The sequence below is a fragment of the Shinella kummerowiae genome, assembly GCF_009827055.1.
Taxonomy (GTDB): domain Bacteria; phylum Pseudomonadota; class Alphaproteobacteria; order Rhizobiales; family Rhizobiaceae; genus Shinella; species Shinella kummerowiae.
Genome location: NZ_WUMK01000008.1, coordinates 281,111 through 338,781 on the forward strand (window position 1 = coordinate 281,111; position 57,671 = coordinate 338,781).

At 62.9% G+C, this 57,671-nt stretch carries 49 protein-coding genes (2 of these 49 running past the window's edge); 26 read left to right on the forward strand and 23 right to left on the reverse strand.

Annotation, left to right across the window (positions count from 1 at the left end):
* A protein-coding gene (locus GR138_RS21645; RefSeq protein ID WP_160861341.1) for an MFS transporter crosses the window boundary here: on the reverse strand, positions 1-599 show its 5' portion. The gene continues 1,291 nt to the left of window position 1, outside the view; only the first 599 of its 1,890 coding nucleotides appear in the window; its start codon is at positions 597-599; its stop codon lies beyond the left edge, outside the window.
* Positions 600-1,081: 482 nt separating this feature from the next.
* On the opposite strand from GR138_RS21645, the gene GR138_RS21650 reads away from it, so the two are divergent.
* Positions 1,082-2,116, forward strand: a complete 1,035-nt coding sequence (locus GR138_RS21650) for an aspartate-semialdehyde dehydrogenase (protein ID WP_160861342.1) — start codon at positions 1,082-1,084, stop codon at positions 2,114-2,116.
* A 231-nt stretch (positions 2,117-2,347) separates the two neighbouring features.
* A complete protein-coding gene (locus GR138_RS21655) occupies positions 2,348-3,169 on the forward strand; it encodes a lytic murein transglycosylase (protein WP_160861436.1) in 822 nt (273 codons plus the stop codon).
* 57 nt (positions 3,170-3,226) lie between these two features.
* Here the strand turns inward: GR138_RS21655 and GR138_RS21660 are convergent, their stop codons facing one another.
* Both GR138_RS21660 and pdxY read right to left on the reverse strand, forming a co-directional pair.
* A complete protein-coding gene (locus GR138_RS21660; RefSeq protein ID WP_160861343.1) occupies positions 3,227-3,868 on the reverse strand; it encodes a carbonic anhydrase in 642 nt (213 codons plus the stop codon).
* A gap of 89 nt (positions 3,869-3,957) precedes the next feature.
* The gene (gene pdxY / locus GR138_RS21665; protein WP_160861344.1) at positions 3,958-4,833 is read right to left on the reverse strand and encodes a pyridoxal kinase PdxY; all 876 of its coding nucleotides are present in this window, start codon (positions 4,831-4,833) and stop codon (positions 3,958-3,960) included.
* Between the two features lie 275 nt (positions 4,834-5,108).
* On the opposite strand from pdxY, the gene GR138_RS21670 reads away from it, so the two are divergent.
* Both GR138_RS21670 and GR138_RS21675 read left to right on the forward strand, forming a co-directional pair.
* On the forward strand, positions 5,109-9,890 hold the full coding sequence (locus GR138_RS21670; RefSeq protein WP_160861345.1) for an NAD-glutamate dehydrogenase: 4,782 nt from the start codon (positions 5,109-5,111) through the stop codon (positions 9,888-9,890).
* An 89-nt stretch (positions 9,891-9,979) separates the two neighbouring features.
* A complete protein-coding gene (locus tag GR138_RS21675; RefSeq protein WP_160861346.1) occupies positions 9,980-11,359 on the forward strand; it encodes an MFS transporter in 1,380 nt (459 codons plus the stop codon).
* A 55-nt stretch (positions 11,360-11,414) separates the two neighbouring features.
* Here GR138_RS21675 and purH read toward each other — a convergent pair whose 3' ends face one another.
* From purH to htpX, 4 genes are all read right to left on the reverse strand, one after another.
* A complete protein-coding gene (gene purH, locus GR138_RS21680; RefSeq protein WP_160861347.1) occupies positions 11,415-13,025 on the reverse strand; it encodes a bifunctional phosphoribosylaminoimidazolecarboxamide formyltransferase/IMP cyclohydrolase in 1,611 nt (536 codons plus the stop codon).
* Between the two features lie 98 nt (positions 13,026-13,123).
* Positions 13,124-14,806, reverse strand: coding sequence for a heparinase II/III family protein (locus GR138_RS21685; protein WP_160861348.1), 1,683 nt, complete (start codon positions 14,804-14,806; stop codon positions 13,124-13,126).
* Positions 14,807-14,918: 112 nt separating this feature from the next.
* Positions 14,919-16,331 (reverse strand): RsmB/NOP family class I SAM-dependent RNA methyltransferase, encoded by a 1,413-nt coding sequence (locus GR138_RS21690; protein ID WP_160861437.1) that lies wholly within the window; start codon positions 16,329-16,331, stop codon positions 14,919-14,921.
* A complete protein-coding gene (gene htpX / locus GR138_RS21695; protein WP_160861349.1) occupies positions 16,322-17,287 on the reverse strand; it encodes a zinc metalloprotease HtpX in 966 nt (321 codons plus the stop codon). The genes GR138_RS21690 and htpX overlap by 10 nt, the downstream gene beginning before the upstream one ends.
* 157 nt (positions 17,288-17,444) lie before the next feature.
* Between htpX and GR138_RS21700 the strand changes: the two genes are divergently transcribed.
* On the forward strand, positions 17,445-17,642 hold the full coding sequence (locus tag GR138_RS21700) for a DUF1674 domain-containing protein (protein WP_160861350.1): 198 nt from the start codon (positions 17,445-17,447) through the stop codon (positions 17,640-17,642).
* Between the two features lie 226 nt (positions 17,643-17,868).
* On the opposite strand, the gene acs is transcribed toward GR138_RS21700, so the two are convergent.
* The gene (gene acs, locus GR138_RS21705) at positions 17,869-19,824 is read right to left on the reverse strand and encodes an acetate--CoA ligase (RefSeq protein ID WP_160861351.1); all 1,956 of its coding nucleotides are present in this window, start codon (positions 19,822-19,824) and stop codon (positions 17,869-17,871) included.
* Positions 19,825-20,054: 230 nt separating this feature from the next.
* On the opposite strand from acs, the gene GR138_RS21710 reads away from it, so the two are divergent.
* Positions 20,055-20,756: a DUF1013 domain-containing protein gene (locus GR138_RS21710; protein ID WP_160861352.1), complete on the forward strand. Its 702-nt coding sequence runs from the start codon at positions 20,055-20,057 to the stop codon at positions 20,754-20,756.
* 73 nt (positions 20,757-20,829) lie between these two features.
* Here the strand turns inward: GR138_RS21710 and GR138_RS21715 are convergent, their stop codons facing one another.
* Positions 20,830-22,734, reverse strand: a complete 1,905-nt coding sequence (locus tag GR138_RS21715; RefSeq protein WP_160861353.1) for a propionyl-CoA synthetase — start codon at positions 22,732-22,734, stop codon at positions 20,830-20,832.
* A gap of 127 nt (positions 22,735-22,861) precedes the next feature.
* Positions 22,862-23,521, reverse strand: a complete 660-nt coding sequence (locus tag GR138_RS21720; protein ID WP_160861354.1) for a YggS family pyridoxal phosphate-dependent enzyme — start codon at positions 23,519-23,521, stop codon at positions 22,862-22,864.
* A gap of 197 nt (positions 23,522-23,718) precedes the next feature.
* Between GR138_RS21720 and leuS the strand changes: the two genes are divergently transcribed.
* Genes leuS through holA form a run of 3 tightly spaced genes read left to right on the forward strand, consistent with a single transcriptional unit; the run spans position 23,719 to position 27,902 of the window.
* Positions 23,719-26,349, forward strand: a complete 2,631-nt coding sequence (gene leuS, locus GR138_RS21725) for a leucine--tRNA ligase (protein WP_160861355.1) — start codon at positions 23,719-23,721, stop codon at positions 26,347-26,349.
* Positions 26,336-26,860 (forward strand): LPS assembly lipoprotein LptE, encoded by a 525-nt coding sequence (gene lptE, locus GR138_RS21730; RefSeq protein WP_160861356.1) that lies wholly within the window; start codon positions 26,336-26,338, stop codon positions 26,858-26,860. The genes leuS and lptE overlap by 14 nt, the downstream gene beginning before the upstream one ends.
* 7 nt (positions 26,861-26,867) lie before the next feature.
* The gene (gene holA, locus GR138_RS21735) at positions 26,868-27,902 is read left to right on the forward strand and encodes a DNA polymerase III subunit delta (protein WP_160861357.1); all 1,035 of its coding nucleotides are present in this window, start codon (positions 26,868-26,870) and stop codon (positions 27,900-27,902) included.
* A 52-nt stretch (positions 27,903-27,954) separates the two neighbouring features.
* On the opposite strand, the gene GR138_RS21740 is transcribed toward holA, so the two are convergent.
* The 8 genes from GR138_RS21740 to hemE all read right to left on the reverse strand — a co-directional run bounded on the left by GR138_RS21740 (position 27,955) and on the right by hemE (position 36,733).
* Positions 27,955-28,845: a ParB/RepB/Spo0J family partition protein gene (locus tag GR138_RS21740; RefSeq protein WP_160861358.1), complete on the reverse strand. Its 891-nt coding sequence runs from the start codon at positions 28,843-28,845 to the stop codon at positions 27,955-27,957.
* Positions 28,846-28,868: 23 nt separating this feature from the next.
* On the reverse strand, positions 28,869-29,663 hold the full coding sequence (locus GR138_RS21745; protein ID WP_160861359.1) for a ParA family protein: 795 nt from the start codon (positions 29,661-29,663) through the stop codon (positions 28,869-28,871).
* 16 nt (positions 29,664-29,679) lie between these two features.
* A complete protein-coding gene (gene rsmG / locus GR138_RS21750; protein ID WP_160861360.1) occupies positions 29,680-30,312 on the reverse strand; it encodes a 16S rRNA (guanine(527)-N(7))-methyltransferase RsmG in 633 nt (210 codons plus the stop codon).
* The gene (gene mnmG, locus GR138_RS21755; RefSeq protein ID WP_160861438.1) at positions 30,309-32,198 is read right to left on the reverse strand and encodes a tRNA uridine-5-carboxymethylaminomethyl(34) synthesis enzyme MnmG; all 1,890 of its coding nucleotides are present in this window, start codon (positions 32,196-32,198) and stop codon (positions 30,309-30,311) included. Before mnmG ends, rsmG begins: the two co-directional genes overlap by 4 nt.
* Before the next feature lie 67 nt (positions 32,199-32,265).
* Positions 32,266-33,591 (reverse strand): tRNA uridine-5-carboxymethylaminomethyl(34) synthesis GTPase MnmE, encoded by a 1,326-nt coding sequence (gene mnmE / locus GR138_RS21760; RefSeq protein WP_160861361.1) that lies wholly within the window; start codon positions 33,589-33,591, stop codon positions 32,266-32,268.
* Between the two features lie 119 nt (positions 33,592-33,710).
* The gene (gene rho, locus GR138_RS21765; RefSeq protein WP_202402760.1) at positions 33,711-34,976 is read right to left on the reverse strand and encodes a transcription termination factor Rho; all 1,266 of its coding nucleotides are present in this window, start codon (positions 34,974-34,976) and stop codon (positions 33,711-33,713) included.
* A gap of 186 nt (positions 34,977-35,162) precedes the next feature.
* Positions 35,163-35,702: a protoporphyrinogen oxidase HemJ gene (gene hemJ, locus GR138_RS21770; protein ID WP_160861362.1), complete on the reverse strand. Its 540-nt coding sequence runs from the start codon at positions 35,700-35,702 to the stop codon at positions 35,163-35,165.
* Positions 35,699-36,733: a uroporphyrinogen decarboxylase gene (gene hemE / locus GR138_RS21775; RefSeq protein ID WP_160861363.1), complete on the reverse strand. Its 1,035-nt coding sequence runs from the start codon at positions 36,731-36,733 to the stop codon at positions 35,699-35,701. Before hemE ends, hemJ begins: the two co-directional genes overlap by 4 nt.
* 405 nt (positions 36,734-37,138) lie before the next feature.
* Between hemE and GR138_RS21780 the strand changes: the two genes are divergently transcribed.
* Genes GR138_RS21780 through dnaQ form a run of 5 tightly spaced genes read left to right on the forward strand, consistent with a single transcriptional unit; the run spans position 37,139 to position 40,781 of the window.
* Positions 37,139-37,960 carry a pyruvate, phosphate dikinase/phosphoenolpyruvate synthase regulator gene (locus tag GR138_RS21780; protein WP_160861364.1) on the forward strand — a complete coding sequence of 274 codons (822 nt, stop codon included), beginning with the start codon at positions 37,139-37,141 and terminating at the stop codon, positions 37,958-37,960.
* Positions 37,961-37,990: 30 nt separating this feature from the next.
* Entirely contained in the window at positions 37,991-38,590 is a 600-nt protein-coding gene (locus tag GR138_RS21785) for a Maf-like protein (protein ID WP_160861365.1), read from the forward strand.
* A complete protein-coding gene (locus GR138_RS21790; RefSeq protein WP_160861366.1) occupies positions 38,583-39,440 on the forward strand; it encodes a shikimate dehydrogenase in 858 nt (285 codons plus the stop codon). The genes GR138_RS21785 and GR138_RS21790 overlap by 8 nt, the downstream gene beginning before the upstream one ends.
* On the forward strand, positions 39,440-40,027 hold the full coding sequence (gene coaE / locus GR138_RS21795) for a dephospho-CoA kinase (RefSeq protein WP_160861367.1): 588 nt from the start codon (positions 39,440-39,442) through the stop codon (positions 40,025-40,027). The genes GR138_RS21790 and coaE overlap by 1 nt, the downstream gene beginning before the upstream one ends.
* A 49-nt stretch (positions 40,028-40,076) precedes the next feature.
* A complete protein-coding gene (dnaQ, locus tag GR138_RS21800) occupies positions 40,077-40,781 on the forward strand; it encodes a DNA polymerase III subunit epsilon (RefSeq protein WP_160861368.1) in 705 nt (234 codons plus the stop codon).
* Positions 40,782-40,861: 80 nt separating this feature from the next.
* On the opposite strand, the gene secB is transcribed toward dnaQ, so the two are convergent.
* Together secB and GR138_RS21810 are read right to left on the reverse strand one after the other, a co-directional pair.
* The gene (gene secB, locus GR138_RS21805; RefSeq protein ID WP_069060538.1) at positions 40,862-41,338 is read right to left on the reverse strand and encodes a protein-export chaperone SecB; all 477 of its coding nucleotides are present in this window, start codon (positions 41,336-41,338) and stop codon (positions 40,862-40,864) included.
* Between the two features lie 73 nt (positions 41,339-41,411).
* Complete coding sequence (locus tag GR138_RS21810; RefSeq protein ID WP_160861369.1) at positions 41,412-41,870, reverse strand: FxsA family protein; 459 nt, start codon at positions 41,868-41,870, stop codon at positions 41,412-41,414.
* 153 nt (positions 41,871-42,023) lie between these two features.
* Between GR138_RS21810 and GR138_RS21815 the strand changes: the two genes are divergently transcribed.
* The 5 genes from GR138_RS21815 to gyrB all read left to right on the forward strand — a co-directional run bounded on the left by GR138_RS21815 (position 42,024) and on the right by gyrB (position 47,367).
* Positions 42,024-42,728 carry a Tim44/TimA family putative adaptor protein gene (locus tag GR138_RS21815; RefSeq protein WP_160861370.1) on the forward strand — a complete coding sequence of 235 codons (705 nt, stop codon included), beginning with the start codon at positions 42,024-42,026 and terminating at the stop codon, positions 42,726-42,728.
* A gap of 13 nt (positions 42,729-42,741) precedes the next feature.
* Entirely contained in the window at positions 42,742-43,857 is a 1,116-nt protein-coding gene (gene mltA / locus GR138_RS21820) for a murein transglycosylase A (RefSeq protein ID WP_160861371.1), read from the forward strand.
* Complete coding sequence (locus GR138_RS21825) at positions 43,844-44,410, forward strand: Smr/MutS family protein (protein WP_160861372.1); 567 nt, start codon at positions 43,844-43,846, stop codon at positions 44,408-44,410. The genes mltA and GR138_RS21825 overlap by 14 nt, the downstream gene beginning before the upstream one ends.
* On the forward strand, positions 44,407-44,787 hold the full coding sequence (locus tag GR138_RS21830; RefSeq protein ID WP_160861373.1) for a helix-turn-helix domain-containing protein: 381 nt from the start codon (positions 44,407-44,409) through the stop codon (positions 44,785-44,787). The genes GR138_RS21825 and GR138_RS21830 overlap by 4 nt, the downstream gene beginning before the upstream one ends.
* A gap of 147 nt (positions 44,788-44,934) precedes the next feature.
* Complete coding sequence (gene gyrB / locus GR138_RS21835) at positions 44,935-47,367, forward strand: DNA topoisomerase (ATP-hydrolyzing) subunit B (protein WP_160861374.1); 2,433 nt, start codon at positions 44,935-44,937, stop codon at positions 47,365-47,367.
* 42 nt (positions 47,368-47,409) lie between these two features.
* Here the strand turns inward: gyrB and GR138_RS21840 are convergent, their stop codons facing one another.
* The gene (locus GR138_RS21840) at positions 47,410-48,003 is read right to left on the reverse strand and encodes a nitroreductase family protein (protein ID WP_160861375.1); all 594 of its coding nucleotides are present in this window, start codon (positions 48,001-48,003) and stop codon (positions 47,410-47,412) included.
* 159 nt (positions 48,004-48,162) lie between these two features.
* Between GR138_RS21840 and gabD the strand changes: the two genes are divergently transcribed.
* On the forward strand, positions 48,163-49,614 hold the full coding sequence (gene gabD / locus GR138_RS21845) for an NADP-dependent succinate-semialdehyde dehydrogenase (RefSeq protein ID WP_160861376.1): 1,452 nt from the start codon (positions 48,163-48,165) through the stop codon (positions 49,612-49,614).
* Between the two features lie 63 nt (positions 49,615-49,677).
* The gene (locus tag GR138_RS21850) at positions 49,678-50,478 is read left to right on the forward strand and encodes an aldolase/citrate lyase family protein (RefSeq protein WP_160861377.1); all 801 of its coding nucleotides are present in this window, start codon (positions 49,678-49,680) and stop codon (positions 50,476-50,478) included.
* Here the strand turns inward: GR138_RS21850 and GR138_RS21855 are convergent.
* Positions 50,472-51,563, reverse strand: a complete 1,092-nt coding sequence (locus GR138_RS21855; RefSeq protein WP_160861378.1) for a mannitol dehydrogenase family protein — start codon at positions 51,561-51,563, stop codon at positions 50,472-50,474. The genes GR138_RS21850 and GR138_RS21855 overlap by 7 nt on opposite strands.
* A 9-nt stretch (positions 51,564-51,572) precedes the next feature.
* Positions 51,573-52,451, reverse strand: a complete 879-nt coding sequence (locus GR138_RS21860; protein WP_160861379.1) for a GntR family transcriptional regulator — start codon at positions 52,449-52,451, stop codon at positions 51,573-51,575.
* A 193-nt stretch (positions 52,452-52,644) separates the two neighbouring features.
* Between GR138_RS21860 and GR138_RS21865 the strand changes: the two genes are divergently transcribed.
* The 5 genes from GR138_RS21865 to GR138_RS21885 all read left to right on the forward strand — a co-directional run.
* Positions 52,645-53,664, forward strand: coding sequence for an aldo/keto reductase (locus GR138_RS21865; RefSeq protein ID WP_160861380.1), 1,020 nt, complete (start codon positions 52,645-52,647; stop codon positions 53,662-53,664).
* 26 nt (positions 53,665-53,690) lie between these two features.
* Positions 53,691-54,137: an RbsD/FucU family protein gene (locus GR138_RS21870; protein WP_160861381.1), complete on the forward strand. Its 447-nt coding sequence runs from the start codon at positions 53,691-53,693 to the stop codon at positions 54,135-54,137.
* Positions 54,138-54,404: 267 nt separating this feature from the next.
* Positions 54,405-55,391: an ABC transporter substrate-binding protein gene (locus GR138_RS21875; protein WP_160861382.1), complete on the forward strand. Its 987-nt coding sequence runs from the start codon at positions 54,405-54,407 to the stop codon at positions 55,389-55,391.
* A gap of 73 nt (positions 55,392-55,464) precedes the next feature.
* Positions 55,465-57,018, forward strand: a complete 1,554-nt coding sequence (locus GR138_RS21880; RefSeq protein WP_160861383.1) for a sugar ABC transporter ATP-binding protein — start codon at positions 55,465-55,467, stop codon at positions 57,016-57,018.
* A gap of 84 nt (positions 57,019-57,102) precedes the next feature.
* Positions 57,103-57,671 carry the 5' portion of an ABC transporter permease gene (locus GR138_RS21885; protein WP_160861384.1) on the forward strand. 406 nt of this gene lie beyond the right edge of the window, so the window shows 569 of its 975 coding nt (coding positions 1-569); the start codon lies at positions 57,103-57,105; its stop codon lies off the right edge, out of view.

The following is a 57,671-nucleotide window of genomic DNA, read 5'->3' on the forward strand; positions in this document are numbered from 1 at the left end:
AACGGAATGCGCCAGCCCCATTCGGCAAAGGCTTCCTTGCCAACGATGAACTGCACCGCAAGGATGACCACCAGCGAGAGGAACAGGCCGAGCGTCGCCGTCGTCTGGATCCACGAGGTGAAGTAGCCGCGACGGCCCTCGGGCGCGTGTTCGGCCACGTAGGTGGCAGCGCCGCCATATTCACCGCCGAGCGCCAGGCCCTGCAGCATGCGCAGCAGGATCAGGATGATCGGAGCGGCGATACCGATGGTGGCGGCACCGGGCAGCAGGCCCACGACGAAGGTCGAGACGCCCATGATGAGAATGGTGACGAGGAAGGTGTACTTGCGCCCGACGAGATCGCCGAGGCGGCCGAACACCAGAGCGCCGAACGGGCGCACGAGAAAGCCGGCGGCGAAGGCGAGCAGCGCGAAGATGTTGCGCGTCGTTTCCGGATACTGGCTGAAGAAGGTGGCGCCGATATAGATCGCCAGCGAACCGTAAAGATAGAAATCGTACCATTCGAAAACAGTGCCGAGCGAAGAGGCGAAGATCACCTTCTTCTGCTCACCCGTCATGGGCGCCGCTTTGGCGTTGCCCACCGTCGAAACATTGGCCATTTGTTTGTCCTCCACAAAAACGGCGTATCGGGGCAGCCCATGAAGGTCCGGAGTTTCTCCCAAAAAACGCCGGACGGGGTGCGCCTGATCGAAGGATGGCAGAAAACGGACTGTGATATCAGCGCTGCTTTGGGCTTATGACTTTCGGCCTACGACTTAAGTCGAGGACCAGACCGAAACACCGGATCGGGCAGGCAAGGCTTGACTCTTCACGAGATCAGCGTATTCAGCACGCACGCAAAGGAACTGACATGAACCGCTTTGGTCTTTCCATCGCCCGCATGATCGCTCCGGCCTTCAACGCCGGACGGGTTCGCTATTGCGTATCGAATTCCAAAACACTGGCCAAAACGACGACGAAAACCGTCTGACGTCTCTGGCCACCGCTCTCTCCCCGGTAAGGCCGGGGACCGAAACCCGCGCTTTGGCCGGCGGGTTTCCCTCCTGAACCCGCGGAGAGACAGAGAAAGAGAGCTTTAGATATGGGTTTCAAGATCGCAGTCGCCGGCGCGACCGGCAATGTCGGCCGCGAAATGCTGAACATCCTTTCCGAACGCGGCTTCCCGGCCGACGAGGTCGTTGCCCTGGCATCCAGCCGCTCGCAGGGCACCGAGGTCTCCTTCGGCGACAAGACGCTGAAGGTGCAGAACCTCGAAAACTACGATTTCTCCGACACGGACATCTGCCTGATGTCGGCTGGCGGCACGGTTTCGCAGAAGTACTCGCCGAAGATCGGCGCCCAGGGTTGCGTCGTCATCGACAATTCCTCGGCCTGGCGCTACGACGCCGACGTTCCGCTGATCGTTCCGGAAGTGAACCCGGACGCCATCAGCCTGTTCACCCGCAAGAACATCATCGCCAATCCGAATTGCTCGACCGCCCAGCTCGTCGTCGCGCTGAAGCCGCTGCATGACCGCGCCAAGATCAAGCGCGTCGTCGTCTCGACCTATCAGTCGGTCTCCGGCGCCGGCAAGGAAGGCATGGACGAGCTCTTCCAGCAGACGCGCGCCGTCTTCGTCGCCGATCCGGTCGAATCGAAGAAGTTCACCAAGCGCATCGCCTTCAACGTCATCCCGCATATCGATAGCTTCATGGAAGACGGCTATACGAAGGAAGAGTGGAAGGTTCTCGCCGAGACCAAGAAGATGCTCGACCCGAAGATCAAGGTGACCTGCACGGCGGTGCGCGTGCCCGTCTTCATCGGTCATTCCGAATCGGTCAACATCGAGTTCGAAAACGAGATCACGGCGGACGAAGCCCGCGAGATTCTGCGCGAGGCCCCGGGTTGCCAGGTCATCGACAAGCACGAAAACGGCGGCTACATCACGCCGTACGAATCGGCCGGTGAAGACGCCACCTACATCTCGCGCATCCGCGAGGACGCAACTGTCGAAAACGGCCTCAACATCTGGGTCGTTTCCGACAACCTGCGCAAGGGTGCCGCCCTCAACGCCATCCAGATCGCGGAGCTGCTGGTCGCCCGCGGCCTGATCAAGGCGAAGAAGCAGGCCGCCTGATTGAACGAAATACGCGGGAAAGGGACGCCTCGTACATTTCCGTCAGAAATGGCAACGCTCCCTTAACCAAGTTTAAATAAAAGTCCCGGTTGTTCCGTCTGAGAACAATCGGGACTTCGCTTTGAAACCATCCGGCGGTGTCGCCGGACCGGCTCACAGCGAGTTGCGATGACAGGAACAGGGGAGCATGCCATGCTCCCGCAGCGGATAGACGAGATCACGGGGTTTTTTATGGGCATGACAAAGAGCGTGGCCACGGTGCTGGCCGTATTGATCGGCACGGCGGCAGTGCCGGCAGCAGCAGAAGCTGCACAGTGCGGCAACGATGCCAGCGGTTTTCCGGCCTGGGTTGAATCCTTCAAGGATGAAGCCGCCGGGCGCGGCATCAGCAGTGCAACGATCAACAAGGCTTTCGCCAATGTGAGCTACGCCCGCGCAACGATCCGCGCAGACCGTGGCCAGAAGAGCTTCAAGCTCTCGCTCGACCAGTTCATGCAGAAGCGTGGCGGCAAGGCGATCATCAACCGCGGCAAGAGCCTGAAGAAGCAGAATGCCGCGCTGTTCGACCGGATCGAAGCGCGCTACGGCGTGCCGGCCGGCCCGCTGCTGGCCATCTGGGGCATGGAAACCGGTTTTGGCGGCTTCCTCGGCAAGGAACACACGATCTCGGCCGTCGCGACGCTCGCCTATGACTGCCGTCGCTCGGACTACTTCACCAACCAGCTCTACGCCACGCTGCAGCTCGTGCAGAACGGCACGCTGAGCACCTCGGCGCGTGGTGCGGCGCACGGCGAAATCGGCCAGACGCAATTCCTGCCGGCAAACGTCCTGAAATATGGCGTCGACGGTGACGGCAACGGCCGCATCGACCTCGTCGGCTCGAAGGCCGACGCGCTCGCCTCTACGGCGAACTTCCTGCGCGGCCACGGCTGGAGCGCCGGCGGCGGCTATCAGCCGGGCGAGGGCAATTTCGGCGCTCTGCAGGGCTGGAACGCGGCCAGCGTCTACCAGCGCGCGATCGCCATCATCGGCGCGGAAATCGACGGCGGCTGAGCCGCATCGCAATCGAACATCCGAAACCCGGCGCGAGGCTTCGTGCCGGGTTTTCGTTTAAACGCTTGGGCGCAAGAAATCGCCGGTCTTGGCATCCATGACCCAAAGCTCGCCGGTCGAGATGTCGAACCAGGCCCCGTGCAGCTGTATGCGGCCCTTCTCTTCCAGGATACGTACGCAAGGGAATGTTCTCAGATTGGCAATGGAGTTGCGGATCGAGACGCGCTCCAGCGCGCGCTGGCGCTCCGCCTGCGTGAGGATTTCGGCGCCCTGGATCTGCTCGGCAACGGGCTTCAGCATGCCCATCCACTTGCCGATGAAGTCGCCGGGCGACAAAGGCTCTGCATCCACGCTGAGCGCTGCCGAAATACCGCCGCAGCGGCCATGGCCCATCACCACGATGTCGCTGACCTTCAGCGACTGCACGGCGAATTCGAGCGCCGCCGAGGTCGCGTGGAATTGACCATCAGGCTCGTAGGGCGGCACGAGGTTCGCCACGTTGCGCACGACGAACAGTTCGCCCGGCCCGCTGTCGAAGATCGTTTCGGGTGCCGCGCGGGAATCACAACAGGCAATGACCAGCGTCTTCGGCTTCTGGCCGGTTTCGGCCAGCGCCCTGTAGCGCGCCGACTGTTCGGCATAGCGGCCGGACATGAAATTGCGGTAGCCGTTCAGAAGGCGATCGGGAAAGCTGTTCATGGTGTCGGAATACCCCCGTGTAACGATCTACGGATGAGGCCCCATCCGGAAGTGCATAAACCACTCCGCAGGGCAGGGCGCAAGGCGCTTTACGGTCGTCGTGTCTGCGCCGGATGCAGGAGACGCCGCATGTGCACCATCGCCATCGGCGTCGAAATGCTGGAGGCGTCCTGTTCCAGCGTCAATTCGTCGGCGCCGCGCTTGGCGGTGCGCGCGACGATCTCGAAAACGCTGGCCGTCGCCATCATCAGCGCGCGCTCTTCCGGCAGGTTTTCCATCAACCGGGACAGGAAGATGGCGGCAAGCAGGTCGCCGGTGCCGTTCGGCGGGCTCGGTACGAGCCGGTGTTCCGCAAGAAGCGCACTACGGCCCGACAGATAGAGATTGCCCGTGCTGCCCGCCATCAGCGGCAGCGAGGAGGTGACGAGCATGCGGGCAGGGCCGAGCGAAAGGGCCGCATCCATGATCGCATTGTTGGTCTCGAGCGGCGCACCGGCAAGCCAGGCCAGTTCGAACCGGTTGGGAGTGGCGATGGAGGCGAGCGGGATCAGCCGGTCACGGATCGCCACCGCCGTCTCTTCGGCAATATAGAGCCCGTTCTCATCGCCGCAGACCGGATCGCACATATAGAGAAGGTCGGGATTGTCGATACGCAGACTCTCGACCAGCCGCGCCACGGCGCGCGCCTGCGCTGCACTGCCGAGATAGCCTGACAACACGGCCTTCACCTCGCCTCGCCACGGTGCACGGATGAGGTCGGCGATCATCGCATCGAAATCATCGGCCGAAATCGCCACCCGCGTCGATTTTCCGTGACCGGGGTGCCAGGGCAGGATGACCGTCGGCAGCGCCCAGACCGGGTGGCCGAGCGTTTCGAGCGCGAAGACCGCCGCACGATTGCCGACCGTGCCGCGCACCACATGGCTCGAAATGACGATGACGGTGCCCTTGTCGCTCTCGGTCATGGCCTGCTCCTTCGTTCCGACCGAGTGATGACAAGAGGGTGTTTTCCTGTCAACGCCCGGCAGTCGACGCATTCATCGCTGCAGGACAGCATTAGACCGCATCCGTCGGTTTTTGGCTGCTTTTCGACGAAAAAGGCTCGATTTTACGGCAAAACGACAGGGAAACTGACCTATCTCGGACAAAATCGATTGAATTTTCTCGCAAATGCACAAATTTCGTCGCGTGTATTTTTTCTTCTGCTAACGTCCGGCGATCGGATTCTAGGGGAAATTCCATGGGTGCCAGGACCAACGTGAAACGAGAAAAACACATCGAGGCCGCAAAGGCCGCGGCCGCAGCCCTCGGCGCGAAGACGCTGAACCCGGACATTCTCTTCGGGCGCGCCAGCAAGGACGATATCGAGCATTATACCGGCGAAATGCTGGCCGCCGCCGCCGCCCATGCCATGGCCGAAATCGAGGCCTGGGACGGCTCCGCGCCGCGCGTGACCGTCACCACGCTGCCCGACGTGACGCCGCAGGGGCAGCCGGTCTCCGTTCTCTCCGTCACCGACCGCAACCAGCCGTTCCTGTATGATTCGGTGATGGGCGAAGTGACGAGCACGCACCGCGACGTTCACCTCGCGATCCACCCGATCCTCGTGGTGACGCCGGGCGAAGCGCCGAAACTCTTCTCCCCGGACGAGGAAAGCGAACCGACACACCGCGTCAGCCATATCGAGATTCACCTCTCCGAGCTGGCACCCGCTGAGGCGGCGTCGCTTGCCGAACGTATCGGCAACGTGCTTCACCAGGTTCATGTCGCTGTCGACGACTGGCCATCCATGGTGGAAAAACTCGACAGCGCCATGGCCGACATGGAGCGCTATGCCAAGGCCAAGGCCGACAAGGATGAGGCACTTGCCTTCCTGACCTGGCTGCGCGGCAACAACTTCACCTTCCTCGGCATGCGCGAATACAGCTATTCCGGCAAGGGCGAACAGGCGACCGTCGAGCGCGGCGGCGAGGGCCTCGGCATTCTCGCCGATCCGGATGTGCGCGTGCTGCGCCTCGGCAAGGACGCCGTGACGACAACGCCGGAGATCCTCGAATTCCTCGAAGGCCCGGATCTGCTGATCGTCACCAAGGCCAATGTGAAATCCGTCGTGCACCGCCGGGCCTATATGGATTACATCGGCATCAAGCGCTTCAACGAAAAGGGCAAGGTGATCGGCGAGCTTCGCATCGTCGGCCTCTTCACCTCGACCGCCTATACCCATGCCGCCGGCCAGATCCCGCTCCTGCGTTCCAAGGTGGCGGATGTCATCGAGCATTTCGGCTACGACCCGAAGAGCCATTCCGGCAAGATGCTGATCAACACGCTGGAATCCTATCCGCGCGACGATCTTTTCCAGATCGATACCGGCCTGCTTGCCACGTTCTGCGAGCAGATCAACGAACTGTCCGACCGGCCGCGCATCCGCGTTCTGCCGCGCATCGATCGTTTCGACCGCTTCGTCTCGGTCATCGTCTACGTGCCGCGCGAACAGTATGATTCCGATGTGCGCGAAAAGATCGGCAATTATCTGAAGTCGGCTTATGACGGCCGTATCTCCGCCTATTACCCGGCTTTCCCGGAAGGTGGTCTCGCCCGCGTGCACTTCATCGTCGGCCGCTCCGGCGGCAAGACGCCGCGCATCCCGCAGGCGAAACTCGAACAGGCCGTGCGCGAGATCGCCACCCGCTGGACCGATCGTTTCGAAGCACTTTCCAATGCCGATGGCCTGCGACTGGTCGCCGACCGCGGCTACCAGGAAGACTTTACGCCCGCCGAAGCACATGCCGACCTTGCCCTGATTACCACGGCGACATCGGAAAACCCGATCAGCATCGCCTTCTACCGCAAGGCCTGGAATACGGATCTCAGCTCGGTCGAGCTAAAAATCTTCCACGCCAATGAACCGGTCTCGCTGTCGAGGCGCGTGCCCCTTCTCGAAAACCTCGGCTTCAACGTCATCAGCGAACAGACGCACGACCTGACCGTCGTGGGGCTCGACGGCGAACAGCGCCGCGTCATCCTGCACGACATGGAACTGAAGCATCGCGACGGCATCGAGATCAATCTCGCCAAGCTGAGCCCGATGCTGGAGGAAGCCTTCCTCGCTGCCTGGCACGGCGAGGTGGATGACGACGCGCTGAACCGCCTCATCCTGACCGGCGGGCTTTCCGCCCGCGAGATCATGGCGCTGCGCACCTATTCGCGTTACCTGCGCCAGACCGGCATCGCCTATTCGCAGGGTTATATCGCCGATACGCTCAACAAGTATCCGGCGATCGCCGCCAATCTCTTCCGCCTGTTCAAAACCCGTCTCGACCCGAAATTTTCGGACCGCCAGCGCGAGAAGAAGAGCGATGAAACGGCGACAGTGATCGAAGAGGCTCTGGCCAACGTGCCGAGCCTCGACGAGGACCGGATTCTCCGCCGCTACGTCAACGCGATCCAGGCGACGCTGCGCACCAACTATTTCCAGCGCGATGCCGACGGCAAGCCGCGCAAGACGCTGGCGATCAAGCTTGATCCGAAGCAGTTGGACGGCCTGCCGGAACCACGCCCGTTCCGCGAAATCTTCGTCTACGGCGCTGAGGTCGAGGGCGTGCACCTGCGCTTCGGCAAGGTCGCCCGCGGCGGCCTGCGCTGGTCGGACCGTGCACAGGACTACCGCACGGAAGTGCTGGGCCTCGTCAAGGCGCAGCAGGTGAAGAACTCGGTCATTGTGCCGGTCGGCGCCAAGGGCGGCTTCTATCCGAAGCAGCTTCCTGTCGGCGGTAGCCGCGACGCCATCTTCAAGGCCGGCACCGAGGCCTACAAGACCTATATCCGCACGCTGCTTTCCGTCACCGACAACATTGTCGGCCAAGACATCGTGCCGCCGGCCGATACGGTCCGCCTCGACGGCGACGATCCCTATTTCGTCGTCGCCGCCGACAAGGGCACGGCGACCTTCTCCGACACCGCCAACGGCCTGGCGCAGGAAGCCGGTTTCTGGCTCGACGATGCTTTTGCATCGGGCGGCTCTGCTGGCTACGACCACAAGAAGATGGGCATCACCGCCCGCGGCGCCTGGGAAACCGTCAAGCGCCACTTCCGCGAGATGAACATCGACATCCAGAAGACGCCTTTCACCGTCGCCGGCGTCGGCGACATGTCGGGCGACGTCTTCGGCAACGGCATGCTGCTGTCGCGGAAAATCCGCCTGCTGGCGGCCTTCGACCATCGGGACATCTTCATCGATCCGTCGCCGGATACCGATACCTCCTTCGCCGAGCGCCGCCGCATGTTCGCCCTGCCGCGCTCGAGCTGGCAGGACTATGATCGCTCCGTGCTCTCCAAGGGCGCTATGATCATTCCGCGTACGGAAAAATCCGTGACGCTGACCCCCGAAGCCATGGCCGTCATCGGCATTGACAAGGCCAAGGCGACGCCGTTCGAAATCATGACGGCGATCCTGAAGGCTCCCGTCGATCTGATGTGGTTCGGCGGCATCGGCACCTATATCCGCGGCCAGAACGAGACGGACGCGGAAGTGGGCGACCGCGCCAACGACCCGATCCGCATCGTCGCCGACGACGTGCGCGCCAAGGTGATCGGCGAGGGGGCGAACCTCGGCGTGACGCAACGCGGCCGTATCGCCTTCGCGCTCAAGGGCGGACGCTGCAACTCCGACGCCATCGACAACTCGGCCGGCGTGAATTCGTCGGACGTCGAAGTCAACATCAAGATCGCGCTCGCCTCGGCCATGCGCGACGAGCGGCTGACGCGCGCCAAGCGCAACGTGCTGCTCGCCTCGATGACGGACGAGGTGGGCCACCTCGTGCTGCGCAACAACTACCTGCAATCGCTGGCGATTTCGCTGACGGAAAAGCAGGGCATAGCCAACCGCGCCCCGCTGACCCGCCTGATGGACCGCCTCGAAGCGGCCGGCCAGCTCAACCGCAAGGTCGAGACCCTGCCGGACGACCGGGTCGTGGCGGAACGCTACCAGGCCGGCAAGCCGCTGACGCGGCCGGAAATCGGCGTGCTGCTCTCTTACGCCAAGCTCGTGCTGTTCGACGAACTCGTGCATACCGGCCTGCCGGACGAGCCCTATTTCGAGCCGACGCTGATGAGCTACTTCCCGGCGAAGATGCAGAAGGCCTATGCGGATGACATCCGTTCGCATCGCCTGCGCCGCGAAATCATCGCCACGATCCTCGCCAACGAGGTGATCAACCGCGGCGGCCCGGCCTTCATCACCACGCTGACCGACGGCACCGGCTTCGGCCCGGCGGACGCCGTGAAGGCGGCCGTCATCGCCCGCGACGGTTACGGCCTCTCGGCGCTCTATGCCGGCGTCGATGCGCTGGACACGCTGGTCGCCGGCGCCGTGCAGAACGAACTCTATGAAGAGATCGGCCGCATCTATGCCACCGTCACCAGCCTGCTGTTGACCACCGGCGCGGTGTCTGGCCCCATGGACCAGGCGGTGCACAAGCTCAAGCAGGCGCTGAAGCAGCTTCGCCCGCATCTCTCGACGCTGATCTCGGAAGCGGCCGGCGACGAGGCGCGCCGCAAGGCGCATGCCTATGAGGACGAGGGTGTGCCGGCGGATCTGGCGGAAGAAATCGCCACGCTCTCGATGCTGGCCTTCGTGCCGGAGGTAATGCTGATCGCCGCGGCGACGGGCGACACGTTGGGCAAGACGGCGCAGACCTTCGCCGGCATCAGCTCGACGCTGAATATCGGCCGGCTGCTCGCCGCGGCAAGCCGCATCCCGACCGGCGATCTCTACGAGGCGCTCGCCCTGCAACGCAGCCTCACCGACATTGCCAATGCCCGCCGCGACCTCGCGACGGTCGTCCTGACGCGCCATAAGGGCGACAAGGCGCCGCTTGCGGCCTGGCAGCAGGCGGACGAGAAGAAGCTTGCCCGGGTGACGGCCAATCTTTCGGCCCTGACCGAGACGGGTGAAGCCACACTCGCCAAGGTGAGCGTCGCCGCAGGCGTTCTCAGCGACCTTGCACAGGAACGGGCGAAATGACACAGTCCTCGTACCGGCTGATGGAGCTTTGCTTCATTAGCCGGCACAGGACGGGCGCACGGTCTTCGCCCCGCGTTTGAGGAGGGGCGATGACGGATATCGTGGAAAGCCGGGAGCCGCGCGTAGGCCGCCTCGGCATTACGGGCTGGATGCTGTTCGACTGGGCGGCACAGCCCTTCTTCACGGTCATCACCACCTTCATCTTCGGCCCCTATCTGGTCTCGCGCCTGACGGAGGATCACGCCGCCGGCCAGGCCGCCTGGAGCTACACGCTCACCATTTCCGGCATCGCCATCGCATTGCTCGCGCCGATCATGGGCTCGATCGCCGACGCCTCCGGCGCGCGAAAACCCTGGATTGCCGTCTTTGCGGTGATCAAGATCCTGTCGCTCGCGGCACTCTGGTACGCCGCCCCCGGCAGCAGCCTGCTCTTCGCCATGGCCATGATCGTGCTGGCGACGGTGGCGGCGGAATTCTCTATCGTCTTCAACGATTCGATGATGCCGCGCCTCGTGCGCCCGGAAGATGCCGGCCGTGTCTCGAACATCGCCTGGGGCCTCGGCTATCTCGGCGGCATGATCGTGCTGATCGCAGTCGTGGCGCTTCTTGCGGCCAATCCGGAGACGGGAAAGACCGCCATCGGTATTGCCCCCCTGTTCGGCCTCGATCCGGCAGCCGGCGAAGATGCCCGCATCACCGGGCCGATTTCGGCGCTGTGGTATCTCGTCTTCATCCTGCCGATGTTCTTCTTCACGCCGGATCAGGGCAAAGGGTTGCCGATCGCCGCTGCCGTCCGCGCCGGCCTCGCCGATCTCACCGCCACCCTGCGCGACCTGCGCGGCAAGCCGGGCATCCTGCGCTTCCTCGTCGCCCGCATGATCTACCAGGACGGCGTCAATGGCCTCCTGGCGCTCGGCGGCACGTTTGCCGCCGGCATGTTCGCCTGGCAGACCTTCGAACTCGGCATCTACGGCATCATCCTCAACGTGGTGGCCATCGGTGGCTGCCTCTATGCCAGCCGGCTGGACAAGCGCCTCGGCTCGAAAACCGTGGTGGTGATCAGCCTCGTCTGCCTGACCGTGGCGACGATCGGCATCGTCTCCACCGGACCCGGCTTCACCCTGTTCGGTCTCATTCCGCTGTCGACTGCCGATTCCGGCGGTCTTTTCGCCACCGCCGCCGAGAAAGCCTATATTCTCTACGGCTTACTAATCGGCGTCGCCTTCGGCCCCGTCCAGGCCTCGGCCCGCTCCTATCTCGCCCAGAGCATCCATCCGGACGAAGCCGGCCGCTATTTCGGGCTCTATGCGCTCTCGGGCCGCGCCACATCCTTCCTGGCACCGCTCTCGGTCGCGCTCATCACGACGGCCACGGGCTCGGCGCGCATCGGCATGATGGCCCTCATCGTCTTCCTCGTCGTCGGCTTCCTGCTTCTGCTGCGCACGCCTTATCCTGCCAACAAGCCCTGAAATGCAAAACGCCCCGCTTGCGGGGCGTTTTTTCGACTCCGGCAAAGAATCCGGCTCAATGCCGGAAATGTCGCATGCCTGTGAAGACCATCGCGACGCCGGCCTCATCCGCTGCCGCGATCACTTCCGCATCGCGCATCGAGCCACCCGGCTGGATGACGGCGGTCGCACCGGCGGCGATCGCCGAAAGCAAGCCGTCGGCGAAGGGCAAAAAGGCTTCCGAGGCGACGGCCGAGCCCCGCGTCAACGGTTCGGCAAGCCCCATCGCCTTTGCAGCCTCCTCGGCCTTCAGGCCGGCGATGCGGGCGGAATCGACGCGGCTCATCTGGCCGGCCCCGATGCCCGCCGTCTGGCCGTCCTTGGCATAGACGACCGCATTCGACTTGACGTGCTTGGCGACCTTGAAGGCGAACTTCATGTCGACCAGTTCCTGCGCCGTCGGCGCCCGCTTGGTGACGACCTTGAGCTCCAGATCCTCGACCATGCCGTTGTCGCGGCTCTGCACCAGCAGACCGCCGGAGACCGTCTTGGCGGAAAGACCGGGCACGCGCGGATCGGGCAGAGCACCGGTGACCAGCAAGCGCAGGTTCGGCTTGCCGGCGATGATGGCGCGCGCCGCCTCATCCGCATCCGGCGCGATGATGACTTCGGTGAAGAGCTTGACGATTTCTTCCGCCGTCTCGCCGTCGAGCGTCGAATTGAGCGCGATGATGCCGCCGAAGGCGGAGACCGGATCGCAGGCGAGCGCCCGCGCATAGGCGTCCTTCAACGTCGTGCCGGTGGCGACGCCGCAGGGATTGGCGTGCTTGATGATCGCGCAGGCCGGACCATTTTCCGGCAGAAACTCGGCCACCAGCTCGAAGGCAGCGTCCGTGTCGTTGATATTGTTGTAGGAAAGCTGTTTGCCCTGCAGCAGCGTCGCGGTCGCAACCCCGGGGCGGTTCTCGCCGGTGACGTAGAAACCGGCCTTCTGATGCGGGTTTTCGCCATAGCGCATCTCTTCCTTGAGCACGCCGCCGAGCACGCGGTGGCGCGGCATGGCGATGTCGAGCGCTTCGGCAAACCAGTTGGAGATCGCCGCGTCATAGGCGGCCGTACGGGCATAGGCCTTGGCGGCGAGGCGCTGGCGAAACGCATAGGCGGTAGAGCCATCGGCCAGTTCTTCCAGCAGGGCAGGGTAGTCGGCCGGATCGGTGACAACAGTCACATAGGCGTGGTTCTTGGCCGACGCGCGGATCATCGCCGGGCCACCAATATCGATGTTCTCGACGGTCGTCGGATAGTCACCGCCCTTGGCGCGCACCTCTTCGAACGGATAGAGATTGATAATGGCAAGGTCGATTGCGCCGATGCCGTGCGCCTTCATGGCCTCGACATGCTCCGCATCGTCGCGGATCGCCAGCAGGCCGCCATGCACGGCGGGATGCAGCGTCTTGACGCGGCCATCCATGATTTCCGGAAAGCCCGTAACCTCGGACACGTCGGTCACCGCCAGCCCGGCGTCGCTCAACGCCTTGTGGGTGCCGCCGGTCGACAGCAGGCGCACACCTTTTTCGGCAAGCGCGCGGGCGAGATCGACGATGCCCGCCTTGTCGGAGACGGAGAGAAGCGCGGTGCGCACGGCAACACGATCGGGGGCGGGGATTTTCTTGGAAACAACGGCCATGGGGGGCGCTCCGTTCTGACGGCCCGGGGAAGGGGCCGGATGGACATGCGCCCGGTTATCACAGCCGTCGCACGGAGAAAACGGCAAAGGCCGTTAATTCAGCGCTGTCGCACCAGCGACCACTGAACTTCGGGCATCGTATGGAGCGGCATGGTCAGCGTCAGCTGGCGTGATGCCCGCACACCGGACGGATCGGCGAAGAAGACGTCCTCGTCCTCTTCCACCGGCACATCAACACAGGTCAACGCCCAGGCTTCGCCATCCGGCGCGACCAGCCGGGTCTCGTTCGAGGACGCGCGATAGAGCTGGATGGTCGGGTGGATATGAAAACGCACCACCGCCACGCCCTTGTCGATGGCGCCGGTCGGGTCGGCCGGCCTGAAGAAACGCTCCCGGCCGCGGATCTCGTTGCCTGTCGCCGCAACAAGGATATCCCGCTCATAGAGAAGGCCGAAACGCTTCAGGTAACCGTCGTGACTGGCCGTCAGGCCATCGGCACCGGATTCGCGCTCGGTGCGGGAGACAGTGACCGTCTTGACCCCGCCGACGATGATCGGACCGAGAAAACGCGAGGTGGAAATGCGCGACGACGAGGTATCGTTCAAGGTCGCGACCGAATGGGCCGCCGTGGTGCGCGACAACTGCCGCATGGCCTCGCCGGCAAACCGCGGCCGGCCGGAATTGACGATGAAGCGGTTTTTGCCCGACGATATCTCGATGGAGAGCGTTCCCGCAGACGCCGTCGCGGACAGGTCCACGGCTTTCAGCACGCCGGTATCCATCAGCACGACCGTCTCCTTCACCGCGAGGCGATCGTAGTTGATGGACGGGAGCGCCTTGAACGGCGCGCCACCCGTCTCGTCGTAACGCAGCGCCGACATCAGCTCGTTCGCCAACGTATAGGTCGCGCCATTGAAAAGGGCGAGCTCGCCGCCTTGATGGCGGAAGAAACGCAGCGCCGGATAGATGCGGTCGATGCAGGGGATGAGTTGTGTCGGCATATCGTGGCCGAGATTGACATAGGTCTGGCGCAGCGGCAGCAGGTCGAGCAGCAGATCGAGAGCGGCGCGAGGATTGCGCGAGCAATGGCCTCCATCGGCAAGGATCTGCCGGTCGAGTTCCTCGTCGAGATTTCGCGCGGCCTTGCGCATCCGCGAGGCGGTGGCCGGCATGGCGATGGAGGCCATGGCAAGGGCAATCCGCACCCTGAGCCGCGGTTCGCCGTCGCGCGTCGTATCGGCGACGTGCCGCAGATAACGGACCTGGAAAGCCAGGCTCTTCAGGAAGCGGCGATAGAACGGATAATCGGCATCCTTCAGCACGACCGGCGAATGGGACAACCAGGCGATGATGCGTTGCGCGGCGACGTCCGGCCGCCAGGCGAGGCCGCCAATGACGCGGCCATGGCTTTGCAGCCAGTCGTCGACGATGAAGCGGGAGGTCTGCGCCGCCTTCTCCGGATCGACGAGACGCATATGGCGCAGCCAGCCGAACGAATGCAGGCGGACGGCGAACTCCTCCGAGGGAAGCTCCAGCGCGAAGGGCGAATCGCCGTCGCATTCCAGAATGCGGCCCGCCAGCGGGAATCGGCCGGCAGCAATTTCTTCGCCGGCGAAGGAATCGGCCGGGTGCAGGTCGGTCGGTGCGACGACGAGGCGATCCGGCGTCCCGCCGGAAAACCGCATGGCGCTGATTCGGCCCAGAGCAAGCCGCCGCGAGAACCGGCGCCAACCCTCACGCAAATACAGATAGAGAAGCCGCTGCCGGTCGGAAAGCTGCATGGTTAACGAATGCCTCCTTCCTATAGGTAGGCTGATGCGGCAAGCCGCGTCAATTCATCGGCGCTGATGGACTGTTGATGACGCAGCCAGGCAGGGAGTGTCGTTCTGACCTTCAGCCGCCGTTTCGCAGCCGAACGGCGTAAAATCCATCCAGACCACCGGCATGTGTCTCGGTCGCCGGCAACATGGCGGGCGTCGTGCGGAACTCGCCGCGCGGCGAGATCGCCGATTCCAGGCCGGGCCAATCGGCAGGATCGACGGGGTCAATGTGCCAGGACGGATTGTCGGCGAGAACGCGGACGACCGTCTCTTCTCCCTCGCTGGGATCGAGCGAGCAATTGGAGAACACGAGCGTGCCGCCGGGTTTTACCAGCGTCAGCGCATGGCGCAGCAGGCGCTCCTGCAGGCGGGCAAGTTTTTCGATGTCCTCCGGACCCTTGGTCCAGAGCACGTCGGGATGGCGGCGGATCGTGCCGGTGGACGAGCAGGGCGCATCAAGCAGGACGGCGTCAAAAAGTTCGTCGGGACGGTAGTCCGCCATGTTCGCCTCCACCGCCGTCACCGGAAGCGCCAGACGCTCGAGATTGCCGGAAAGCCGCTTCAGGCGGTTGGCGGACTGGTCGAGTGCGGTGACCGCGGCACCGGCATGCGCCAGTTGCGCGGTTTTTCCGCCGGGCGCAGCGCAGAGATCGGCCACGCGTTTACCGGCAAGATCGCCAAACAGCTTGGCCGGAATGCTGGCGGCGGCGTCCTGCACCCACCATTCACCCGCGTCAAACCCTTCAAGCGCCGGAATGGCGCCGGAGGCGGACGGCAGGCGCACGGAACCGGTGGGAAGAACCAGGCCCCCCAGCCGCGCAGCCCAACCTTCCGCATCGGATTTGACGGTGAGGTCGATGGCAGAGGGTTCGAGCAGCGCTTCGGCAATTCGCCCAGCGTGTTCGCGTCCATAAATCTCGATAAGCCGCTGGTAGAACCACTCAGGGACGACGGCAATCGAACGGGTCGCGGTCAGATGCGAGGCCTTTTCGCGCGACAGACGGCGCAGCACGGCATTGGTGAGGCTGGCGAAACGGCGGTTTCGCGGGTCGAGCTGCGCCTGCTCGACCGCAAGGTCGACGGCGGAGTGATCTGGAACGTCGAGGTAGAGGATCTGCGCCGCGGCGACCGTCAGCACGTGCTGCAAGGCGCGGGCACCCTCCGGCAATGGCGTGCCGACCAGCGTGTCGAGGATGGTGTCGATGCGCGGGAGATGGCGCAGTGCCGTGTTGATGATGGCGCGTACGAGCGCCCGGTCGGCGTCGTTGAGCTGCCGGTAGGCGGGGTTGCCATTCTCGGCATCGAGCATGCCGTCGAGCGGCGTCCGGCGATCGATGACGGCCGCAAGGATCTTGGCGGCCGCCTGTCGGGCGCGCAGGCCCGGCTTTTCCGGATGGCTTTCGGACGCGTCCACGGGGGCTCGCCCCTTGCCGCCGCGATGCCGATTTGCATGTGTTCTTTGTTTTCTGTCGTCGCTCAAGACCAGGGACCCTTGGGTGGTTCGGAACCACCGCGTCCCCAGCCCGTCGTCGGAACGGAGCGCGATTTGCGTGTCGCAGTATCAGCCCGGACCGGCTCCGTCGAGCGCGCTTGCATGCCGCGGGCCATTTCCTCGAGTGCCGCGATGCGGTTTTCCGTGTTCGGATGGGTCGAAAACAGGTTGTCCATGCGCTCACCCGAGAGCGGATTGATGATGAACATATGCGCGGTTGCAGGATTGCGCTCGGCCTCGTCGTTCGGAACGCGGCCGGCGGCAATGGCGATCTTCTTGAGTGCCGAGGACAGCCAGAGCGGATTGCCGCAGATTTCCGCGCCGCGCTTGTCGGCGGAATATTCGCGTGTGCGGCTGATCGCCATCTGCACCAGCATGGCGGCAAAGGGCGCGACGATCATCGCGATCAGCACGCCAATGAAGCCGAGCGGATTGCTGTTCTCACGGTTGCCGCTGCCGCCGAAGAACATGGCGAAGTTGGCGAGCATGGAGATCGCACCGGCGATCGTCGCCGTCAGCGTCATGGTCAGCGTGTCGCGGTTCTGGATATGGGCAAGCTCGTGCGCCATCACGCCCGCCACCTCTTCGTAGCTCAGCGCCTGGAGAAGGCCGGTTGACGCGGCGACGGCAGCATTCTGCGGATTGCGGCCGGTGGCAAAGGCGTTCGGCTGCTCGCTGTTGAGGACATAGACACGCGGCATCGGCAGGCCGGCGCGTTTGGCGAGGTCACGCACGATGCCGTAATATTCCGGCGCGGAACGTTCATCGACCTCCTTGGCGCCGTACATGGACAGGACCATGCGGTCGGAGTTCCAATAGGAGAAGAAGTTCATGGCGATGGCGACGAGCAGCGCGATCATCATGCCGCCCTTGCCGCCAATGAGCAGGCCCACGCCCATGAAAAGCGCCGTCATGAAGGCGAGAAGCATGGCTGTGCGAACGATGTTCATAGGTTTTCGGCTCCTGTCGGGTCTCGGCGCCCGCTGCTATTCCCTGTTGTCAAGGGAGTGTTTCACGTGAATCACCGCTTTCCACAGTGTGATCACGCTCCTATATGATGGTAAGCCAACAGGAATTCTTCAATATCCGGGAAGGATGCCGATTTTCATGCAGAACGACAACGACAATCATTCGGACGGCCGCAAGGTGCTCTCCCCCGCCGCTCTTCGCGCCCTCCAGGAAGCCGAAGAACGGCGCAAGGCCGCGCAGCCGGTTGAACCGGCGCCCGAGGTCGGCGGCCGCGGCGGTGCGGACCCAGCCCGTTTCGGCGATTGGGAAGTCAACGGCCGGGCGATCGATTTCTGAGGGTGGGAATCCGGCTCAGGAATGACCCGGCCTATCGCCTCGGTCCGTTACCTCTCCCTCGTCATGGTCGGGCTTGACCCGACCTTCCACGCCGCACCCGCCGCATGGATCCTCGGGTCGAGCCCGAGGATGACGGAAGAGGGGAGGAGAGGATATTCCCTCAAGCAATTCTCCAAACGAAAACGGCGGCCTAGGCCGCCGTTTCGCATTTATCCAGCCTCTTCAATCAGCCAGCCGCCTTGTTCTGCCGGTTGGCGATGAGATCGTCCACCACTGCCGGATCGGCCAGCGTCGACGTATCGCCGAGCGAACCGAAATCGTCCTCGGCGATCTTGCGCAGGATGCGGCGCATGATCTTGCCCGAACGGGTTTTCGGCAGGCCGGGGGCGAACTGGATCTTGTCCGGGCTCGCGATCGGGCCGATCTCCTTGCGCACATGCTTCACCAGATCCTGGCGCAGCGCGTCATTGCCCTCTTCACCGGCCATCAGCGAGACGTAGCAATAGATGCCCTGACCCTTGAGGCTGTGCGGATAACCGACGACGGCGGCTTCCGAGACCAGATGGTGCGAAACCAGCGCCGATTCGATTTCGGCCGTGCCGAGGCGATGGCCGGAAATGTTGAGCACGTCGTCGACGCGACCGGTGATCCAGTAGTAGCCGTCCTCGTCGCGGCGGCAGCCGTCGCCGGTGAAATACTTGCCCTTGTAGGTCGAAAAATAGGTTTCGACGAAGCGCTTGTGGTCGCCATAGACCGTGCGCATCTGGCCCGGCCAGCTATCGACGATGCAGAGATTGCCGTCGGCCACGCCTTCCAGCACATTGCCTTCGTTGTCGACGAGCTGCGGCTTGATGCCGAAGAATGGCCGCGTCGCCGAACCCGGCTTGAGATCGGTCGCGCCCGGCAGCGGCGTGATCAGGATGCCGCCGGTCTCGGTCTGCCACCAGGTATCGACGATGGGCGAACGACCCTCGCCGACGACGTTGTAGTACCATTCCCACGCTTCCGGGTTGATCGGCTCGCCGACCGACCCGAGCAGGCGCAGCGACGAGCGCGACGAGCGCTTCACATAGGCGTCGCCCGCCCCCATCAGCGCGCGGATCGCCGTCGGCGCGGTGTAGAAGATGTTGACCTTGTGCTTGTCGACCACTTCCCAGAAGCGGCCGGCATCCGGGAAGTTCGGCACACCTTCGAACATCAACGTGGTCGCGCGGTTCGCGAGCGGGCCGTAGACGATGTAGGAATGGCCGGTGACCCAGCCGACATCGGCCGTGCACCAGTAGATATCGCCATCCTGGTAATCGAAGACATATTTGTGCGTCATCGAGGCATAGACGAGGTAGCCGGCGGTGGTGTGCAGCACGCCCTTCGGCTTGCCGGTCGAGCCGGAGGTGTAGAGGATGAAGAGCGGATCTTCCGCCTTCATCTTTGCCGGCGGACAATCGCGCGGCACGGTCAGCACTTCCTGGTGATGCCAGATGTCGCGGCCCGGCGCCCAGCCGATCTTGCCGCCGGTGCGGCGCACGACGAGCACCTTGTTGACGATGACATGGTTCTTCGCCGCGATGTCGATCGCCGTATCGGTGTTTTCCTTGAGCGGGATCGGCTTGCCGCCGCGCACGCCCTCGTCACAGGTGATGACGAAGGTCGATTCGCAGTCGACGATACGGCCGGCCAGCGCATCCGGCGAGAAGCCGCCGAAGACGATCGAATGGATGGCGCCGATGCGTGCGCAGGCGAGCATGGCATAGGCCGCTTCCGGGATCATCGGCATGTAGATGGTGACGCGGTCACCCTTCTTGACGCCGTGCTTCTTCATCACGTTCGCCATGCGGCAGACGTGCTCGTAAAGCTCGTTATAGGTGATCTTCTTGTCGATATAGGGGTTGTCGCCTTCCCAGATGATGGCGACCTGGTCGCCATGCGTCTTCAGGTGGCGGTCGATGCAGTTATAGGAGACGTTGGTGATGCCGTCCTCGAACCACTTGATCGGGACCTTGCCGGTAAACGACGTGTTCTTGACCTTGGTATAGGGCTTGAACCAGTCGATCCGCATGCCGTGTTTGTCCCAGAAACGCTCCGGGTTCTCGACGCTCTCGCGATACCATTTCTGATAGGTCTCGTTGTCGATCAGCGCTCGGCTTTTCGCGGATTTCAGGACCGGATAGGTCTTTGCGGACATAGATTCCTCCTCACTGCGCATGGGCGGGATGCCCCATCTCCTTGGGCTCCCGCGGCTCCTGCGCCATACATAACAGGTCAAATCCTTCGAGCAATTAGACAAAGGTCATTTGTCGCTTGAAGAATTGCATTTCTGCGACAGTGAGGTTATAGAGGGCCGAATTCCCGGAACATAGTGGTTACTACCCACGGCCCGCGACACCGGCGCGGACGCACAAGAGGACTATATCCATGGCTCAACAGCTGCTTATGCCAAAGGCAACGGCCGTCTGGCTTGTTGACAACACGGCGCTGTCGTTTGACCAGATCGCCACATTCTGCAAACTGCACCCGCTCGAGGTGAAAGCGATCGCCGACGGCGAATCGGCCCAGGGCATCAAGGGCCTGGATCCGATCTCAACCGGCCAGCTTTCCCGCGACGAGATCGCCCGCGCCGAAGGCAATCCGAACCACAAGCTCAAGCTTTCCGAACCGAAGGTCCGCGTGCCGGAATCCAAGCGCAAGGGCCCGCGTTATACGCCGGTCTCCAAGCGCCAGGACCGCCCGAACGCCATCCTCTGGCTGGTGCGCAACCATGCGGAACTGAAGGACGCACAGATCTCGCGTCTCGTCGGCACGACCAAGTCGACGATCGAACAGATTCGCGAACGCACCCACTGGAACTCGACCAACCTGACGCCGATGGATCCGGTGACGCTTGGCCTGTGCTCGCAGATCGACCTCGACCTCGAAGTCGAACGCGCATCGAAGGGCCGTCCGCTGCCGACCGCCGCCGAACTCGGCGCGACGCTCGAATCCGCGCAGGAAACGGAAAAGCTGCCCTACGGCACCGACCGCGAGGACGAGAAGGAAATCGACGCAGACGCCGTCTTTGCCAAGCTCAAGTCACTGAAGTCGGCAACGCCCGACGAGGACGAAGACGACCGCTTCTAAGCGCCGTCGCACACCAGATCAAAAGCCCGGGCGTTTCGCCCCCGGGCTTTTTCTTTGCCTGTACGCAAGACGGCTAGCCGATTCGCCGTGTCGACAGCGCCCCGGCGATCTCATCGAGAACGGCCGGGTCATCGATCGTCGCCGGCATCTTCCAATCCTCCCGGTCGGCGATCTTCTGCATGGTGCCGCGCAGGATCTTGCCCGATCGCGTTTTCGGCAGGCGCTTGACGCACAGCACCGTCTTGAAGGCCGCAACGGGACCGATGCGCTCGCGCACGAGCGTCACGACCTCCTGCTCCACAAGCGATGATTCACGTGAAACACCGCTCTTCAGGACAAGGAAGCCTGCCGGCACCTGACCCTTCAACGCATCGGCGACGCCGATCACGGCGCATTCGGCAACGTCCGGATGGCTGGCGCAGACTTCCTCCATGGCGCCCGTCGAAAGGCGATGGCCGGCGACATTGATGATATCGTCGGTCCGCGCCATGACGAAGACATATCCGTCCTCATCGAGGTAACCAGCATCGGCCGTCTTGTAGTAGCCGGGGAATTCCGAAAGGCAGGTCGCGCGGAACCGCTCGTCGGCGTTCCAGAAAGTCGGCAGGCAGCCGGGGGGCAGGGGAAGCTTGATGGCGATATTGCCGAGCGTACCCGCCGGCACCTCATGGCCGGCATCATCAAGCACATGCAATTCATAGCCGGGCATCGGCACGGTCGGCGAGCCGTGTTTCACAGGCAGCGGATCGAGGCCAAGCGGATTTCCGACAATCGCCCAGCCGGTCTCCGTCTGCCACCAATGATCGATCACCGGCACGCCGAGCACGCTTTCGGCCCAGCGGATCGTTTCCGGATCGGCGCGCTCGCCGGCGAGAAACAACGCCCGCAGGCTGGAGAGATCGCGCCGTTTCACGAGCACACCCTCCGGGTCCTCCTTGCGGATCGCGCGGAAGGCCGTCGGTGCCGTGAAGAGCACGGATACCTTGTACTCCTCGACGACGCGCCAGAAGGCGCCGGCATCCGGTGTACCGACAGGCTTACCCTCGTAAAGTACTGTCGTGCTGCCGTTCAGCAGCGGCCCATAGACGATGTAGGAATGGCCGACGACCCAGCCGATATCCGACGCCGCCCAATAGACCTCGCCCGGCGCCACGCCGTAGAGCGCCCGCATCGACCAGGCGAGCGCCACCATATGCCCGCCATTGTCGCGAATGACGCCCTTCGGCTGGCCGGTCGTACCTGATGTGTAGAGAATGTAGAGCGGGTCAGTGGCGGCGAGCGACGCGCAGGAGACGGTTCGTCCGGCCGTTCGCGCCGTATCGAGGGCTTCGCCGAGATCGACGTCGCGGCCGGCCACGAGGTCTGCCGAAAGCTCCGGCCGCTGCAGCACGAGGCAATGGTCCGGCTTGTGTTTTGCAAGGCCGATTGCCGCATCGAGCAGCGGCTTGTAGGCGATGACACGGTTGGGCTCGATGCCACAGCTCGCCGAAACGACAAGCTTTGCCGTGGAGTCGTCGATGCGCGCAGCAAGTTCACTTGCGGCAAAACCGCCGAACACCACCGAATGGATCGCCCCGATGCGGGCGCAGGCGAGCATGGCGAAGATCGCCTCCGGGATCATCGGCATGTAGAGGATCACGCGGTCGCCCTTCGCGACATCATGATCGACAAGCACCGCCGCCATGGCATTCACCTGCGCCAGCAGCTCGGCGTAGCTGTAGCGCGCCTTGCGACCGGTGACCGGGCTGTCGTAAATCAGCGCCGCTTGATCGCCGCGGCCAGCCTCGACATGCCGGTCGACGCAGTTGTGGCAGGTGTTGCCGAACGCATCGGGAAACCAGCGTCCATAGACGCCCTGGTCGGCGTCGAAAATCTCCACCGGCTGCGTGAACCAGTCGATTGCCCGTGCCGCCTCCGCCCAGTAGCCCGCGCGGTCATCCTTCCAGGCCTGATAGGTCTCGGCATAATTTTTGTGCATCGCTTCCTCCCGCCGGCCATATGCAGCCGGCTCCTCCAGACGGGAGAATAGGAGAGGGAGGGCTTTTCGCAAAGCCAGACGAAAGCCATAAGCGACGAAACCGCCGCTTGCGTTTCATCAAGCCGAACTAGCGCGTGCCGAAAATCGCCGAGCCAACCCGCACGCTGGTCGCGCCGAAGCCGATCGCGACCTCATAATCACCGGACATGCCCATCGACAACTTGTCGAGGCCGCAGCGCGCGGCAAGCTTGGCCAGCAGCGCAAAATGCGGCCCGGGATTTTCATCCGCCGGCGGAATGCACATCAGCCCCTCGATGACGAGGCCGAGCTCCTCGCGGCAGAGGGTAACGAAGGCGACGGTGTCGTCCGGGGCGATGCCGGCCTTCTGCGGCTCAAGCCCGGTATTGACCTGGACATAGAGCCTGAGCGACCGACCCTGCCGCGACATCTCGGCCGCCAGCGCCCGGGCGATCTTCTCCCGGTCCACCGTCTCGATGACGTCGAACAGCGCCACCGCCTCGGCGGCCTTGTTGGATTGCAGCGGGCCGATCAGGTGAAGCTCGAGACCGGCCGTCTCCTCGCGAAGGCCGGGCCACTTGCCCTGCGCTTCCTGCACGCGGTTCTCGCCGAACACACGCTGCCCAAGCGCGATCGCCGGACGAATCGCCTCTGCATCGAAGGTCTTCGACACCGCGACGAGGCTGACCGCTTCGGGCCGCCGGCCAGCTTCCACGGCTGCCTTGCGCATATGGTTGCGAACATCTTCGAGACGGTCCTGAAGGTCCATGGTCACTCTCCACCAGCATCAGGCTTCGGACCTAGCGAAAATGGCGCCGCTTGCCAAGCACGGGGCGGTGCGACAAGCCCGCACGAGGCCCACGAAACTTGACGCTTCGGCGGTTTCATGATGAAGGTCTCGCCACTATATTCGCATGGGCGAACCGCCCTCCAAGACTCCCAAAAGACTTCCGGAACATCAAAGACATGGCCACCGAACGCTACAATCCGCGCGATGCCGAACCCCGCTGGCAGGCAAAATGGAACGAAGAGAACGTCTTTCTGACGCAGAACGACGATCCGCGCGAAAAGTACTACGTGCTCGAGATGTTCCCCTATCCGTCCGGCCGCATCCATATGGGCCATGTGCGCAACTATGCGATGGGCGACGTGGTTGCCCGCTACAAGCGGGCGCGCGGTTTCAACGTGCTGCATCCGATGGGCTGGGACGCCTTCGGCATGCCCGCCGAAAACGCGGCCATGCAGAACAAGGTGCACCCCAAGGGTTGGACCTACGAAAACATTGCAACGATGCGCAAGCAGCTGAAGTCGATGGGCCTGTCGCTGGACTGGTCGCGTGAATTCGCCACCTGCGACGTCGAATATTACCAGCGCCAGCAGCACCTCTTCCTCGATTTCCTGGAAAAGGGCCTGGTCTATCGCAAGCAGTCCAAGGTGAACTGGGACCCTGTCGACCACACCGTTCTCGCCAACGAACAGGTCATCGACGGCCGCGGCTGGCGCTCCGGCGCGCTCGTCGAGCAGCGCGAGTTGACGCAATGGTTCTTCCGCATCACCGATTTCAGCCAGGATCTGCTCGATTCGCTGGAAACGCTCGACCAGTGGCCGGAAAAGGTCCGGCTGATGCAGAAGAACTGGATCGGCCGCTCGGAAGGCATGCTGGTGCGCTGGGAAGTGTCGAGCGGCGGCAGCCTGACGACGGAAAAAGACGTCACCGTCTACACGACGCGGCCCGACACGCTGTTCGGCGCATCGTTCCTCGCCATTTCCGCCGATCATCCGCTGGCCAGGGAAGTCTCTGCCGCCAACCCCGAGATCATGGCGTTCTGCGAGGAATGCCGCCGCGCCGGCACATCGCTTGCCGCGCTGGAAACCGCCGAGAAGAAGGGCATGGACACCGGCATTCGCGTTCGCCATCCCTTCGACGCGAGCCTGGAACTGCCGGTCTATGTCGCGAACTTCGTGTTGATGGACTACGGCACGGGCGCCATTTTCGGCTGCCCCTCCGGCGACCAGCGCGACCTCGATTTCGCCCGCAAATACGACCTGCCCGTCGTGCCCGTCGTCATGCCGAAGGACGGCGACGCCGCCACCTTCACGATCGGTGACGAGGCCTATGTCGGCGACGGCGTGATGATCAATTCCCGCTTCCTCGACGGCCTTGGCACGGAAGAGGCCTTCGAAGAGGTCGCCACGCGTCTCACCGCAGCCACGCTCGGCAACGCGCCGCAGGGCGAGCGCAAGGTGAATTTCCGCCTGCGCGACTGGGGCATTTCGCGCCAGCGCTACTGGGGCTGCCCGATCCCGGTCATCCACTGCGACGATTGCGGTGTGGTGCCCGTGCCGAAGGCCGACCTGCCGGTCAAGCTGCCGGACGATGTCACCTTCGACAAGCCGGGCAATCCGCTCGACCGCCATCCGACCTGGCGCCATGTCGCCTGCCCGCATTGCGGCAAGGATGCCCGTCGCGAGACGGACACGATGGACACCTTCGTCGACTCCTCCTGGTATTACGCGCGCTTCACGGCGCCCTGGGAAAACAACCCGACCGATCCCGCCGCCGCCAATGCCTGGCTGCCGGTCGACCAGTATATCGGCGGCATCGAACACGCGATCCTGCATCTGCTCTATTCGCGCTTCTTCACCCGCGCCATGCAGGTTGCCGGCCATCTCGATATCAAGGAGCCCTTCAAGGGCCTCTTCACGCAGGGCATGGTCGTGCACGAGACCTATAGCCGCGGCGAGGGCGCCAAGCGCGAATGGGTGACGCCGGCCGAGATCCGCATCGAGGACGTGGACGGCAAGCGCAAGGCGGTGCATCTCGAATCCGGCGAAGAAATTGCCATCGGCTCGATCGAGAAGATGTCGAAGTCCAAGAAGAACGTCGTCGATCCGGACGATATCATCGCCTCTTACGGCGCCGATACCGCCCGCTTCTTCGTGCTCTCCGATTCCCCGCCGGATCGCGATGTCATCTGGTCGGAAGCCGGCGTCGAGGGTGCAAACCGCTTCGTCCAGCGCGTCTGGCGTCTCGTCTCCGAGGCCGCACCGGTGCTGAAGACGGCCGAAAGCCGCGCTGGCACAGAAGGCGAAGCACTCGCGGTCTCGCAGGTCGCACACAAGACGCTGAAAGCCGTCCAGGCGGACTACGACAAGCTCGCCTTCAACAAGGCCGTTGCGCGCATCTACGAATTCGTCAACGCAATCGCCGCACCGCTGGCAACGGCCGCTACTGGCAATACCTCACCGGAACTCGCTGCCGCCCTTCGCGAAGCCGTCGGCATCCTGATCCGCATCGTTGCGCCGATGACCCCGCATCTGGCGGAAGAGTGCTGGCGCGAAATCGGTAGCGAAGGCCTCGTGGCAATAACGGCGTGGCCGTCCTACGATGATCGTCTGGTCGTCGAAAACGAGATCACGCTGCCCGTGCAGATCAACGGCAAGAAGCGCGCGGATTTGACAATCGCCCGCGATGCGGACCAGAGTGCGGTCGAAGCGGCCGTGCTGGCCCTTGATGCCGTCCAGGCCGTGCTCGCCGGTCAACGCCCCAAAAAGATCATCGTCGTACCGCAGAGGATCGTGAATGTTGTTGTCTGACGGAACCGGCCTCTCGCGGCTTGGCAAGGCGCTCGCCGGCATCGCGCTTCTCGGCGCGCTCGCCGGATGCCAGGTGCGCCCCCTCTATTCCACAGCCGCCGGTACGGAAGGCAAACTTGCCTCCGTCTCGATTTCGGAGGCCGATGACCGCGTGGAACAGCAGGTCCGCAACGATCTGATCTTCCTCTTCGCCGGCGGCGCGGGTGAACCGCAGAACGCCCTCTATCACCTGGACCTCAACGTCTCCGTCCGCAACATCGGCGTGCTGATCGACGTGGCCGATGACGTTCCGCGCGCCGGCCGCATCGTCGTATCGGCCGACTATAATCTTGTGAAGTCGGACTCCGGCGAAACAATTACATCCGGCAAACGTTCGTCCGTCGCACTGGTCGATTTCCCGATCCAGGAATTCGCCAAGTTGCGGGCTGTTCGTGATGCCGAAAACCGCGCCGCACGCGAATTGGCGGAGCTGGTCCGCGCTGACGTCGCGTCGGCGCTCGGCCGTCGCTGAGCCGGCTATGGCCGAGATCAAATCGCATGAATTCGACGGTTTCCTGAAGCGGAAGCCTTTGCCTGCGCGGCTGTTTCTCGTCTATGGACCGGATCGGGGGCTTGTTTCGGAACGGGCCGCTGCGCTCGCCGCCGTCACCGGCATCGATCTCAAAGATGCGTTCTCCGTCGTGAAACTTGACGCCGGCGATGTCGGCAGCCAGCCTGGACGCCTCATCGACGAGATGAACGCCATCGGTCTGTTCGGCGGCGACCGTCTTGTCTGGATCCGCAATGCCGGCAGCGAAAAGGGCGTTTCCGACGCGCTGGACGTCCTGGCGCGTGCGCTGGCCGGCCCCTCCACGCTGATCATAGAGGCCGGCGATCTAAAAAAGGGCGCAGCCCTGCGCAAGGCGGCCGAATCCTCCGCCCAGGTCGTTGCCATTGCCTGCTACGCCGACGACGGCCGGGCCCTGCAGGCGCTGATAGATCAGGAACTTGCCGCAGAGAACCTGCGGATTTCCCCCGCCGCGCGTGACCGTCTCATGGAGACCATCGGCGGTGACCGCTTGGCCTCGCGCAATGAAGTGCGCAAACTGGCGCTCTATTGCCGTGGCAAAGCACTTATCGAGGAGCAGGATGTCGAGGACATCGTCGGGGATGCCAGCGCCATATCGACGGATGACGCCATCGACGCCATCCTCAAGGGCGACCGCGATGGCTTTCTGCACGCCATTCAGAAGATCGTGTCCTCCAAGACACCGGTCTTCCTTGTCCTGCAAGGCTGCCTACGGCAGTTCCAGCTTATGGAGCTGATGCGCGCTGAAATGGACGAAAAACGCGCGCCCGCCGCTCAGGCCATAGCAACGCACGGCCGGCATCTCCATTTTCGCCGTAAACCGATCGTGGAGAACGCGTTGAAAACCTGGAGCGGACCGGCCATCCGGCGTGAAACACAACGCCTGCAAGCCGCGATCCTGCAAAGCCGCCAGCGTGCCGCCCTAGAAGATACGATCGCCATGCAGACCATGCTGGCGACCGTGCTTCAGTCGAGCCGGCGCTGAATCCGGCTAAGGATTTTTGAAATTAGGGAAAGGTATTGGCTTCCCGCGAGAATTACCGCCGCTCGAGGAGCCGGCAGATTTCTTCTAGCTGTTCCAATGTCTTGTAGGCAATACGAAGCTGGCCGCCACCGCCCTTGTGATTGACGGTGACATCGAGGCCAAGGACGTCAGACAGCGTTCGCTCCAATGCCAGCGTATCGGCATCCTTCTCCTCCTTGCGCGGTGTGTGCGCATGGCTCGGATCGCTCTGTGCCTTGATATCGTTCTGTGCAAGACGCTCCGTATCACGGACGGACATGCCTTTCGCCACCACGGCCTTCGCGAGCACAATCGGGTCCGACGTCGGAATGAGCGCGCGTGCATGCCCGGCGGACAGCGTGCCCGAAGCCAGCATGTCCCGCACCGGTTCCGGTAGTTTCAGCAGGCGCAGGCTGTTTGCCACGTGGCTGCGGCTCTTGCCGATGATCTCGCCAAGATCGTTCTGCGTGTAACCGTGGTCGGCGATCAAGAGCTCATAGCCCATCGCCTCTTCCAGCGGATTGAGGTCCGAGCGCTGGACATTTTCGACGATCGCGATTTCCAGCGCCGTACGATCGTCCACGTCGCGGATGATAACCGGTATCTCGATCAGCCCTGCAAGCTGTGCCGCGCGCCAGCGACGCTCGCCAGCGATGATTTCGTAGCGGCTTTCTGCAATCGTGCGCACGACGACGGGCTGGACAATGCCGTGCTGGCGGATGGACGACGCTAGATCCTGCAATTCCGATTCGTCAAAGTAACGCCGCGGATTGCGCGGGTTTCGACCGATGAATTCGATCGGCACAAGCCGGTCGGGATTGACGGCCGAGCGATCGCCGGCATCGGCAACCGGCACCTGGTCCATCTCCCCGATCAGTGCCGCGAGGCCGCGGCCGAGGCGCCGCTTGGAGGTATCATCGTTCATCGGTTCTACTCACGGATACTGAATCAAGCAGCCTTCCGCTGCCGCTCTCGCTGGATCACCTCGGAGGCAAGCTGAAGATAGGCCTGGCTTCCGGCGCATTTGAGATCGTAAAGAATGGCGGGCTTGCCATAGGACGGGGCTTCGGACACCCGCACATTGCGCGGAATGAGTGTGTGATAGACCTTTTCCCCGAGATGCGTGCGCACGTCGTTGACAACCTGCTGGGCCAGATTGTTGCGGGAATCGAACATAGTCAGAACGATACCCTGGATATCCAGCCGCGGATTGACGCTGCGGCGGACCTGGTCGACCGTTTCCAGCAGCTGACTGAGGCCCTCAAGGGCGAAAAATTCGCATTGCAACGGCACCAGAACGGAATGCGCCGCGGCCAGCGCGTTCATCGTCAGCAGATTGAACGACGGCGGGCAATCGACCAGCACGTAAGAGTAAGACAGCGCCTCATCGGACGACAGCGCACGCTTCAGGCGAAAGACCCGGTCACTCTGCTGGGCAATTTCCATTTCGATGCCGAGCAGGTCCATCGTCGAGGGAATGATCGATAGATTGGGCACCGCGGTCGGCAGCACTGTCTCGGCCACACCGTGGCTACCGATCAGGAGATCGAACGACGACAGCTCCCGGTTCCGTCGATCGATGCCGAGACCGGTGCTGGCATTTCCCTGCGGGTCCAGATCGACGATCAGGACCCGTTCGCCGATTGCCGCCAGCGCCGTCGCAAGATTGATCGCCGTCGTCGTCTTGCCGACGCCGCCCTTCTGGTTCGCGATGGTGATGATCCGGTTCTTTTCGCCTGCCATGGACGTGCGCCAATCCCTAAGGTTTTCGCGAAAGGTGCGAAAGCTCGAGCACGACAGAATCCGGCTCGACAACACTGGCATGTTTTACCAGATCGAATCTCCACCGACCAAGCGCTTTATCGACCTCCCTCTGGTAATCCCGCCCTTTGTGCAGGAAAAATCGTAAATCCGCATTGCGTTCCGACCAGGGAAAGCCGAATTCCATCAGAAGATCGAGATCTGCCAGCGCGCGAGCAGAGATTGCGTCGCATTGGGGAATAACTGCCGGGGCCTCTTCGATGCGAATCGCATGGACCGAAGCACGCGCACCGGTTTCGCGAATGGCCGTTCGTAGAAAGGCGGCTTTCTTATTGTTGCTTTCGACCAGATGGACCCAGCCGTCTCCCTTCTCCGCAAGGAGAATGCCGGTCACGATGCCGGGAAAACCACCGCCGCTGCCGAGATCAACCCATGTCCGGGCGCCCGGATGGAGCACATGAACCTGCGCGCTGTCTAGGACGTGCCGCGCCCATATTTCCGCGAGCGTTGATGGCGCCACCAGATTGATGGCCTTCGCCCATTTCTGAAAGAGCGCAACGAAGCCGTCCAGCCTTTCGACAGTTTCACGTGAAACATTCAGGCCGGCCAAATCACGAGGCAGGGATTTCATATATGGGCAGCCTTTTGCACGGCGTCCGCCGGAAGACGCTTGAGATATGCGAGAAGAAGGGTCAGCGCTGCCGGTGTCATGCCATCGACGCGCGCCGCTTGCGAGAGGTTCGACGGTCGGGCCGCAGCCAGTTTCTGACGAAGCTCGATCGATAGGCCGGGCATCATGCTGAAATCGAAGTCATCCGGAATCCGGCGTTCCTCCTCGCGACGCGCCTCGGCTATGTCCGTCTCCTGCCGGTTCATATAAACGGCATACGTGGCCTCGATCTCGATCGCGTCACGAACGCGTGGCACAAACCCCGCCAGATCCTCCGGCCAGATTGCGGCGAGATCGGTATAGCCGATGTCGGGATAGGCCAGAAGATCATAGGCGCTGCGACGCACACCGTCAAAGTTGATCTTGATACCGTGTGTTGCCGCCTCGTTCGGCGAGAGCCTCAACATCTGCAATTTGTCGCGTGCGATCTGCATATCGCCGGACCATTGGGCAAAACGCTCCCGGCGCGGTTTGGCGACGATGCCGAGATCGATGCCGAGGGGTGTCAGCCGGGCATCGGCATTGTCGGCCCGCAACGACAAACGGTATTCGGCGCGAGATGTGAACATGCGATAAGGTTCACTGACGCCACGCGACGTCAGATCATCGATCATAACGCCGATATAGCTCTTGGTCCGGCTGAAGACATGGCCATCCTCGCCCGCGGCGCGACGGGCGGCATTGAGCCCCGCCACCAAACCCTGTGCCGCCGCCTCTTCATACCCGGTTGTGCCGTTAATCTGCCCCGCGAGGAAGAGGCCGGGTTGGCGCCTGACTTCAAGGCTGGCCGACAGCTCCCTTGGGTCGACATGGTCGTATTCGATCGCATAACCGGGCTGCAGGATCGTTACCGCCTCCAGACCGGGAATGGTCCGGATGAACGCCTCCTGCACATCGGCGGGAAGCGACGTGGAAATGCCATTCGGGTAGACGGTGTGATCATCAAGGCCCTCCGGCTCCAGAAAGATCTGGTGCCCGTCCCGCTCGCCAAAACGGACGATCTTGTCCTCGATCGACGGGCAATATCGCGGCCCCACGCCTTCGATCTGTCCGGAGTACATCGCAGATTTGCCGATATTGTCTTCGATAATGCGATGCGTCGCCGGTGTCGTGCGTGTAACGCCGCACTCGATTTGCGGCGTCGTGATCCGATCCGTCATGAAAGAGAACGGGACGGGATCTTCATCGGCGGCCTGGCGGCCAACGGCATCCCACCTGATCGTCCGCCCGTCCAGGCGCGCCGGCGTGCCCGTCTTCAAGCGTCCCAAGGCGAGGCCAAGCCGTTCGAAGGTTGCGGAAAGCCCCACCGATGGGGCCTCGCCCACGCGCCCGGCCGGAATCTTTTCGTTACCGATATGAATCAAGCCGCGTAGGAACGTTCCCGTCGTGATGACAACGGCACGGCATGCCAGCCGGCGACCATCCTTCATGACAAGCGCTTCAAGCCGCCCGTCAGAGAACATGAGATCAAAGGCATCGCCCTCGATCACGTCCAGACCAGAAATGCCGGCAATCTCGGCCTGCATTGCCTGGAGGTAGAGTTTCCTGTCCGCTTGCGTGCGCGGGCCACGCACCGCAGGTCCCTTTTTGCGGTTGAGCAATCGAAACTGGATGCCGGCGTGATCCGCGACACGGCCCATCAATCCGTCCAGCGCATCGACTTCTCGGACAAGATGCCCCTTGCCGAGACCACCGATCGCCGGGTTGCAGGACATAGTGCCAATCGTCGCCGCTTTGTGGGTGACCAGGGCCGTCTTGGCACCAAATCTTGCTGCTGCGGCCGCTGCTTCAACACCCGCATGGCCGCCACCGACAACGATGACATCATAGTTGTTCGTATCTGTCATACCGCACCTACCTGTTTCACGTGAAACGCTCGAAACGACTCGTGCACGTTGTGGTGTTTCACGTGAATCATTTGCCAATACAAAATTCCGAAAAGATGACATCGAGCAAATTCTCGACATCGACGCGGCCGGTCACCCGGCCAAGCGCCTGACCTGCGAGGCGAAGATACTCCGCGCGTATATCCAGGCCTTCCGCGTCCGGTTCAAGGGCGCGCCGTATCTGCTCTCTCGCCGTCGTCAGACTGGCAATATGCCGTTGCCGGGTTGGGAGCGCTAACGCACTACCGGACTCGAGATCAGGGAGATAGCGCGCAATCGCGCTGATCAAATCCTCGATGCCTTCGCCGGACTTCACGGAGATCATAACATCCGCACCGCCATCAGGCCAAGATGGATCCGCCTTGTCCGTCTTTGTCCCGACGCGAAGAACCGGGCGGCTGGAAAGATCGCCGAGCAGGGGCCAATCGGCACCCGGCTCCTCAGACAACAGCAACACGAGATGGGCCTGCGCCATGGACAGATGCGTCCGTCGGATTCCCTCTCGCTCGACGACGTCGTCCGTCTCGCGCAAACCGGCCGTATCGTGAAGGCGGACGGCGAAGCCGGACAGATCGAGATCGACGGACAGGATGTCGCGCGTGGTTCCCGGCACGTCAGTGACAATCGCCACATCCCGTTTGGCCAAATGGTTCAGCAGGCTCGATTTTCCGGCATTCGGCGGGCCGGCTATGACGACATTCAAGCCATCCCGAACGATTTCTCCGGTCCTTGCTTCGGCAAGATGGTTAATGATTTCCTGCTCCAGGGCGCTCATGTCGTGCCAGATCGCGGCAGCAACGGAGCCTGGCACGTCGTCCTCGTCGGCGAAATCCAGTTCCGCTTCAATCATGGCCCGGGCATGCGTCAATCGTTTCGACCACGAATCATATAGCACGGACAGGCCACCGGATGCCTGCTCGGCGGCGAGCCGGCGCTGCATTTCCGTTTCGGCGACGATGAGATCGGCAAGACCTTCTGCTTCCACGAGGTCCATGCGGCCATTCAGAAAAGCGCGGCGTGAAAATTCCCCCGCCTCTGCCGAGCGCAGTCCTTCAAAGTCCGAAAGGGCCGCCAAGACGGCTTTGACCGTCGCGCGTCCGCCGTGAATCTGAAGCTCAGCGCAATCCTCACCGGTAAACGACGTCGGACCGGGAAAGTAGAGCACGATGCCCTGATCCAGCATCACGCCGTTACGGTCCCGAATCGGTAGAAGCGACGCATGCCGGGCCAGCGGAACCCGACCACAAAGCTGGGCAATCGTCTCCTGGCTCTGGGGGCCGCTGAGGCGGATCACGGCGACGCCGGAAGGCAGAGCGCCACTCGACAGGGCGAATATCGTGTCTTTACTCGTCATTGTCTTATCGTTCCGGACTCGAATCGATGAGTTTGTTTCGGTTTAGAATCGATTTCTGTTTCACAAACGAAAATGGTCCCGACTTGCGACGGGACCATGGAACGTACCGGTAGAACCGATCAGGTGTTCATCGAATCGAAGAAATCGCCGTTGCTCTTCGTCTGCTTCAGCTTGTCGATCAGGAACTCGATCGCATCCGTCGTGCCCATCGGGGCGAGGATGCGGCGGAGAACGAAGATCTTCTGGAGATCCTGGCGCGGCACGAGCAGGTCTTCCTTACGCGTGCCGGACTTGAGGATGTCCATCGCGGGGAAGATGCGCTTGTCGGCCACCTTGCGGTCGAGCACGATTTCCGAGTTGCCGGTGCCCTTGAACTCTTCGAAGATCACTTCGTCCATGCGGCTGCCGGTATCGATGAGCGCCGTCGCGATGATGGTCAGCGAACCGCCTTCCTCGATGTTGCGGGCGGCGCCGAAGAAACGCTTCGGGCGCTGAAGCGCATTGGCGTCGACACCACCGGTCAGGACCTTGCCGGAGGACGGCACGACCGTGTTGTAGGCGCGTCCGAGACGGGTGATCGAATCGAGCAGGATGACGACGTCGCGGCCGTGTTCGACAAGCCGCTTGGCCTTTTCGATGACCATTTCGGCGACCTGCACGTGGCGTGTCGCCGGTTCGTCAAAGGTCGAGGACACCACTTCGCCCTTCACGGAGCGCTGCATGTCCGTCACTTCTTCCGGCCGCTCGTCGATCAGAAGAACGATGAGATAACATTCCGGATGGTTCGCCGTGATCGAATGGGCGATGTTCTGCAGGAGAACCGTCTTACCCGTGCGCGGCGGCGCCACGATCAGGCCACGCTGGCCCTTGCCGAGCGGCGCCACCAGATCGATGACGCGCGGCGAAAGATCCTTCGAGGTCGGGATGTCGAGTTCCATCTTGAAGCGCTCGTTTGGATAGAGCGGCGTCAGGTTGTCGAAATGTACCTTGTGGCGGATTTTTTCCGGGTCGTCGAAATTGATCGTGTTGACCTTGAGGAGCGCAAAATACCGCTCGCCTTCCTTGGGTCCGCGGATCGGGCCTTCGACCGTATCGCCGGTCTTCAGCGAGAAGCGGCGGATCTGGGAGGGCGAGATGTAGATATCGTCCGGACCTGGAAGGTAGTTCGCATTGGCCGAGCGCAAGAAGCCGAAACCGTCCTGCAGCACTTCCACGACACCCTCGCCGATGATCTCGACCTCCTGCGAGGCCAGCATCTTCAGGATGGCAAACATCAGTTCCTGTTTGCGCATCGTGCTCGCGTTCTCGACCTCGAGCGATTCGGCGAAAGCAAGGAGGTCGGTCGGAGTCTTGTTCTTGAGGTCTTGTAGCTTCATTTCGGCCATGAATGGTCCATGCTGGGATCGTCGAGGGTGGGAAAAGGCGTGCGGGTCAAGGACGAACTGCGCGGGGTCCGGTGCAGTCCACTGAACGAATACACATGCCACGAGAGATGAGATGGGCGGAAAGTAGCGGTTCCGGCGCTGCCTCGCAAGGGGGCCTGCAAATTTCGTCTGTTTTGTCGCGCCCATCTAGAACGGTTTGACGACCACCATGATGACGATGAGGATCATCAAAAGGGCAGGGGCTTCGTTCCAGAAGCGCCATTGCCGGCCGCTCCTGGTGTTTTTGTCCTCGGCAAAGGCTTTGACCGCGCTGCCGTAAAAGTGATGGACCCCAGTCAAAAGCACGACGAAGGCAAGCTTGGCATGCAGCCAGCCGCCCTGGAAACCATAGACCGACCAGGCGAGATAGAGGCCGAGCAGCCAGGAGAGCCCCATGGCCGGCTGCATGATGGTGCGGTAGAGCCGCTTTTCCATCACCTTGAACGTCTCCGACTGGGCAGAACCGGCCGGCGCATCCGTGTGATAGACGAAAAGCCGCGGCAGGTAGAGCAGTCCCGCCATCCACGACATCACCGCGATGATGTGCAAGGCCTTGATCCAGAGATACAAATCGTCCGGTGGAAAGGCAATCAGCACGGCTGCCAGCAGGGCAAAGACGCCAAGGGCCACCGCCGCACGCAAGCGTGCCCGGCGCCCGGCGCGTTCGCCCGTCTGTTTCTCGCTCACCGGTTTTCTCCGCGCACGCGCGCCACGAGGCGCATGACATTCGCCGGGTCGGCCTGCGGCGTGATGCCGTGGCCAAGATTGAAGATCAGCGGGCCATTGCCGAGGGCTTGCAGGATGGCATCGATACCGTCGTCCAGGGCGGCCCCGCCGGCGACGACCCGCATCGGATCGAGATTGCCCTGCACCGGGCCGTCCTTCTGCAAATCAGCGGCGAAGGTGAGCGGCACCGACCAGTCGAGGCCGATGGCGTCGGCGCCCGTCTGCTGCCGATAGGTCTTCAAAAGCAGGCCGGCGCCCTTGGCGAAGGCGATCACCTTGGCGTGTGGGCGACGGAATTTCACCGAATCGATGATTCGCCGCACGGGCCGCACGGCATAATCGGCAAATTCCTTCTCGCCCAAAACCCCGGCCCAGGAATCGAAAATCTGCACCGCGTCGGCGCCGGCGTCGATCTGCGCCACCAGATAATCGGCGGACAGCTCGGACAGGACATCGAGCAACCGCGCGAAGGCGCGGGGCTCCTTGTAGGCGAAGAGGCGGGCCGGTGCCTGGTCCAGCGTGCCTTGACCGGCGATCATATAGGTCGCAACCGTCCAGGGGGCGCCACAGAAGCCGAGCAGGGCGGTTTCCTGCGGCAGGGCGTCACGGATGCGGCCAACCGCGTCCATGACCGGCTGAAGGTGATTTTGAACACCATCCCCCTTCAGGGCGAAAATACCGTCCGCGTCGATCGGATCGAGACGTGGTCCATGACCTTCCTCGAAACGCACATTGCGCTTCAGGGCATCGGGAATGACGAGGATGTCGGAAAACAGGATCGCTGCATCAAAGCCATAGCGACGGATCGGCTGGAGCGTGACTTCCGTTGCCAGTGCCGGCGAATAACAGAGATCGAGGAAACTTCCGGCTTCCGCCCGCGTTGCCCTGTACTCGGGCAGGTGACGTCCGGCCTGCCGCATCAGCCAGACGGGAGGCGGAGACACCGTCTTGCCATTCAGGACTTCGACGATCTTCCGGCTTTTCGCTGACATCGCGGGGTTCTCCCAATAAAGAAATAATCTCTTTTGAAAGGGTTTCTATTTCTTAGAGTCGGTGACTATCAAGGATTAAATCCTCTCCACAGCCGACCGGCTTGCGCATGCAGAGCGTGGAAAAGACAAACGGCGCAACGCGATTTTCACCGCAAAACAGGGAAAACCGGATTCTCCTTTTGGAATCAAAATGATTCCGGCAGCGGCCAGAAGCACCATCCTGTGGATAGGCTGTGGGCGAACGCGACACTTTGCCATGCTGTGAGTCTTATCCACAACCCCGCTCGATCGCTTTCCTCGCGCCAGCCAATTGTGGATAAATCGGCACTTGTCCCCTTGCCCCCGACCCCCTCTCGTTCTTAGCTGCGGCTTGTCCCGGGTCATCAACAGGGGGCGGAGGATATTGTGGAAACCACCAAAAACTACTTCCATCTGCACCTCATTTCGGACTCGACGGGTGAAACGCTGATCGCAGCGGGACGGGCGGCGGCGGCGCAATTCCAGTCTTCGCAGGCGCTCGAACACGTCTATCCGCTGGTTCGAAACCGCAAGCAGCTCATGCCAGTGCTCGATGCGATCGATGGCGCGCCCGGCATCGTGCTCTATACGATCGTCGACCGCGAGCTGTCCGACATCATCGACCAGCGTTGCCGCGAGATGGGCGTGCCCTGTGTTTCGGTGCTTGAGCCGGTGATCGATCTCTTCCAGTCCTATCTGGGAGCGCCGTCGCGCCGCCGGGTCGGGGCACAGCATGTGATGAATGCGGAATATTTCGCCCGCATCGATGCGCTGAATTTCACGATGGATCACGATGACGGGCAGCTTCCCGCCAATCTGGACGAGGCCGATGTCATCCTCGTCGGCATCAGCCGGACATCGAAGACGCCGACCAGCATCTATCTCGCCAATCGCGGCATCAAGACAGCCAATGTGCCGATCGTGCTCGGCGTACCCTTGCCCGACCGGTTGTCGACCACCACAAAACCGCTGGTCGTCGGCCTGATCGCCACCACGGACCGCATCGCTCAGGTGCGACAGAACCGGCTGCTCGGGCAGACGCAGGATTTTCGCGGGCAGGACTATACCGACCGGGCGCAGATTTCCGAGGAGCTGAAATATGCCCGTGCCATCTGCGCGCGCCACAACTGGCCGATCATCGATGTCACGCGCCGCTCCATCGAGGAAACGGCGGCCGCCATCGTTGCGCTTCGCCCCAAGCTTCGTTAACGCGGGGGCATGACCCATGGAGATATCTGGATGACGGCGCCGTTGATCCTGGCTTCGCAAAGCCCCTTTCGCCGCATGCTCATGGGAAATGCCGGCCTGACGTTCCAGACGCAGGCGGCCACTATCGATGAGCGTGCCGCAGAGGCGGCCCTTGCCGCACACAATCCGACACCGCAGGCGATCGCCGAAGCGCTGGCGATCGAGAAGGCGCGGGATGTCGCCCGGCGCAATCCGGGGTCGCTTGTGATCGGCTCGGACCAGACGCTGTCGCTCGAGGGCCTGGTGTTTCACAAGCCGGCGGACATGGCCGAGGCCAAGGCGCACCTGATGGCAATGTCGGGGAAAACCCATTCCTTGAACTGCGGCATTGCGCTGGTACGCGATGGGCAAACGCTGTGGAGCCATGTGTCCATCGCGAACCTGACGATGCGACCGCTGTCGGAAGCCTTTGTCGAGCGACATCTCGCCCGGGTGGGTTCGCGTGTGCTGGCCAGCGTCGGCGCCTACCAGCTCGAAGGCGAGGGGGTTCAGCTATTCGAGCGGATCGACGGGGACTATTTCACAATCCTCGGTCTGCCCCTGCTTCCTCTGCTGGCTAAACTTCGCGATCTCGGTGCCATCGATGCATGATTCACGTGAAACATCCGCCCGCCACGCCTTTGTGACGGGCCATCCGGTCAAACATTCCCGCTCGCCGATCATTCACGGCTATTGGCTGGAAACGCTGGGACTGCCGGGCACTTACACGCGCCAGGAGGTTTCGCCGCAAGATTTCGCCGGCTTCATTTCCCGGCTGAAGGGCGGTGAATCCGGCTTCATAGGCGGCAATGTCACCATTCCGCACAAGGAGGCGGCCTTTGCGCTGGCCGACAGGCCGGACGCCCTGAGCGCGGAACTCGGCGCCTCAAACACGTTGTGGCTCGAAGACGGCGCGCTTCACGCGACGAACACGGACGGCTTTGGTTTTCTCGCCAATCTCGACGCCGTGGCACCAGGCTGGGACAAAACAGGTCGCGCCGTCATTCTCGGGGCAGGCGGTGCGAGCCGGGCGATCATTCAGGCGGTGCGCGACCGCGGTGTTAGCGAAATCCATGTGGTGAACCGCACCGTCGCGCGCGCGCAGGAACTGGCCGACCGTTTTGGGCCAAAAGTCCATGCGCATACCATGGCGGCCTTGCCGGAAGTGTCGAAAGCGGCCGGGCTTTTCGTCAACACGACGTCGCTCGGCATGGATGGCGAACCGGCGCCCGATTTCGATTTTTCGCCGCTGGCAAAGGGCGCAGTGGTCACGGACATCGTTTATGTCCCCCTGCTCACGCCCATCCTTCGTCAGGCCAAGCAGCAGGGATTTGCCACGGTGGATGGTCTCGGCATGCTGCTGCACCAGGCAGCACCGGGTTTCGAAAAGTGGTTCGGGCAGCGACCGACCGTCGACGCGGAACTGCGTCGCCGGATTCTCGCGGATATGGAGGCCCATTGATGATCGTGCTCGGCCTCACCGGATCGATCGGGACGGGCAAGTCCACCACGGCAGCGATGTTCCAGGATCTGTGTGTGCCGGTGCACGACGCGGATGCGACGGTGCACGACTTGTATCGCACGGACGCCGTAGCACCCGTGGCGGAACGTTTCCCCGAAGCCCTGAAAGACGGGGTGATCGACCGGAAAGCATTGTCGGCTGTGCTGGCGCAGGCGCCTGAACGGTTTCGCGAGCTGGAGGCGATCATTCACCCTCTGGTGCGGGCCCGCGAAAAAGCCTTTCTCGATGCGCAGCGCCGCAACGGATCGGCCCTCGTGCTGCTCGATATTCCCCTGCTCTATGAAACGGGCGGGGAAAAGAGGGTGGACAAGGTGGTCGTCGTCACCTGCGATCCGGAGACGCAAAGGCAGCGGGTGCTTGCCCGCCCCGGCATGACGGCGGAAAAATTCGAGTTGATCCTGTCGCGCCAGATGCCGGATGCGGAAAAGCGTCGGCGGGCCGATTTCCTCATCGATACCGGCCGGGGGCTTGAAGCGGCCCGCAAACAGGTGGAAGAGGTGATCCAGGCAATTTTGGCGGACGGGTGACGCTGGTTTACGCCGGACAGCAAAAGAGAGTTGAAGGAACGGCAGACGGATGCGCGAGATCATTTTCGATACGGAAACGACCGGCCTCGACAACAAGCTTGACCGCGTCATCGAGATCGGCGGCGTGGAACTGGAAAACCATTTTCCCACCGGCCGCACCCTGCATCTCTACATCAATCCGGGTGACCGCAAGGTGCATCCCGATGCGCTCGCCGTGCACGGCATCACGGACGAATCCCTGAAGGACAAGCCGTCCTTCGGCGAGGTGGTCGAAAAGATTCTAGAATTCTTCGGCGAGGCCCGCTGGGTCGCGCACAATGCCAATTTCGACATGGGTTTCATCAATGCCGAGCTGGACAGGCTCGGCCGGCCGCCGATCCTGGCGGAGCGGGTAACGGACACCCTGGCGCTGGCGCGTCGAAAACATCCGATGGGGCCGAACTCGCTCGATGCCCTTTGCCGGCGCTACGGCATCGACAACTCACACCGCACGCGACATGGCGCGCTGCTCGATTCCGAACTGCTCGCCGAGGTCTATATCGAGATGCTTGGTGGCCGCCAGGCTGCTCTCGGCCTCGGCACGGCCGAGATGGGTCGCAAGACCCTGGTCGACGCCGAGGACGACGTCGCCCTGCAACTCGGCGCGCGGCCGAAGCCGCTTGCGCCCCGCCTCACCGAGGAAGAGCAGGCCGCGCATGCCGCGATGGTGGGCACGATGGGCGACAAGGCGATCTGGGCGAAATACGACGCTTGATCCGGCTTGGTCTTCAGGCAATAGAAAACGCCCGGTCACCTGGTGGCCGGGCGTTCTCTATTGAAAATCAGTCGGTCGGCTTAGTTGGCCTGAACCTTGGCCTTCACCTGTTCTTCGGCCATGCGCTGGCTGAACATCTGGGCAAAATCGATCGGGTCGATCATCAGCGGCGGGAAGCCGCCGTTGCGGGTGGCGTCGGAAATGATCTGGCGCGCGAAGGGGAAGAGCAGGCGCGGGCACTCGATGAAGAGAACCGGCAGCATGTGCTCCTGCGGGAAACCCGTGACGCGGAAGACGCCGCCATAGGCGAGCTCGGCGTTGAACAGCATCTTGTCGCCGTCCTTGGCTTCCGCGTTCAGCGACAGGATGACGTCGAAGTCCGTTTCGGAAAGCGGGTTGGCGTTGACGTTGACGCTGATGTTGATTGCCGGCGCCTTGTCACGGGCCTGCAGCGACCGCGGTGCACCCGGGTTTTCGAAGGAGAAATCCTTCACATACTGCGCCAGGATGTTGAGCGAAGGGCTCGCGGCGGAATTGTCGGACACTGCGTCGGTCATGGAAACGATCCTCGGGGACTTAAGAAAGTCAGGCCATCTATCATTTCGGCCCCGGGCTTACAACCCTTGGCCCTCAGGGCCGGTCGTCGCGACGGAACTCGCCGTCGTCGAGATCGATGGTGCGTTGCGGGTCGGTTTTCGGCCGGTTGCCCGGCGGCATACCGCCGATATCGACCACAACCACGTTGCGCATCAGCCTGTTCCACAAAAAGCTGCGGACCGGCGGAAGAAAAAGCGCAAGCCCGACGATATCGCTGAGAAAACCCGGAATGAGCAGCAGGATGCCGGCGATGAGGATCATCGCCGCGTCGAGCAGTTCCTTGCCGGGTGCGCGCCCGGCCTGGCCCGACTGCCGCAACCGGTTGAGCACGCCAAAACCCTGGATGCGCATCAGGACGATGCCGGCAATGGCGGAAAGCACGACGAGCGATAGCGTCGGGAACAGGCCGATCCGCCGTCCGACAACAATGAAACAGGCGATTTCCGCCAGCGGCAGCAAAAGAATGAAGAGGGGAACAAAGCGTCTTAACATGGCTTGACTGTCGCACAGATTCGCCGGGATCGATACTGCCGGCGCCTATTCCGCGCGCCTTGGTCGCATTCACATCATCGCCATTTGAATGATCCGGCTTTGCGGACTATATGGGGATAGAAAAGAAAAACAGGAACCGGTTTCGGATCGATAATGGGCTCATTCGACTTTGTAACGATTTTCTTCCTTGTGGCTGCGGTGGTCATCTTCCTGCAATTGCGCAGCGTGCTTGGCCGTCGCACCGGTAGCGAGCGCCCGCCCTTCGATCCCTATTCCAAACGCGAGGGCGTCGGGGAGGCTGATTCGGCCGATCGCGGCAAAGTGGTCACGCTGCCGAAGCGCGATGGCACCGACGAGGAGGAAAGTCCTTATGCCTCCGTCGATGGCTTTGCAGCGCCCGGCACGCCGCTCAACGAATCCCTGCGCAGCGTCGTCAAGGTCGATCCGTCCTTCAACCCGAAGGAATTCGTCAACGGCGCACGTATGGCCTACGAAATGATCGTCGTGGCCTTTGCCGATGGTGACCGCAAGACGTTGAAGAACCTCCTGTCGCGCGAAGTCTATGAAGGTTTTGACGCGGCGATCTCCGAACGCGAAAGCAAGGGCGAGGTCGTTCGCTCCAGTTTCGTCGGCATCGAGAAGGCCGATATCGTCGCGGCCGAGGTCAAGGACAGCGAAGTGAACGTGACGCTGCGCATCATCAGCCAGCTGATCTCCGCCACCTATGACAAGGCCGGCGCGCTGCTCGACGGCGATGCGGAGACGGTGGCCGAGGTCAACGATCTGTGGACCTTCGCCCGCGACATTCGTTCGCGCGATCCGAACTGGAAGCTGATCGCCACCGAATCGGAAGGCTGAGCGGGGCTTTATCATGGACTACAGCCTGGTTCCGGCCCGGTTTTCGGCGCTTCCCGGCTGGGACGACGATGATCCAACGCCGCTGATGGCGGCGATGGCACGTTGTCGTGACCATATCCGCAACACAAAACCCTACAAGACAGGCTCGCTCGGCGTGACCGCCGGCGAGCTTTTGACGTTGCTGGATGCCGCCGCTGACGAGAAACCGGACGGCGCCTTGGCGGTTCGGGCGTTTTTCGAGCGGCATTGCGTGCCGTTCCTGGTCGAAAAGGCGGATGGCTCGTCCGGTTTCGTCACCGCCTTCTATGAGCCGGAGGTGGCCGTGCGGGCGGAGCCCGACGCGGACTATCGTTATCCCTTCTATTCGCGGCCGGACGACCTGGTCGATATCGACGACAACAATCGCCCGGCCGGTTTCGCGCCGGGTTTTGCGTTCGGCCAGTTGAAAGATGGCGCGATCGTCGAACATCCGGATCGCGGGTCGATCGAACGCGGCTATCTCGCGGGCCGCGGGCTGGAAATCGCCTATGCCCGCTCGAAGGTGGACGTGTTCTTCGCCCATGTGCAGGGCGCGGCGCGGCTCGTCTATCCGGACGGGTCCGTCAAGCGCATCACCTACGTCGCCAAGAGCGGCCACCCGTTCTCGCCGATCGGCAAGCTGTTGATTGATCGTGGCGCGATCGATGCGGCGACGGTGTCGATGGCCTCGATCCGCGACTGGCTTGCACGCCATGAGACCGAGGTGGACGAGGTGCTCTGGCACAACCGCTCCTTCATCTTCTTCAAGGAAGCGGCGGTGAGCGATGATCTGCTCGGTCCGATTGCCGCCGCCAAGGTGCCACTGGTCGCCGGTCGCTCGCTCGCTGTCGACCGGATGATCCATACATTCGGCCTGCCGTTCTTCATTTCCAGCGATAGCCTCACCCACATGGATGAGGGGAAACCCTTCCGGCGCCTGATGCTGGCGCTCGATACGGGCACCGCCATCGTCGGCCCGGCGCGCGGCGATATCTTTACCGGTTCGGGAGATGCGGCGGGTGCGCTGGCGGGCCATGTGCGCAACGCGGCGACCTTCCATATCCTCATTCCCAAGGCGGCTGCGGGGCGCTACCTCGATGCCGAAGGATAAGACGCTTTCCAGCGAGGACCGCATCCTCTGGGGCAAGGTGGCGCGCAGCACACGCGCCATGCCGGGCAAACTCGATGCCCTGACGGAACTCGAAGCTGTCTTTGCGGAGAAGGTCGAGGCGCAGACGGCGCCGGAGCCGAAAAAGGCAAAGGCCGACAAGCCGGCCGCCGCCGACATCGCCCTCAGTGCCGCTCGCGGCAAGGAGATCCGCCACCATCCGCTGGAGCGGCCGGTGAAGCGCAAGATCGCCAAGGGGCGTCTGGCGCTGGAAGCCCGCATCGACCTGCACGGCATGATCCAGAGCGAGGCGCACGGTTTCCTGCTCGGCTTCCTCATCAAGGCACATGCGCGGGGCCTGCGGCATGTGCTGGTCATCACCGGCAAGGGCACGTCGCTCGGCAGCGACGGCGCCTTGAAGCGGGCGGTGCCACTGTGGTTTTCGCTGCCGGAATTTCGCCCGCTGATCTCGTCCTACGAGCCGGCAGCGCGCAACCATGGCGGGGAGGGCGCACTCTATGTGCGGCTCGCCCGTCATCCGGGGGACAAGCCATGACGACGCCGTTCGGCAAGGCGGTCCGGCATCTGCGCGACCGCAAGGGCGTATCGCAGAAGGACATGGCGAAGGCACTTGGCGTCAGCCCGGCCTATCTTTCGGCGCTGGAGCATGGCAAGCGCGGCATGCCGAGCTTTGATTTCCTCCAGCGCGTTGCCGGATATTTCAATGTCATCTGGGACGAAGCGGAAGAACTTTTCCGCATTGCCCAGATTTCCGACCCGCGTATCGTGGTCGATACGGCCGGCCTGCCACCGGAATACACGGCCTTCGCCAACCGGCTTTCGGCGGAAATTCGCAGCCTGCCGCCCGAGACGGTGCGCCGTCTTGCCGGTATTCTCGAGAAAGCTTGCAATTCCCGGGTAAAACCCGGTTGATTCCCTGAATTCTGCCGTGTTTACGCGCTCTCAGGTTTGGAACTTCAGGGCAAAATCCCTATATTCAAAGACTTGGAAAGCGGTGATTCGCCGCGCTTCCCGCCTTCCGCGAAACCTCTGGCCCGCGAAATCTGGAAAGACGTTTGAATGACTGACACACCCGAGACCGAAAACGGCCCGGCCGAGTATGGCGCAGATTCGATCAAGGTCCTCAAGGGCCTCGATGCCGTGCGCAAACGTCCCGGCATGTATATCGGCGATACCGATGACGGTTCGGGTCTGCATCACATGGTCTACGAGGTCGTCGACAACGCCATCGACGAGGCGCTGGCCGGCCATGCGGATATCGTGACGGTCACGCTCAATGCGGACGGGTCCGTGACGGTGACCGACAACGGCCGTGGCATTCCGACCGACATCCACAAGGAAGAGGGCGTCTCGGCGGCCGAGGTCATCATGACCCAGCTGCATGCCGGCGGCAAATTCGATCAGAACTCCTACAAGGTGTCCGGCGGTCTGCACGGCGTGGGCGTTTCCGTGGTGAATGCGCTGTCCGTCAAATTGAAGCTGAAGATCCGCCGCGCCGGCAAGATCCATGAAATGAGCTTTACCCATGGCGTGGCCGATGGTCCGCTGGCGGTAACCGGCGAATGTGGCGACGAGACCGGTACGGAAGTGACCTTCCTGCCGTCGACGGACACGTTTTCGAACATCGAGTTCGTCTATTCGACGCTCGAGCATCGCCTGCGTGAACTCGCCTTCCTGAATTCCGGCGTGCGCATCCTGCTCACCGATCGCCGGCATTCGGATATCAAGCAGGACGAATTGATGTATGAGGGCGGTCTTGAAGCCTTCGTGCACTACCTCGACCGTGCGAAGAAGTCGCTGGTGCAAAAGCCCATCGCCATCCGCGGCGAGAAGGATGGCATCACGGTCGAAGTCGCGATGTGGTGGAACGATAGCTACCACGAGAACGTGCTCTGCTTCACCAACAACATTCCCCAGCGCGACGGCGGCACGCATATGGCGGGCTTCCGCGGCGCGCTGACCCGCCAGGTCGTTTCCTATGCCGATACGTCCGGCATCATGAAGCGCGAAAAGGTGACGCTGCAGGGCGAAGACTGCCGCGAAGGTCTGACGGCGGTGCTTTCGGTCAAGGTTCCCGATCCGAAATTCTCCTCGCAGACCAAGGACAAGCTCGTCTCCTCCGAAGTCCGTCCCGTGGTGGAAAACCTCGTCAACGAGGCACTGTCCACCTGGTTCGAGGAACATCCGACAGACGCGAAGATCCTCGTCGGCAAGGTCGTCGAGGCCGCTGCCGCCCGCGAGGCGGCGCGCAAGGCGCGTGAGCTGACGCGGCGCAAGGGCGCGCTCGACATTTCCTCGCTGCCCGGCAAGCTTGCCGACTGCTCCGAGCGTGATCCGGCGAAGTCCGAAGTCTTCCTCGTCGAGGGCGATTCGGCCGGTGGTTCCGCCAAGCAGGGCCGTTCGCGCGAAAACCAGGCCATTCTCCCCTTGCGCGGGAAAATCCTGAACGTCGAGCGCGCGCGTTTCGACAAGATGCTCTCCAGCCAGGAAATCGGCACGCTGATCACCGCGCTTGGCACGTCGATCGGCAAGGACGAGTTCAACGCCGACAAGCTGCGCTACCACAAGATCATCATCATGACGGACGCCGACGTGGACGGCGCGCATATCCGGACCCTGCTGCTCACCTTCTTCTTCCGGCAGATGCCGGAACTGATCGAGCGCGGCCACCTCTACATCGCCCAGCCGCCGCTCTATAAGGTGGCGCGCGGCAAATCGAGCCAGTACCTCAAGGACGAGAAGGCGCTGGAAGATTACCTGATCAATGCCGGTCTCGACGATGCGACGCTGGAACTGGCTTCCGGCGAGGTACGCGCCGGCCAGGACATCCGCGAACTCATCCAGGATGCGCTGCGTCTGCGCTCGCTGCTCGATGGCCTGCATTCGCGCTACAGCCGCTCGATCGTCGAGCAGGCCGCCATTTCCGGCGCCCTGAACCTCGAACTCAGCCACGACCGCGAGGCCTATGCCGCCAAGGCGGAAGAGGTCGCCCGCCGGCTCGACCTGATCTCCGAAGAGACGGAGCGCGGCTGGACCGGGTCGGTCGCCACAGACGGCGGCCTGCGTCTGGAGCGCATGGTGCGCGGCGTCAAGGAATTCGCCCATGTCGACATGGCGCTGATCGGCTCGTCCGATGCCCGCCACATCGACCAGTTGTCCGCGCGCTTCCAGGAAGCCTATACGGTGCCGCCGGTGCTGCGCCGCAAGGACGGCCAGACCGAAATCACCGGCCCGCGCGCCCTGCTCGACGCCGTGTTTGCTGCCGGCCGCAAGGGCCTGTCGATGCAGCGCTACAAGGGTCTTGGCGAAATGAATGCCGAGCAGCTTTGGGAAACGACGCTCGATCCGAACGTGCGCTCGCTGCTGCAGGTGAAGGTCAACGATGCGACCGATGCCGACGGTCTCTTCGCCCGCCTGATGGGCGACGAGGTCGAGCCGCGCCGCGACTTCATCCAGGAAAATGCGCTGAGCGTCGCCAATCTCGACATCTGATCCGGAAGGAGCCGCCGAAAGGCGGCTCTTCCATTTTGTCGGTCAGGCGGTGAATTTGCCTTCGGAGACGAACTCCGCGACCGGCTTGCGCGTGCTCGGCACCTCGCGCTTCATGAGGTCCTCCGGCAGCGTCTCCTTCGGCGCGATCTTGCCGATCGCCAGCCCGGCCTCCACGCGAAAACCCTCCGGAACGCCAAGAACCTGCACCGCCTTTTCGCGGTCGATGCCGCCCATGCCGTGCGCGTGGTAGCCGGCGCGCGTCGCTTCAAGGGCGAGATAGGCCCAGGCGGCACCCGTATCGAAGGCGTGGGTATAGGCGGGCCGCAACTCGCCGTCGGCACTCTTGCGGTGGGTCTGCGAGATGATCACGACGAGCACGGAGGCCTTGTCGGCCCAGCGGCGGTTGCCCTCGTCCAGCGTGTTGTAGATCGTTTCGAACGCCTCGGTGCCGCGATGGCCGTAGACGAAGCGCCACGGCTGGCCGTTGGCGGCGGACGGCGCCCAGCGTGCCGCCTCGAACAGCGAGAGCAGCGTCTCCTGCGGCATGGCTTCGCCGGTGAAGGCGCGGGGCGACCAGCGGTCGAGGAAGAGCGGGGCGATAGCGTGGTCCGCGATGCGGCCGGTAGGATGGGTCATGACAAGCCTCGAATTCAGGGTTTACGCCCCGACCTTAGCCGCGCATTCGGCCGCCGCGAAGCGGTAAAATCGCATGTCTGTCGCATTGTCGAAGGGGGTGCGAAGGCAATATAACCCTTGCAACATTGAGAAACGGCATCGCGAAATGGGAGATATCCGATGAGCCTGAAAGACCCGAGCCTGCTGCGCCAGGCAGCCCTTGTCGGCACGCGCTGGATCGACGCGGATTCGAGCGGCATCGCCGTGAAGAACCCTGCGACCGGTGAACTGGTCGGCTATGTCCCGAGGCTCGGCGCCAAGGAGACCAAGGAAGCGATCGACGCGGCCGCCAGCGCCCAGAAGGGCTGGGCCGCGCGCACCGCCAAGGAGCGCTCGGGCGTGCTGCGCAAATGGTTCGAGCTGATGATCGACAACAAGGACGATCTCGGCCGCATCCTGACCATGGAACAGGGCAAGCCGCTCGCTGAAGCGACCGGCGAAATCGTCTATGGCGCAAGCTTCGTCGAATGGTTTGCCGAGGAAGCGCGCCGTCTCTATGGCGATATCATTCCCGGCCATCAGAAGGACAAGCGCCTTCTGGTGATGAAACAGCCGATCGGCGTCGTCGCGGCCATCACGCCGTGGAACTTCCCCAACGCCATGATCACCCGCAAGGCCGGGCCCGCCTTCGCCGCCGGCTGCGCCATGGTGCTGAAGCCCGCCTCGCAGACGCCGTTCTCGGCCATCGCCATCGCCATCCTCGCCGAACGCGCCGGCCTGCCCGCCGGCCTGTTCAGCGTGATCACCGGCTCTGCCCGCGAAATCGGCGCGGAAATGACCGCCAATCCGACGGTGCGCAAACTCACCTTCACCGGTTCGACGGAAATCGGCGCCGAGCTTTACAGGCAGTCCGCCCCGACCATCAAGAAGCTCGGCCTCGAGCTTGGCGGCAATGCACCCTTCATCGTTTTCGACGATGCCGATCTCGATGCGGCCGTCGAGGGCGCGCTGATTGCGAAATTCCGCAACAACGGCCAGACCTGCGTCTGCGCCAACCGGCTCTATGTGCAGGATGCCGTCTATGATGCCTTCTCCGAAAAGCTCGCCGCCGCCGTCGGCAAGCTGAAGACCGGCAACGGCTTCGATGAAGGTGTGATTCTCGGCCCGCTGATCGATACGGCTGCCCTCGAAAAGGTCGAGGAACACGTTTCCGACGCCGTCAAGAAGGGCGGCCGGGTCGTGCAGGGCGGCAAGCGCCATGCGCTCGGCGGCACCTTCTACGAGGCGACCGTCATTGCCGACGTGACGCCGGACATGGCGGTCGCGCGCGAAGAAACCTTCGGCCCCGTCGCGCCGCTCTTCCGCTTCACGGACGAGGACGACGTCATCGCCCAGGCGAATGACACCGAGTTCGGCCTTGCCTCCTATTTCTACGCCAAGGAGCTGTCGCGGGTGTTCCGCGTCGCCGAGGCGCTGGAATATGGCATGGTCGGCGTCAATACCGGGCTGATCTCGACGGCGGAAGCCCCCTTCGGCGGTGTCAAGCTGTCCGGCCTCGGCCGCGAGGGCTCGCGCTACGGCATCGAGGAATTCACCGAGATCAAATATGTCTGCCTCGGCGGCATCGCCTGAGCAACATCCATTGAGAGACCCGGCCGGCATCGTCCGGCCGGTTTCGTTTTGAGAGGAAAAATCGTGTCCGCACCCAAAAATACCTTCAAGGCCGCCCTTCGCGACGGTCGGTTCCAGCTCGGGCTCTGGGCAGCCCTCGGCAGCGCCTATGCCGTGGAAATCCTCTCGACGAGTGGCTATGACTGGCTGTTGATCGATGGCGAACACGGCCCGAACGACATGCCGCTGATGAGCGCGCAGGTCGGTGCGCTGCGTCATTCGGCGACCCATGCCATGGTGCGTCCGCCGATGGGCGAGGCCTGGATCCTGAAGCAATTGCTCGATCAGGGCGCCCAGACCTTCCTCATCCCCATGGTCGAATCGGCTGCGCAGGCGGAAGCCCTGGTGCGCGCCGTGCGCTACCCGCCGCATGGCATCCGCGGCGTCGGCGCCGGCCTCGGCCGGGCGAGCGATTTCAGCCGCACGCCGGATTACATAACCACCGCGAATGACCAGATCTGCCTGATCGTGCAGGTCGAAAACAAGGCGGGCCTTGCGGCGGTCGATGAAATCGCGGCGGTCGAGGGTGTCGACGGCATCTTCATCGGCCCGTCGGATCTTGCCGCGGATATGGGTCACCTCGGCAATCCGGGCGCCCCGGAGGTTTTGGCGGCGATTACGCATATCTTCGCGCGCACCAAGGCCCACGGCAAGGCGCGCGGCATCATGACGGTTTCGCTGCCGCAGGCCGAGGTCTACCGCGATCTCGGTGCGGACTTCATGGCCATCGGCACCGACGTCAACTGCCTCGTATCGGCCGTTGACGGCCTTCGCCGCCGCTTCCTCGGCGAGGATGTTTCGGACAAACGCAGCGGCGGTTACTGAACGCCGGCGATGTCCAGCAGCGCCGGTTTCGGGACATCCGGTGTCCAGGCGTGGAAATCGACGAGGCGACGGACGAGTTTTTCGGCGTGATGGTTGGCGATGTCGCGCAGGCGGTGGTCGAGAAACGGATTGTCGAAACGGTCCATCGTCGCGGCGACATAGGCCTCCGCTTGCCTGCGCAGACCCCTCGCCGCAAAGCCGGGGATGACCTCGGCCGTGTAGAGGGACAGAAGCCGCTGGCGGATAGCGGCGTCGCGCAGCATCGCCTTTACGGTTTCGTCGGCGGGGCGATTTTCCTTCATCCAGACATCGGCAAGCACCGTGTGGCCGAGGTTGAGGATGTGCAGTTTCAGTTTCTCATAGGGCGTCAGGTCGTCGACGACGAGCATGGCCGGGTGCCGGCATGGCAGCACCAGGCCGGGCTGGTTTTCGATTGCCCACAGCGCGTAGGGCTCGGCCACCGCGCCAGCCGGCTCGATCGGCGCGGAGACGATCCGGTCGACCAGCGTATTGGCCCAGACCACGTCGGTTAATAGCCATTCACGAAAGTCGGACTCCGGGTAACGATTGGCCTGGAGATCGAGGATCAATCGCTTCAGCACGTCGCCGTTTCTGGAAACCAATTCACACGGCAGCACGGTCAGCTTTCGGCGATTCGTCTGGAAGCGTTCATGGAGCAGCGCCAGAAGCTTGCCGGGAAACGAGGGCGGAACCGGGTCCGCAAGATCGTCGTCCCCGACGTCGTAGCCGGTATCGCCGGTGTTCGACAGCACGACACCGGCTTCCTCGCAAAAGATCCGCCGGACATCATCCCAGTCGGTTGCCGTCGAAAGCGCGCGTCTGACGCTGACGACCCGCTGTTCGCGCTCGATGTCACGGCCGTCCTGCCGGCCGCGTATGATCACGGGATAACCGCCCGGCGCCGCCAGTGCGGCAAGGCGTCCGGCGCGTTCGGGCGAACCGGTCGTCTGGACGACGGTAATGGCACCGAGCGCCTCGCCCTTCTCCAGCGCCTCGCTGACGAAGAGATCCGCATGTGCCTGCAGGAAGCGGCTCGTTCCGAATTGCACGATAGGCGTCGGCATGGCGGGCTCTCAGTTGATGGATTGCAGCAGCGTTTCGCGCGCCGATTTGAGGTGCTGCCGGCAGGCGAGTTCGATCTCGATCGCATCGCGCGAGCGCAGGGCAGCAATATAGGCAAGGTGTTCCTCCAGCGCCCGGGCATTGCGCTGGCGCGCATTCGTCTTGTTCCACTGGTAGTGATAGTGGAAGACGATGGCGATCACGTCGTAGAAATCGACGATGAAACGGTTCTTCGAGGCGCGGTGCACCAGCAAGTGAAAACGCTCGTCGAGTTCGGAGAAATCCAGGTAGCGATTGTCGATATCGGCGAGAATCGCGTGGTGCACGGCCTCGATCGCCTCGAGTTCCTGCCAGGCGGGATGATCCCCCGGCAGCCGGGCGAAGGCGACCGCCGAGCGCAGTTCGAACATTTCGCGCACCTCCGTCAGCTCTAGGGCGAATTCGCGGGTAAAACCCTTCAGCACCCAATGGCTGTTCGGCCGCTTTTCGATGAGCCCGAAGCGGCTAAAGCGGATCAGGAATTCGCGCACGCTGGTCGTGCCGATGCCGATCTCGCGGGCAAGCTCCAGCTCGTTGATCTGCATGCCGGGCTCGGCGCCGCCGGCGAGAATCCGGCGCATGAAACTGCGTTCGATGATTTCGGAGAGCGAATCCGTCTCTTCGGTGGGAAAGTAGTCGGCAGCGACCGGTTTTCTCAGCACGATCTTGCGCCGCTTTTCCCAGGTCAGCAGGCCGATCTCCTCCAGCCGGGTCAGGATCGCCCGCACGGTCGTGCGGCTGACGCCGAGCGTGGCGCCGAGTTCCGGCTCGGACGGCAGGCTCGCCGTCTGCTCCAGAAGTTTGACGCAGCGATTGAAGGCGTCCTTGAAGACGGTGTTCTGTTTGGCCATGGGTGCCGCCGGTTGCTGGGTGTCGCGTCCCTTAATGGCTGACCGGGCAAATGGCCAGACGTCCGGCACGCAACGCGCCGCCCGCTGTCATCCTCCCGCTTCCTCCTTCCCGCATATTACCCATTGACGGCAATCTGTCTATTGTCGATAAAAGACAAAACGTCGATGAGAGGACATCGGCGAGGAGGCCCGCATGAAGACCAGGACCATCGGGAGGACGGGGCTTGCCGTCACCGAATTCAGTTTCGGCACGGCGTCGCTTGGCGGGCTGTACCGGGCCTGCCCGCGCGAGACGGCCATGGCCACACTGAATGCCGCCTGGGATGAGGGCCTGCGCTACGTCGATACCGCGCCCTGGTACGGCTTCGGGCTCGCCGAGCGCTACACCGGCGACTTTCTGCGCGAGAAGCCCAAAGGCAGCTATGTGCTTTCGACAAAGGTCGGCCGCGTCATGGTGCCGGTGCCGGATGACAAGGTTCCGAACTACGGTTTTGTCGATCCGCTGCCCTTCGACGTACTCTACGACTATAGCTATGACGGCATCATGCGTTCCGTCGAGTTGAGCTACGCGCGGCTCGGGCTCAATCGTATCGATATCCTCTACGTGCACGATATCGGTGTTTACACACACGGTGCCGAGCGCAACGCCGTCTATATCAGGCAGTTGCTGGATTCCGGGCTCAAGGCACTCGGCGAGTTGAAGTCGACGGGCGTCATCAGCGCGTTCGGGCTTGGCGTGAACGAAGTTCCCGTCTGCCTCGATGTCATGCGGCACGTCGATCTCGACTGCATCCTGCTCGCCGGTCGTTACACGCTGCTCGATCGTTCGGCGGTGGCGGATCTTCTGCCGCTCTGTGTGGAGAAGGGCACATCGCTGGTGGTGGGCGGCGTCTTCAATTCCGGCATCCTTGCGACCGGCCCGGTCGCGGGCGCGCATTTCGACTATATGCCGGCGACGTCGGAGACCCAGGCCAAAGTGGGCGCGATGGTGGGGATTGCCGAGGAGAAGGGCCTGCCACTTGCCGCGCCCGCCCTGCATTTTCCGTTGCAGCACCCCGCCGTGGCGTCCGTCCTGCTCGGCACCGCCAAACCCGAAAGCCTGCGCCGCAACATGACGCTCGCGCGCAGGGATGTACCAAAAGATATTTACCCGGCTTTCGAGCCCTATACGCTGGTAGCGCCGGAACTGGCGCTGGAAGCTGTCCGGCAGTAAGTCCGATCTGGGAGGATCGCAAAGCCATGTTGAGAGGCATTCATCCGCTGCTTGGGCCGGACCTGCTGCATGCGCTCAGGACCATGGGCCATGGCGACGACATCGTCATCGCCGACGCGAATTTCCCGTCGAGTTTCCTCGGCCCCAAGGTGATCCGGGCGGACGGCGTCGATGCGGTGTCGATCACCGAGGCCGTGCTGGCGCATATGCCGCTCGACACCTTCGTGCCGCAGGCTGCCTGGCGCATGGAGGTCGTGGGTGATCCTGCGGCCGTGCCGGACATCTGCGTGACGTTTCAGAACCTGGTGCGCGAATTGGCCGGTGATTTCACCGTTCACGCGGTCGAGCGTTTTGCCTTCTATGAGATGGCGAAGAAGGCGGCCTATATTGTCGCGACGACGGAATTCCGGCTTTATGGCAATATCATTCTGAAGAAGGGTGTCGTGCACCCGGATGAGGTCTACCGGGTCTAGAACAACGCCAGCAAACGTGCGCGAGGGTTTTGCTTTCGGCGTTGTTTGACGGATCAAGATACCGGCGGCCACCGTTTGGGAGGACGGATGGCAATGGACTGGAACGCTTGGAAATGCAGCCTTTTTGCGAAGAATTGCTTGCTTGCCAAGGAGGGCAGGCAGGTATAGCGTGCCCTATAAATGTTTTTTATCGATAAAAGATCGAGTTGTTCGCTTCCTGCGGCCCGATCCAAAGAGGAACAGGAGGCATCTGAGAGGAGAAACCTGATGAGCATTGTAAGATCGCTTCTGTCTCGCCGCGCCTTCACGGCGCTGGCGGGTGCCGCAGTCCTCGCCACCATGGCCCCTGCCGCGTCCTTCGCGCAGGACGTCACCATCCCGATCATCGTCAAGGACACCACGTCTTTCTACTGGCAGATCGTGCTCGCGGGTGCCCGCGCCGCCGGCAAGGATCTTGGCGTCAACGTGCCGGAACTCGGTGCGCAGTCGGAATCCGACATCAATGGCCAGATCACCATTCTCGAAAATGCCGTGGCCGGCGGCCCGGCCGCGGTCGTCATTTCGCCGACGGAATTCAAGGCGCTCGGCAAGCCGGTCGATGAGGCGGCAAAGTCCGTTCCGATCATCGGCATCGACTCCTCGGCGGATTCCAAGGCCTTTACGTCGTTCCTGACAACCGACAACGTGCAGGGCGGTCGCATCGGCGCCGATGGCCTTGCTGCCGCCATCAAGGCCGCGACCGGCAAGGAAGAGGGCGAGATCGCCATCATCACCAGCCTGCCGGGTGTCGGTTCGCTCGACCAGCGCCGCGAGGGCTTCCTGGATCAGGTGAAGACGAAATATCCGGGCCTGAAGGTCGTGGCCGATAAATATGCGGACGGCCAGGCCACCACCGGCCTCAACATGATGACCGACCTCATCACCGCCAACCCCAACCTCGTCGGCGTCTTTGCCTCCAACCTCATCATGGCGCAGGGCGTCGGCCAGGCGATCGCCGAAAACAAGCTCGGCGACAAGATCAAGGTCATCGGCTTCGACTCGGATGAAAAGACCGTCGGTTTCCTCAAGGAAGGCGTGCTCGCCGGCCTCGTCGTGCAGGATCCCTATCGCATGGGCTATGACGGCGTGAAGACGGCGCTCGCCGTCTCCAAGGGCGAGAAGGTCGAAGCCTTCGTCGATACGGGTGCGAACCTCGTGACGAAGGACAACATGGCCGATCCGAAGATCGATGCCCTGCTGAACCCGAAGATCTGATCGGTTTGACGATTTCCCGCCCGGGCTACAAAATCCGGGCGGGACGCTTCCCCGGAGTCAGGAGGAGACTGCGATGAGCAGCCTTGAAGAGCTCAGCCATCGGCATGAAGACGAGGCGAAGCTCGCCGAATCCGAGACCGTGCCGCGTGGCGCGCCGATCCTCGAACTGCGCGGGCTTCAGAAGAAATACGGCCTCGTCGAGGCGCTGAAACCGGCGACGGTGACCTTTCTGGCGGGCGAGATCCACGCCATCGTCGGCGAAAACGGCGCCGGCAAATCGACGCTTATCAAGCTCCTGACCGGTGTCATCCGCCGCACCGCCGGCGAGGTTTTCTGGTGCGGCAAGCCCGTGCAGCTGGCGACGCCCACCGAAGCGATTTCCCGCGGCATCAATGCCGTGCATCAGGAAGTGGTGCTCTGCCCGCACCTGTCGGTGGCGGCCAACATGTTCCTCGGCGACGAGATGGATCGCTACGGGCTGATGCGCAAGGGCGCCATGGAGCGCGCGGCCCAGGCGGTGCTCGACGATCTGGGTTTCCAGTTGCCGGCCGCCGCCCCCCTCCAGAACCTGACCATCGGCCAGCAGCAGCTCGTCGCGACGGCCAAGGCCGCCATGCGCGGCATCCGCTTCCTCATCTTCGACGAGCCGACAGCCTATCTGACGCGGCAGGAATCCGCCCAGCTCTTCCGGCTCATTCGCCGGCTACGCGATCAGGGTGTCACCATCGTCTATATCAGCCACCGCATGGAGGAAGTGTTCGAGCTTGCCGACCGTGTTTCGGTCCTGCGTGATGGCACCCATGTCGGCACGCGCCTCATCGGCGTGACCAACGAGAACGAGCTGATCGCGCTGATGATCAACCGCACGATCGAGCAGATCTACCACAAGGAAAAGGTGCCGATCGGCAATGTCATCGTCGAGACAAAGGGACTGTCCGGCCCCGGTTTCGAGGATGTGTCGCTGTCGGTGCGCGCGGGCGAGATCGTCGGCCTTTATGGCCTGATCGGTGCCGGTCGCAGCGAATTTGCGCTCGGCCTCTATGGCCGCCAGCCGGTTTCGGCCGGGGAGATCTTCTGGGACGGCAGGAAGGTCGACATCCGCAACGAACGCACGGCGATGGACCTCGGCATCGCGCTGGCGCCGGAAAGTCGCCGCGACCAGGGCCTCTGCCTCAACCTGCCGATCGGCCTCAACATCAACCTGCCGGTGTTGAAGCGGCTGAGTTCCGGCCTGGTGATCCGCAAGGGCGACGAGGCGGCGAATGCCGACCGGCAGATCCGCGATCTTCGCATCAAGACGCCGTCGCGCCGCGTGCTGGCGTCGGCCATGTCCGGCGGCAACCAGCAGAAGATCGTCATCGGCAAGTGGCTGAGCCACGGCGCCCGGCTCTTCATTTTCGACGAACCGACCGTCGGCGTCGATGTCGGCACCAAGGCGGAAATCTATCGCCTGTTCGGCGAACTGTTGAAACAGGGCGCCGGCATCATCCTCATCTCGTCCTACCTGCCGGAAGTCTACGAGCTTTCCGACCGGCTGCATGTCTTCCGTGGCGGCCGGCTCGTCGCCAGTCACGACCACCGGGTGGCCTCGCACGAGGACGTCCTGACCCAGGCCATCGGTATCTAGAGCAATCCAGCAAAAGTGCGCAGCGGTTTTGCGTCTGGCACTGCGTAAAACACGCTGAACGTCACGCGATAAGGGAGAAGAAACATGAGCGTGGAGACGACGACGGAAAGCGCACCGGCACCGAAGAAGGGCACCAACATCCTGCTCGGCCTGACGCTGCTCGGCCTCCTGTTGTTCCTCTGGCTGCTGCTTGGCCTGTCGACCAATGCGTTCTGGACGCCGGGCAATATCAGCAACCTGTTGCGCCAGGGGGCGATGACGGCGATCCTCGCCGTCGGCCAGACCTTCGTCATCATCACCGCCGGCATCGACCTGTCCGTCGGCGCCATCGTCGGCTTCACCAGCGTCATCGTCGCCTGGCTGCTGCAGGCCGGCGTGCCGCTCTGGGCATCGATCATCCTGACGCTGCTGATGGGTGTCGCGATCGGCACCTTCCACGGGTTCGGCATCGTGCGCATGGGCCTGCCGCCCTTCATCATCACGCTCGCCACGCTGACCTCGCTGCGCGGCATCGGTCTTTTGATCACCAACGGCTCGACGATCTCGATCAACCACGAAGGCTTCACCAACTTCTCCCGCACCGATTTCCTCGGTGTGCCGAGCCTGTTCTGGATGGTTATCCTGGTGGCGATCCCGGCCTTCGTCTTCCTGCA

Bases quoted from the DNA above. Each gene is read 5' to 3' on its own strand.
- GR138_RS21655 (WP_160861436.1), top strand. From the start codon at position 2,348: ATGGGCATGACAAAGAGCGTGGCCACGGTGCTGGCCGTATTGATCGGC.
- holA (WP_160861357.1), top strand. From the start codon at position 26,868: ATGGCCGAGATCAAATCGCATGAATTCGACGGTTTCCTGAAGCGGAAG.
- lptE (WP_160861356.1), top strand. From the start codon at position 26,336: ATGTTGTTGTCTGACGGAACCGGCCTCTCGCGGCTTGGCAAGGCGCTC.
- GR138_RS21675 (WP_160861346.1), top strand. From the start codon at position 9,980: ATGACGGATATCGTGGAAAGCCGGGAGCCGCGCGTAGGCCGCCTCGGC.
- GR138_RS21855 (WP_160861378.1), bottom strand. From the start codon at position 51,563: ATGCCGACGCCTATCGTGCAATTCGGAACGAGCCGCTTCCTGCAGGCA.
- hemE (WP_160861363.1), bottom strand. From the start codon at position 36,733: ATGTCAGCGAAAAGCCGGAAGATCGTCGAAGTCCTGAATGGCAAGACG.
- leuS (WP_160861355.1), top strand. From the start codon at position 23,719: ATGGCCACCGAACGCTACAATCCGCGCGATGCCGAACCCCGCTGGCAG.
- pdxY (WP_160861344.1), bottom strand. From the start codon at position 4,833: ATGACCGAGAGCGACAAGGGCACCGTCATCGTCATTTCGAGCCATGTG.
- GR138_RS21790 (WP_160861366.1), top strand. From the start codon at position 38,583: ATGCATGATTCACGTGAAACATCCGCCCGCCACGCCTTTGTGACGGGC.
- dnaQ (WP_160861368.1), top strand. From the start codon at position 40,077: ATGCGCGAGATCATTTTCGATACGGAAACGACCGGCCTCGACAACAAG.
- GR138_RS21815 (WP_160861370.1), top strand. From the start codon at position 42,024: ATGGGCTCATTCGACTTTGTAACGATTTTCTTCCTTGTGGCTGCGGTG.
- GR138_RS21875 (WP_160861382.1), top strand. From the start codon at position 54,405: ATGAGCATTGTAAGATCGCTTCTGTCTCGCCGCGCCTTCACGGCGCTG.
- GR138_RS21660 (WP_160861343.1), bottom strand. From the start codon at position 3,868: ATGAACAGCTTTCCCGATCGCCTTCTGAACGGCTACCGCAATTTCATG.
- rho (WP_202402760.1), bottom strand. From the start codon at position 34,976: ATGGCCGAAATGAAGCTACAAGACCTCAAGAACAAGACTCCGACCGAC.
- GR138_RS21840 (WP_160861375.1), bottom strand. From the start codon at position 48,003: ATGACCCATCCTACCGGCCGCATCGCGGACCACGCTATCGCCCCGCTC.
- mltA (WP_160861371.1), top strand. From the start codon at position 42,742: ATGGACTACAGCCTGGTTCCGGCCCGGTTTTCGGCGCTTCCCGGCTGG.
- GR138_RS21830 (WP_160861373.1), top strand. From the start codon at position 44,407: ATGACGACGCCGTTCGGCAAGGCGGTCCGGCATCTGCGCGACCGCAAG.
- GR138_RS21720 (WP_160861354.1), bottom strand. From the start codon at position 23,521: ATGGACCTTCAGGACCGTCTCGAAGATGTTCGCAACCATATGCGCAAG.
- GR138_RS21865 (WP_160861380.1), top strand. From the start codon at position 52,645: ATGAAGACCAGGACCATCGGGAGGACGGGGCTTGCCGTCACCGAATTC.
- rsmG (WP_160861360.1), bottom strand. From the start codon at position 30,312: ATGAAATCCCTGCCTCGTGATTTGGCCGGCCTGAATGTTTCACGTGAA.
- GR138_RS21860 (WP_160861379.1), bottom strand. From the start codon at position 52,451: ATGGCCAAACAGAACACCGTCTTCAAGGACGCCTTCAATCGCTGCGTC.
- GR138_RS21745 (WP_160861359.1), bottom strand. From the start codon at position 29,663: ATGGCAGGCGAAAAGAACCGGATCATCACCATCGCGAACCAGAAGGGC.
- gabD (WP_160861376.1), top strand. From the start codon at position 48,163: ATGAGCCTGAAAGACCCGAGCCTGCTGCGCCAGGCAGCCCTTGTCGGC.
- GR138_RS21870 (WP_160861381.1), top strand. From the start codon at position 53,691: ATGTTGAGAGGCATTCATCCGCTGCTTGGGCCGGACCTGCTGCATGCG.
- GR138_RS21880 (WP_160861383.1), top strand. From the start codon at position 55,465: ATGAGCAGCCTTGAAGAGCTCAGCCATCGGCATGAAGACGAGGCGAAG.
- GR138_RS21700 (WP_160861350.1), top strand. From the start codon at position 17,445: ATGCAGAACGACAACGACAATCATTCGGACGGCCGCAAGGTGCTCTCC.
- htpX (WP_160861349.1), bottom strand. From the start codon at position 17,287: ATGAACATCGTTCGCACAGCCATGCTTCTCGCCTTCATGACGGCGCTT.
- gyrB (WP_160861374.1), top strand. From the start codon at position 44,935: ATGACTGACACACCCGAGACCGAAAACGGCCCGGCCGAGTATGGCGCA.
- mnmE (WP_160861361.1), bottom strand. From the start codon at position 33,591: ATGACGAGTAAAGACACGATATTCGCCCTGTCGAGTGGCGCTCTGCCT.
- GR138_RS21715 (WP_160861353.1), bottom strand. From the start codon at position 22,734: ATGCACAAAAATTATGCCGAGACCTATCAGGCCTGGAAGGATGACCGC.
- GR138_RS21710 (WP_160861352.1), top strand. From the start codon at position 20,055: ATGGCTCAACAGCTGCTTATGCCAAAGGCAACGGCCGTCTGGCTTGTT.
- GR138_RS21685 (WP_160861348.1), bottom strand. From the start codon at position 14,806: ATGCAGCTTTCCGACCGGCAGCGGCTTCTCTATCTGTATTTGCGTGAG.
- purH (WP_160861347.1), bottom strand. From the start codon at position 13,025: ATGGCCGTTGTTTCCAAGAAAATCCCCGCCCCCGATCGTGTTGCCGTG.
- secB (WP_069060538.1), bottom strand. From the start codon at position 41,338: ATGACCGACGCAGTGTCCGACAATTCCGCCGCGAGCCCTTCGCTCAAC.
- mnmG (WP_160861438.1), bottom strand. From the start codon at position 32,198: ATGACAGATACGAACAACTATGATGTCATCGTTGTCGGTGGCGGCCAT.
- acs (WP_160861351.1), bottom strand. From the start codon at position 19,824: ATGTCCGCAAAGACCTATCCGGTCCTGAAATCCGCGAAAAGCCGAGCG.
- GR138_RS21785 (WP_160861365.1), top strand. From the start codon at position 37,991: ATGACGGCGCCGTTGATCCTGGCTTCGCAAAGCCCCTTTCGCCGCATG.
- GR138_RS21825 (WP_160861372.1), top strand. From the start codon at position 43,844: ATGCCGAAGGATAAGACGCTTTCCAGCGAGGACCGCATCCTCTGGGGC.
- coaE (WP_160861367.1), top strand. From the start codon at position 39,440: ATGATCGTGCTCGGCCTCACCGGATCGATCGGGACGGGCAAGTCCACC.
- GR138_RS21740 (WP_160861358.1), bottom strand. From the start codon at position 28,845: ATGAACGATGATACCTCCAAGCGGCGCCTCGGCCGCGGCCTCGCGGCA.
- GR138_RS21650 (WP_160861342.1), top strand. From the start codon at position 1,082: ATGGGTTTCAAGATCGCAGTCGCCGGCGCGACCGGCAATGTCGGCCGC.
- GR138_RS21670 (WP_160861345.1), top strand. From the start codon at position 5,109: ATGGGTGCCAGGACCAACGTGAAACGAGAAAAACACATCGAGGCCGCA.
- GR138_RS21810 (WP_160861369.1), bottom strand. From the start codon at position 41,870: ATGTTAAGACGCTTTGTTCCCCTCTTCATTCTTTTGCTGCCGCTGGCG.